The sequence below is a fragment of the Pseudomonas entomophila genome (assembly GCF_013523165.1).
GTDB classification, from domain to species: domain Bacteria; phylum Pseudomonadota; class Gammaproteobacteria; order Pseudomonadales; family Pseudomonadaceae; genus Aquipseudomonas; species Aquipseudomonas entomophila_A.
The window spans coordinates 57,672-115,342 of record NZ_JAAMQI010000014.1; the positions used below are offsets into that span (position 1 = coordinate 57,672).

Consider the following 57,671-nt stretch of genomic DNA (forward strand, 5'->3'; position numbering starts at 1 on the left):
CTTGAACGCTTCAGTAAAGTCTCTAGTTCTTGAACCTTGCAATTGGATCTCTACTATATTTTTTTGATTGCCTGATACAGGAAATAGCGCTGGAGAGCCTTCAAAATTTACACTTTTGTATGCTAAACCTAAAGGGTCCACCCACGTTATACCATTAGGAGCATATCTGTAGAGATTGATACCCCCACTTAGCCCTATCGGATCTTGCGTGATAAACCTACCTACACCTGCGTCGTAATACCTAAAAGCACTATAGCAGAGCTTTGTCTCACAGTCGTAATACTGCCCCTGAAATCTAATGTTTTGTTCGACATGCTCAAATACCAGTTTCTCCACCTCACCCCAACCTCTATATATCGCCTGCCAAACAATCTCGCCACTCGCATTTGTTAATTCAAATGGCAATCCTGCCTGATCAGTATGAAAGTAGTAAGCCTTTTGCTCGCCCCCCTCTTGTTGGTCAACTCTTGCCAATGGTGTATGACTTCTCGACTCATACAAATACAATCGTTTGACTTCAGGCGTGTACTCACACAGCATCCTCAAGTCTTGCCAGAGAAAACGTTTCAGCTCGACCAGGCCATCAATTTCGGTCCGTTTGGCCACCCGCCGTCCAAGACTGTCATACGAATAGTGCCCAGCCGCCGTGAGCTTACCCGCCACAAACGTCTCAGCCTTGACCAATCGATTCTCGCAGTCGTACTCAAATCGCTGCTCCGTAGCAGGGCCTGAGAACTTCTCGATCAGGTTGCCCCACGCATCGTACCTGTACTCACAGTTGCGCCACTTGGCGATCCGGTTGTCCTTGACCTTGGCGAACCGACGCGCATTGAAATCCAGCCGGTTGCCTGCCGCGTCGTAGCGGAACTCTTCGCTGCTGAGAATCGAACCTGTCTCACGACTGTGCAACTGCCCGTTGGCCTGATAGCTGTACCGCGTCTCACCGCGCAGCTTATCCAGCGTACGCACCAACTCCCCCGCCGGATCGTACTCGTACCGGCGATGAATCGGGTTGTAGCGGTGCTCCACATACAGCTCCGTATGGATCCCCGGGTTGTGCACCTGCGACAGCTTGTCGGCGGGCAGCGTCGAGGCATACTGCCAGGCCTTGCGCCCCATGGCGTCATAGCCGAAGCAACTGGTGAGCTTGCCCTGGGTGCGATACACCTCGCGGTGCAGGTCATCGCGCTCGATGTCGCTGATAACCTGCCCATCCAGGTTGATCTGGTGCAGGTGTCCACTGCCGTAGTACAGGTGATTGACCTTGCGTCCATCGGGCAAGGTCAGTGTGGTCAGGTTGCTCAGCGGGTCGTATTCATAGCCCAGGGTGCCATCAGCCGTGATCTCCTGGGTCAGTCGCCCCAGGCTGTCATACACGTACTCAAGCTTCTCCGGCAGGATGCCCATCGTGCGCTTGGCACGACCTGTGGGCTGGCGTTCGATGCTCAGCAAGCGGTCGCTGTCATCTTAGGTGTAGAAGTGCTGGCCGTCCGTATTGGTCCTGCTGACTAGCCGGCCAATCGTGTCACGCTCGAATTCGGTGTGTCGTTCGAGGCGCTCGCCATTCTCGCCATAGCCGATCTCATCAAGCCGAACCAGGTGGCCGCTGACGTTGTAGGCAAAGCGCCTCGTCAGGTTATCCACCCGCACCTCTTCGCTCAAACGATCCGAAGCGTCGTAGGCGAAGCGGTAGCTGGCGTTGTTTTCGTTGACCAAGGCCGTCAGGCGGATGGCCTTATCGTACTCATAGCACACCCATTCGCCATTGGCGTCCTGGCGTGCACTCGGCAGGCCCCGGACGGTGCGCTGAAGGCAGGTGGTCTGGCCCTTGCCATCGGTATGGCTGAGCACCTGGGCGTGAACGTTGTAGGTGAAGCGTTCTGAAGTACCAGCAGGGTGAATGATCCGAGTTACTTCGCCATCGGGCTTGCGCTCCAACGTCGTGGTCTGGTTCAGCGCATCGGTCACTGCTACCAGATGCTGCCGTTCGTGATAGCGATACAAGGTGCTCTTACCCGAACATTCCTGGAAGCGCTCCACCTAGGGGCGGGTGCTCCACCAAAGGTACTTGGACTTGTATATCGCATCGATATGGTGTGCGGCAGGCCGTCTTCTCCATTGAGGTACTCGGTCATCTGCCCCAGCGTGTCGAACTCGGCGAGCAGGTTGCCCTTGTCATCGTAGCGTGTCATCAGACATACGGGTGAAGTGTAGGAAGTGGCTCAGCGCATTTTTGATACGCTCGAAAGGGACGTTGGGAAAGTCAAAAATATACTTTGGATGCAATTCAAAAACCACAGAATAGAAGAAGCACACATGTAAAATACCTGTTTAAATATAGGTCTTATGCCACTTACTCCCGTCATATAGCTCACGCCCAGAAAGCATAAACCTTCCATCCTTTTTCAGAAAAGTTAGTCTAAACTCAGACTCTAGACCTTTAAGTTTCTGAATCTTAACTAAAACCTTATTAGGACTTACATGATTCACCTCTATTTTATCGGAACTCCGATTGTAATCCGGAGGATTGCGGCAGACTAAATTTTCTACTCTATCGTAATTTCTACCAACTTTCAAAACATACTTACTGAACAATTCTAAAATCTCAGCCTCCATTATATCTTCAAGCCCTGGCTCCGAGTCATTATGAAAATTATCGATTTTCCTATCAAAAAATTTTGATTCCCACTCAAACATTCCGTCCATAAAGCCGTTAAACACAGTCTCAAAATCACTAGATTCAGTTTCTGAATTCTGCCACATCTATAAGCTCTCCTTTTCTATATACGTTGTACATTATATTTGTCGGCCTAGTCTTGCTTGCACCATATTTGAAAATCACCTCAACGTCAACAGCACCTCCTGTCCGAACTTTACGTGCGACTTCTCTCTCAAAGTCTCTGAATGCCCCACGGTTGATCTTGGATAGCTGTGGGAATACCCAATTTTTACCGCCAGATCCTCCGAGAAGCTTACCGATTATATGACCAGCGTCATCATTGGGCCTTCCCATCATACGCGCCCATGCCCGTGAGCTAGCGTTTGTCGAAGTGCCACCTTTTTTTATGCTTTCCTCAGTTATCGTAGCGGTAGCTCTAAGAGGCTGTCCTTGCGGCCCACGTATCACAGTCGTCTCTACACACCAACCTAATGGATCGAGCCATCCTGTAGAGTTGGGTGCGTAGCCATACAAATTAGTCCCGCCCAGTAGCCCTATAGGATCCTGTGTGGTGAATCGTGCTACTTCGGGGTCATAGTACCGGAACGTATTGTAGTGCAGCCCTGTTTCATCGTCAAAATACTGACCAGGAAACCTGAGGGGCTGATCAATTTCGTTCACTGCGGTGCTTTCAACAGCCCCCCATGAACGATACGTCACTTGCCAAACAATTTCACCTTCACTGTCCGTCAACTCTAGCGGAGTGCCAATCTGATCATTGTGAAAGTAATAAACTTTCTGCCCAGCACCTTCCACTTGATCGACGCGCGCCAAAGGCGAGTAGCTATACGATTCATAAAAATATAGCGTCTCACGCTCAGGCGAGTGCTCACTCAATAAACGTAAACCCTGCCACATGAATCGTTTCTGTTCTTGCGTTTCTTGCGCACCAGCTGTTTTCGCTATCCGGCGACCCAGGCTGTCATATCGATACTCAGCAACACACTCAAGCTTCCCGCTAACCCACCTTTCCACCCTGACTAGCCGATTTTCACAGTCGTACTCAAACCGCTGCTCCGTGGCCGGCCCCGAGAACTTCTCGATCAGGTTGCCCCACGCATCGTATCGATACTCGCAGTTGCGCCACTTGGCGATCCGGTTGTCCGTAACCCTGGCAAACTGCCGCGCATTGAAATCCAGCCGGTTGCCTGCCGCGTCGTAGCGGAACTCTTCACTGCTGAGGATTGAACCTGTCTCGCGATTGTGCAGCTGCCCGTTGGCCTGATAGGTGTATCGCGTCTCACCGCGCAGCTTGTCCAGCGTACGCACCAACTCCCCCGCCGGATCGTACTCGTAACGGCGATGGATAGGATTGTAGCGGTGCTCCACATACAGCTCCGTATGGATCCCCGGGTTGTGCACCTGCGACAGCTTGTCGGCGGGCAGCGTCGAGGCATACTGCCAGGCCTTGCGGCCCATGGCGTCATAGCCAAAGCAGCTGGTGAGCTTACCTTGGGTGCGATACACCTCGCGGTGCAGGTCGTCACGTTCGATGTCGCTGATGACCTGCCCATCCAGGTTGATCTGGTGCAGGTGTCCACTGCCGTAGTACAGGTGATTGATCTTGCGCCCATCCGGCAAGGTCAGCGTGGTCAGGTTGTCCAGCGGATCGTATTCATAGCTCAGAGTGCCGTCGGATGTGATTTCCTGGGTCAGCCGCCCGAGGATGTCGTACGCGTACTCGAGCTTCTCCAGCAAGATGCCCATCGTGCGCTTGGCACGGCCTGTAGGCTGGCGTTCGATGCTCAGCAAGCGGTCGCTGTCATCGTAGGTGTAGAGGTGCTGTCCGTCCGTATTGGTTTTGCTGATCAGTCGACCAATCGTGTCGCGCTCGAATTCGGTGTGTCGCTCCGGGCGCTCGCCATTTTCGCCATAACCGATCTCATCCAACCGGATGAGGTGACCGGCGATGTCATAACTGAAGCGACGGGTCAGGTTGTCTACGCGCACCTCTTCGCTTAAACGATCCGAAGCGTCGTAGGCGAAGCGGTAGCTGGCGTTGTTTTCGTTGACCAGCGCCGTCAGGCGGATGGCCTTGTCGTACTCGTAGCGTACCCATTCGCCATTGGCATCCTGGCGTGCACTCGGCAGACCGCGGGCAGCGCGCTGAAGGCAGGTGGTCTGGATCTTGTCGTTGGTCTGGGTGAGTTATTACTCAAATTGTCTAGCATTAAATATATCATGCAGATCCATTTCATTATTAATCTGTGTGCTTGTGCCAGCCTTATATGTAAGAACCAACTCTCCCTTGTCAGGCCCATCCTCGATGGCCCTTACGCCATCTAACACACAGAGAAACCCAAACACCGACTCTTCCACCGATAGGCTTATAATATTTTCCACCAGCAGTTTTTCTTCTGGATTTAGTGCTTTGTAAAAATCGGACATTTTCACCAAATCTTCTTCTGGCTTCCTTCCGGGAGGAGATTCTAATATTGAAGTCACATCTTCTTTTGCGGCTTTGGAAACTACGAGATCAATTGCACTTACAAATTTTTTTGAATCCATTATATTTTCTCTATTTCAAAAATGCTTCAGGAAACATATTTTTGTTCAACTCAATCAACCTAAGCATAGCACTTGCCGGAGTATTTGTGTAATTTCTCAGATCCCTAATATCCTTCGCCAAAAGATCTCGCGCATTTCCAGTAAAGCTACCTTTTAACGTGGGAATTCGTTTATGCTCTGCTCTAGGCAAAGCTATGGAAGGAGCTTTTTTAGGGTCATAATTTCCTATAACCTGTGCCGCAGGATGTTTTTGGGCTACGTGGTGCATGTCAAGTTTATCGCCTATTTTGGAATTTCTCTGAAGCACATCGAACCGACCTACTTCATACCTCTGCGTATTCTCACAGGCCCATCCTAAAGGATCAATCCAAGATGCGGGGCTTGGCGCATATTGATAAGTGTTGCTTCCGCCCAAAACCCCTATGGGATCTTGAGTTATAAATCTTCCTATCTGAGGGTCATAATACCGAAAAGTATTATAGTGCAGGCCAGTTTCTTGATCGAAGTATTGGCCTTCAAAACGAATATTCTGCTTTACCTCCTCAGCTAGAAGCTTCTCCGTTTCACCCCATGCTCGATATGTTGCATGCCAAACAGTCACACCTCCATTATCAGTGAGCTCTAAGGGCGTTCCAATCTGGTCATTATGGAAATAGTAAAGCTTCTGCTCTTCTCCTTCAGTCTGATCGATCCGGGCCAACGGCACGTAGCTATCCGGTTCGTAGAGATACAAAATATTTTGCCCAGGCGTTTCCTCTCGCAGCATCCTCAAGCCCTGCCAGAGAAAACGCTTCAGCTCCACCCGCCCATCGATTTCGACCCGTTTTGCCACCCGTCGCCCAAGACTGTCATACGAATAGTGCCCAGTCGCCGTCAGCTTGCCCGCTACAAACGTCTCGGCCTTGACCAACCGATTCTCACAGTCGTACTCAAACCGCTGCTCCGTGGCAGGCCCCGAGAACTTCTCGATCAGGTTGCCCCACGCATCGTATCGATACTCGCAGTTGCGCCACTTGGCGATCCGGTTGTCCGCCACCCTGGCAAACTGCCGTGCATTGAAATCTAGTCGGTTGCCTGCCGCATCGTAGCGAAACTCTTCACTGCTGAGGATCGAACCTGTATCACGACTGTGCAACTGCCCATTGGCTTGATAGGTATACCGCGTCTCACCGCGCAGCTTGTCCAGCGTACGCACCAACTCCCCCGCCGGATCGTACTCGTACCGGCGATGAATCGGGTTGTAGCGGTGCTCCACATACAGCTCCGTATGGATCCCCGGGTTGTGCACCTGCGACAGCTTGTCGGCGGGCAGCGTCGAGGCATACTGCCAGGCCTTGCGCCCCATGGCGTCGTAGCCAAAACAACTGGTGAGCTTGCCTTGGGTGCGATACACCTCGCGGTGCAGGTCATCGCGCTCAATGTCGCTGATGACCTGCCCATCCAGGTTGATCTGGTGCAGATGACCACTGCCGTAGTACAGATGATTGACTTTGCGTCCATCGGGCAGGGTCAGCGTGGTCAGGTTGTCCAGCGGATCGTATTCATAGCCCAGAATGCCGCCGGGTGTGATCTCTTGCGTTAACCGACCCAGGATGTCATACGCGTACTCGAGCTTCTCGGGCAGGATGCCCATCGTGCGCTTGGCGCGGCCTGTGGGCTGGCGTTCGATACTCAGCAAGCGGTCGCTGTCATCGTAGGTGTAGAGGTGCTGTCCGTCCGTATTGGTCCTGCTGACTAGCCGGCCAATCGTGTCACGCTCGAATTCGGTGTGTCGTTCGGGGCGCTCGCCATTCTCGCCATAGCCGATCTCATCAAGCCGAACCAGGTGGCCGCTGACGTTGTAGGCAAAGCGCCTCGTCAGGTTATCCACCCGCACCTCTTCGCTCAAACGATCCGAAGCGTCGTAGGCGAAGCGGTAGCTGGCGTTGTTTTCATTGACCAGCGCCGTCAGGCGGATGGCCTTACCGTACTCATAGCGCACCCATTCGCCATTGGCATCCTGGCGCGCGCTGGGCAGACCGCGGGCGGTGCGCTGAAGGCAGGTGGTCTGGCCCTTGCCGTCGGTGTGGGTGAGTACCTGGCTCAATGCGTTATAGGTGAAGGTTTCCTTGCTGCCATCAGGATGCGCGATCCGCAGCACCTCACCATCGGGCTTGCGCTCCAGGCGGGTAACGTTCTGCAAGGCATCGATGACTTCGACCAGATGCTGGCGCTCGTCATAGCGATACCAGGTGCTCTTGCCCGAGCAGTCCTGAAAGCGCTCGACCTGGGCGTAGCTGTTCCACCACAGGTATTTGGACTTGTGGGTGGGGTCGATGATGGTATGCGGCAAACCATCCGGGCTGTTCAGGTATTCGGTGACCTGCCCGAGCGGATCGGTCTCGGACAGCAACGTGCCTTCGTCGTCGTACTGCGCTTTCCACACGCTGCCGTCAGGGAAGCGGGTTTCGGTAACCAACGGCGTGCCTAAGTGGTGCTTGTAGCGAATGCTGCGCCCCAGCGGGTCGGTTTCTTCGACCAGGCGAGAGTACTCGTCGTACTTGAAGGCCAATCGATTGTCGTCAGGCAGAGTAATACCGATCAAGTTGCCAAACTCATCCATGTCCATGGCATACCGTTCGCCGCCAAAGTCACGGCTGGCGATGACCCGCTTGTCCTTGTTGTACTGCACCTCCAGCTCACGCCCCAGTACGTCGGTCGTCCAGCGTGTACGCGTGGTGAAGTCATAGCGGAAGTGGTAGTGCTCGCCGTCTCCAGTCCAGTGCTCGACGACACGCGGTTTGCCGTCCAGCACCTCCCAGCGGTAGTCGCAGGTCAGGTCCAGTGCGTTGGTGTGCTGGGTCATGAGCCCATCGGTGTAGCTGAAGCGCCGTACCGTATCGCCATTGCGGTTGATCACCGCGTTTAGTTGGCCGTGATCGTCGTAGCGATAACGCACTAAGGTCTCGACAGCCACGTTGTCGACCACACGCTTCACATCGGTCAGGCGGCCCAAGGGATGATCGTAGTGCAGGTGCACACGGTGCGGTCCGGGTGCGACGATGTCAGTCAGGCGACCATCGGGTTCGCGGACGAAGTGCAGGTAGTGCCCGAGTGCATTTTCGATCCGCTGCAGTGGCACAGGCGTGTCGTCATTAGGCACTTCGCCGAAATAGAAAAACACGTTATCCAGTGTCTGCACCAGATAATGCCCACCTTGAGTCCGCACCAGGTGAATGTTTTCGTGAGGGTGGTAGATGCTCTGCCCAGGCTCCAGGTCGATGAACGGGACCAGCCGACCCTGGTTGTCGGTGAGGTAGACGAACCCGCCGCAGCGGCTCAGGTGTTGCTCCCACGGCAGCATCCAGCCCTGGCCCAGCACGCTGTCGACGCTCAGGTCGCTAGCATAGAAACGGGTCCACGCCAGAGGCATCAGCCCTGGCAGCACGAAGTCGGTCTCGTCGACCAGCACTTTGCGGCCAGTGGACAGATCCACGGGGTTGCCAAGGAAACCGCCCACCACGCGCTCGATGGCCGGGCCGATGAGGTAGACGGTGGCCAGGTAGCTGGCGGCAATCGTCGCGCCGGTGCGCAGCGCGCAGGGCATGGCGGCCTTGAGGCCAGCCTGGATGCCCAAGCGGTAGACGGCGAACACCGAGCGCCCCATGCTGGCCATGACCATGAGGATGTCGACGCCCACACGCAGCGCGTTCGAGACCTCCTCCTCGACCGGCAGGTAGCGGTAGGTACCGCCGCCGATGAACACGTTGTTGGAGCCGCTGGCGATCCGTGAGCCGCAGGTGAGCTTGTCGCCCCTGCGCGCGGCGGGCTTTCCATTGATGAAGACGTTGGTAGAACCTTCGGCCACCCGCACGGTAGGCGGATGCTTCTCGCACTTGGTCGTGCTGGCCGTGGCGAGCGCGGCATTGCGCCCGTTGATGAACACGTCCGGTGAACAGCCAGGCCGCTCGATCTGTCCGCTGGGTGAACTGGATAACGAGCCGAGGAATTCACCGGCCTGGGGCAACAGCCCGGCGACGATGCCGACCAGCAACAGCCCACCGAAACCCAGCGTGCAGACACTGAAGGCAGCATAGCTGGCCAAGGCCAGGCCGATGACGGCACCGGTGAGAAACCCACCCAGCGCGCTAGTGTGTTCGATCTCGTCGTACAGGCGTGCCGCTTCGAACATGGGCCTAGCCTCGCGCGCAGTGGAAACGGGGCGAGAGGCAGCGTGCGGGTGTGTCGGGGAGTCGATCCATGGGTGAGGCCATCCTGTGGTCTGTCGCGTCGAGCGTCCTTGCGCGGCGGGTGCAGCTTGAACGTCGCCCTGGTCAGGCCTTGCGAACGGCGCTGACGGCAACGGTCGACTGCTGAAGAGGAAGCAGCGCAGTGGACGATGGAGTGTGACAACGAGACGAGCGCGATGTTGCACCCAGCCGTTGTCGCTAAATCCACATACTGGCTGACGCAAAAACAAAGACCAGTCGTCCCGTTCCCAAGCAAGAGAAGGAAATTTCCTATGGACGAGACTGACCGGTGAAGCACGCTCCCGACAGGCCTATCAAAGAACGCAGAGCCATTTACATACAGGACTCATAAGCCATCAGCTGATCGCGCCCGTCTGTTTCCTACGGATTCCTACGGACAAGAAAAAACCGGCCAAAGCCGGTTTTCTCTACGCTACAGAATCACTCCCACTCGATCGTCGCCGGCGGCTTGCTCGACACGTCGTAGGTCACCCGCGAGATCCCTTCGATCTCGTTGATGATGCGCCCGCTGACCGTCTCCAGCAGCTCGTACGGCAGGTGCGCCCAGCGAGCGGTCATGAAGTCCACGGTCTCGACCGCGCGCAGGGCCACGACCCAGGCGTAGCGACGGCCGTCGCCGACGACGCCGACCGAACGCACCGGCTGGAACACCACGAACGCCTGGCTGGTCTTGTGGTACCAGTCGGCCTTGCGCAGCTCTTCGATGAAGATGTGGTCGGCGCGACGCAGGATGTCGGCGTATTCCTTCTTCACTTCACCCAGGATGCGCACGCCCAGGCCCGGGCCTGGGAAGGGGTGGCGGTAGACCATGTCGTACGGCAGGCCCAGTTCCAGGCCGATCTTGCGCACTTCGTCCTTGAACAGTTCACGCAGGGGCTCGACCAGCTTGAGGTTCATTTCCTCGGGCAGGCCGCCGACGTTGTGGTGGGACTTGATCACGTGGGCCTTGCCGCTCTTGGCGCCGGCCGACTCGATCACGTCGGGGTAGATGGTGCCCTGGGCCAGGAACTGGATGTTCTCGAGCTTGCTGGCTTCGGCATCGAAGATGTCGATGAAGGTACGACCGATGATCTTGCGCTTCTTTTCCGGGTCGGCTTCGCCGGCCAGGTTGTCGAGGAACTGGGCCTCGGCATCGGCGCGGATCACCTTGACGCCCATGTTCTCCTTGAACATGGCCATGACCTGGTCGCCTTCGTGCAGGCGCAGCAGGCCGTTGTCGACGAACACGCAGGTCAGCTGGTCGCCGATGGCGCGGTGCAGCAGTGCGGCGACTACGGAGGAGTCGACACCGCCGGACAGGCCGAGCAGGACGTTGGCCGAACCGACCTGTTCACGCACCTGGGCGATGGCGTCTTCGACGATGTTGGACGGGGTCCACAGGGCTTCGCAGCCGCAGATGTCCTGGATGAAGCGGGACAGGATGCGACCGCCCTGCTTGGTGTGGGTCACTTCCGGGTGGAATTGCACACCGTAGTAGCCACGGGCATCGTCGAACATGCCGGCGATCGGGCAGCTCGGGGTGCTGGCCAAGACGTGGAAGTCGGCCGGCAGTTGGGTGACCTTGTCGCCGTGGCTCATCCAGACGTCGAGCCCCAGCACGCCGTCGGCGTCGATGTGGTCTTCGATGCCGTCGAGCAGGCGGCTCTTGCCGACCACGTCGACACGGGCGTAGCCGAACTCACGCAGCTCGGAGCCTTCGACCTTGCCGCCCAGCTGTTCGGACATGGTCTGCATGCCGTAGCAGATGCCCAGCAGCGGCACGTTGAGGTCGAAGACGGCCTGCGGCGCGCGCGGGCTGTTGGCTTCGTGGACCGATTCGGGACCGCCCGCGAGGATGATGCCGCGCGGGTTGAACTCGCGAATCGCCTCGTCGGACATGTCGAACGGGTGCAGTTCGCAGTAAACGCCGATTTCGCGCACGCGGCGGGCGATCAGCTGGGTGTACTGGGAACCGAAATCCAGGATCAGGATGCGGTGGGCGTGGATGTCGAGGGCCATGGGGAACTCTCTGGTGCAGCCGGGGCATCGAGGCACGGGCCGCAAGTTGATCGGGGAAACGGGAAAAGCAGCTGCAAGCGATGAGCGGCAAACTGCAACTGCTGTGTGGATGCGGTAACTGCGCATGGCGCACCTACCGCCGTACCTTCTTGTGGCTTACCGCCTACAGCGTGCCGCTCGATGTGGGCCTTCAGCCCACGCGGTAGTTCGGCGCTTCCTTGGTGATCTGCACGTCATGCACGTGGGATTCGGCCATGCCGGCACCGGTGATGCGCACGAACTCCGGACGGGTACGCATCTCGTCGATGTTCGCGCTGCCGGTGTAGCCCATGGACGAGCGCAGACCGCCCATCAGCTGGTGGATGATCGCCGCCAGTGCACCTTTGTAGGCGACACGGCCTTCGATGCCTTCGGGGACCAGCTTCTCGGCACCGGCCGAGGAGTCCTGGAAGTAACGGTCCGAGGAGCCTTGCGACTGGGCCATCGCGCCGAGCGAGCCCATGCCGCGGTAGGCCTTGTAGGAACGGCCCTGGAACAGTTCGATCTCGCCTGGCGACTCTTCGGTACCGGCGAACATCGAACCCATCATCACGCACGAGGCACCGGCCACGATGGCCTTGGACAGGTCGCCGGAGAAGCGGATACCACCGTCGGCGATCAGAGGGACGCCCGTGCCTTCCAGCGCTTCGGCCACGTTGGCGATGGCGCTGATCTGCGGCACGCCGACACCGGCGACGATGCGGGTGGTGCAGATCGAGCCAGGGCCGATGCCGACCTTGACGGCGTCGGCGCCTGCTTCGACCAGGGCCTTGGCCGCGGCACCGGTGGCGATGTTGCCGCCGATCACCTGCACCTGGGGGTAGGTTTCCTTGACCCAGCGCACGCGGTCGATCACGCCTTTGGAGTGACCATGGGCGGTGTCCACCACCACCACGTCGACGCCGGCAGCGACCAGGGCAGCGACGCGCTCACCGGTGTCCTTGCCAGTGCCGACCGCGGCGCCGACGCGCAGACGACCCTGGTCGTCCTTGCTGGCCAGCGGGTAGGCCTTGGCCTTCTCGATGTCGGTGACGGTCATCATGCCCTTGAGGTTGAAGGCGGCATCGACGATCAGGACCTTCTCCAGACGGTGCTTGTGCAGCAGCTCGCGGACTTCTTCCTTGTTGGCGCCCTCACGCACGGTGACCAGGCGATCCTTGGGCGTCATCACTTCGCGCACGGTGACGTCCAGGCGGCTTTCGAAGCGCACGTCACGGGAGGTGACGATGCCGACCAGGTCGCCGTTCTCCAGCACCGGTACGCCGGAGATGTTGTTCAGGCGGGTCAGCTCGAAGAGGTCGCGCACGGTGGCGTCGGCGTCGATGGTGATCGGGTCGGTGACCACGCCAGCCTCGAACTTCTTGACCTTGCGCACTTCGCTGGCCTGCTGTTCGATGGTCATGTTCTTGTGGATGATGCCGATGCCACCTTCCTGGGCCATGGCGATGGCCAGGCGGGCTTCGGTCACGGTATCCATGGCGGCGGAGACCAGGGGGATGTTCAGCTCGATACCGCGGGTCAGGCGGGTCTTGAGACTGACCTCGTTGGGCAGTACCTCGGAGTAACCAGGTACGAGGAGAATGTCGTCGAAGGTCAGTGCTTCTTGGCTGATACGCAGCATCGCGGATGCTCCCGGGCGGGAAAAATGGAAGCGCGCCATTATACTCATGCCGAGGCCGTTGCTCAACGCGAAATGCCGAGTGGTGGGGGGAGGCACTGATTTTCTCTGTCAATCCCTGCGCCAAGGTATCAACGGGGTCATGGGCCCGCAGCGTCCACAAATCCGTCACTGCGCAGGCGCATGGATCGACACTAGGCTTCAGGCGTCGAGCTTTGGACGTGTAGCCTGCGCTTCCCTCCCCTTACCGCGCCACGCTCACCACCGCCACCGGCTGGTCGAGCCAGTCGGCGAACTGCTCGAGAAACGCAGGCGTGAAGCCCGCGTCGCCCCAGTTGTTGAAGATGAAGCCCAGGTTGGAGAACGCGCATGGCTGCAGGAACAGGAAGCCATTGATGTCGTCTTCGAATCCGCACAGGGGGCAGGTGAAGTTGTCGGTGAGGCCCGGCATCCACTCCTCCAGGCTGTCGAACAGCGGCTCGCCTACCTCGCGCCGGCACTGCGGGCAACCGGCCTCTTCGAGAAACCCGTCGGTCGGCGTATAGATGCAGCGCTTGAGGACCACCTCCACGCCGTTGACCGGTTGCCCCAACGGCAGCCTCTGCGGGTGCAGGGCGATCGCGCGCGCCCCTTCGGCCAAGGCGTGCCCCATGTGGAGGCCGGTACTGCCACAGGTGCTGAGGGCTTCTTCGACGATGTTCTCGCGCACCAGCCAGCGCAGGATCGCCCGTGCACGGGCTTCATGGGCGACGAGGGTCGACTGCCGGGGGACAAGGATGCGTTGCGAGTTCATGGGCGATGAGCAGCCTGGCGTACGGGAAAGGGCCATGGATTCTACCGCGAGCGTCTGTGTCGAGGTAGCGACCGTTCGGCACGGGGCCGCTGGCCACCTGCCCGGCCCTGCGGCCGCCACGATCACGTGCTGTTGCAGCGCCTCGCCGGGACGTTATGATGCCCGGCATGATCAAAGACCCTTTCGAACGACTCGGCCTGGACCGTGAGGTCCTCACCGTCAGCCAGCTCAACGGCCGCGCACGCGTGCTGCTCGAGGACGTGTTCCGCTCCATCTGGGTGGAGGGCGAGATTTCCAACCTCGCCCGGCCGGCGTCCGGGCACCTCTATTTCACCTTGAAGGACAGCGGCGCCCAGGTGCGCTGCGCGCTGTTCCGGCAGAACGCCGCCCGAGTGCGTCAGGCGCTGCGTGACGGCCTGGCGGTGCGGGTGCGGGGCAAAGTCTCGCTGTTCGAAGGGCGCGGCGACTACCAACTGATCCTCGACACGCTCGAGCCGGCCGGCGACGGTGCCCTGCGCCTGGCGTTCGACGCCCTGAAGGAAAAACTCGGCGCCGAAGGGCTGTTCAGCGCAGAACGCAAGCGCGCCCTGCCGGCCCACCCGCGGCGCATCGGCATCGTCACCTCGCCCACCGGCGCGGTGATTCGCGACATCATCAGCGTGTTCGGCCGCCGTGCGCCGCAGGTGGAGCTGAACCTGATCCCCACCGCCGTGCAGGGCCGCGACGCCATCGGGCAGATCGTCAAGGCGCTGCAGCGGGCCGATGCACAGGGCTTCGACGCACTGATCCTGGCCCGTGGCGGCGGCTCGCTGGAAGACCTCTGGTGCTTCAACGAAGAAGCCGTCGCCCGCGCCATCGCCGCCTGCGTCACGCCCATCGTCAGCGCCGTGGGCCATGAGACGGATGTCTCGATCAGTGACTTCGTGGCCGACGTGCGTGCGCCGACGCCGTCGGCGGCGGCCGAACTGCTCGCGCCCGACAGCAGCGGGCTGCGCCAGACCCTCGAGAGCCTGGAGCGGCGCCTGCTGCTGCGCATGCGCAACCGCCTGGCCCACGACCACCTGCGCCTGGACGGCCTGACCCGGCGCCTGCGTCACCCGGGCGAGCGTCTGCGGCAGCAGGCCCAGCGCCTGGACGACCTGGACATGCGCCTGCGCCGGGCCTTCACGCTGCACCTGCGTCATCAACACCAGCACCTGGAGCGCTTGCAAGCTCGACTGGGCGCGCAACACCCCGGCCGCACCTTGACGTTACTCGGCCATCGCCTGGACGCACTGGCCGAGCGCCTGCCGCGGGCCATGCGCGACGTGCTCAAGGACCGTCGCCAACGGCTCCAGTCGCAGGTGCAGACGCTGCAAGTGGTCAGCCCGCTGGCGACCCTGGCGCGGGGCTACAGCATCCTGCTCGACGAGAAAGGCCACGCCATCCGCAGCGCGGCCGACACCCACACCGGCCAGCGCCTGACCGCTCGCCTGAACGATGGCGAATTGAAGGTGCGCGTCGAAGACAACCACCAGACGCCCGTCACCCTCTCCCTTCTGGACTGACCCATGCCCCGGCTTATCGCTCCCCTGCTCGCCCTCGCCCTGTTGCTGGTCGGTCCTTGCGCCCAGGCCAGCTACATCGCCCGCCAACTGAACAAGCCGGTGCCCGGTGGCGTCGCCGTGGTCGACCTCGGCCCTTCGGCACAGGCTCCCAGCGCGCGCTTCGAGGGCAAACCGGTGCTGGTGGTCAAGGAGCAGGACACCTGGCTGGCGATCGTCGGTATCCCCCTGACCCGCAAGCCCGGTCAGGCGGTGGTGACGCAAGGGTCGCGCAGCCTGCCGTTCGTGGTGGGCAGCAAGCAGTACCCTGAGCAGCACATCACCTTGAAGAACAAGCGCCAGGTCAATCCAGCGCCTGACGACTTGAAGCGGATCGAGCGCGAACTGGCCGAGCAGATCACCGCCTACCGCAGCTTCAGCCCGGTGCTGCCCAGCAACCTGCTGCTGGACAAGCCGGTCAACGGCCCCCTCTCGAGCAAGTTCGGCGTGCGGCGCTTCTTCAATGGCGAAGAACGCAACCCCCATGCCGGTCTGGACTTCGCGGTGCCTGCGGGCACGCCGATCAAGACGCCGGCCAATGGCAAGGTGATTCTCATCGGTGATTACTTCTTCAACGGCAAGACGGTCTTCGTCGATCACGGCCAAGGGTTCATCAGCATGTTCTGTCACCTGTCGCGCATCGACGTGAAGAACGGCCAAGCCCTGCGACGCGGCGAAGTGGTCGGTCGGGTAGGCTCGACCGGACGGGCCACCGGGCCGCACATGCACTGGAACGTGAGCCTGAACGATGCACGGGTGGACCCGGCGATCTTCATCGGGGCGTTCCAGCCCTGAGGCCTCGAATGTTGCGAAAAGGACCGGCGGTGGTGTGAAAGCGTTCGATGGTCTGCCGAAGGGAAGCCGCTGACTTCACAGGTTCTAGAGACCCGATGCCGGTCAAGCGGTCCTTGCAGGAAACTGTGGCGAAGCGACTGACGCCATCGCGGGCAAGCCCGCTCCCACAGGTCGCCTGCTGCCAGGTGGAGTGCAGCGCTGATTCGTCAGACTACCGCGGGCGTGTGTGGGAGCGGGCTTGCCCGCGATAGGGCCCATGCGCCCCCGTCTTTCTCATCGATACCTTCAAGAAAGAGACCCACCGCCTTGCCGCCGACACATGAACCAGCACGCCGCGAGCGTTCCGGCAGAGGTTGCCAAATCAGCGAATCCTGGGCCGCCAGCCAGCATGTCTTCGAGCACGGCAAGTCTTGCGCAATAAAAATTACAATTTTTTGTCAAACAAGCCTGGCAACTTGGCCTCATGCAGGCTTTCAGGCCATTCCTATCAATTTTTTCACGATGCTTGCCATTCTCTGCGGCTGTGGTTAGGGTTGAGCTCATGAACAGTCCACTCACCCTCATCCTGCTCCGCCAGCATCGCAGCCTTTCCCTGGTCAGCGCACGACTACCGGGTTGAGCCGCGTTACCCCGCTTTCGACCGGTTATCGTCTGGCAGGCCCGATCACGGCCGCTCATTAAAGGATTGCACCCATGTCCATGCTCAAAGACCCTTCTCGCAAGTACCACGCGTTCCCGACCATCGACCTGCCCGACCGCACCTGGCCGTCGAAGGCCATCACCCAGGCGCCGATCTGGTGCAGCTCCGACCTGCGTGATGGCAACCAGTCGTTGATCGAACCGATGGACTCGGCGAAGAAGCTGCGTTTCTGGCAGACCCTGGTGCAAGTGGGCGTGAAGGAAATCGAAGCCTCCTTCCCCTCCGCCTCGCAGACCGATTTCGACTTCGTGCGCACGCTGATCGAAGACGGACACATCCCGGACGACACCACCATCCAGGTGCTCACCCAGGCCCGTGAAGACCTGATCGCGCGCACCTTCGAGTCGCTGCGTGGCGCCAAGCAGGCCATCGTCCACCTGTACAACGCCACCTGCCCGTCGTTCCGCCGCATCGTCTTCAACCAGGACAAGCAAGGCGTCAAGGACATCGCGGTCAATGCCGCCAAGCTGTTCGTCAAGTACGCCGCGCAACAGCCCGAGACGCGCTGGACGTTCCAGTACTCGCCGGAAACCTTCAGCGCCACCGAGCTGGAATTCGCCAAGGAAGTCTGCGATGCGGTGATCGAGGTGTGGAACCCGACGCCCGAGCACAAGATCATCCTCAACCTGCCGGCGACCGTCGAAGTGGCCACGCCCAATGTCTACGCCGACCAGATCGAGTGGTTCTGCCGCAACGTCAACCGCCGCGACAGCGTGATCATCAGCCTGCACACCCACAACGACCGCGGCACCGGCATTGCGGCCACCGAGCTGGGCCTGATGGCGGGGGCCGACCGCGCCGAAGGCTGCCTGTTCGGCAATGGCGAGCGCACCGGCAACGTCGATCTGGTGACCCTGGCCCTGAACCTCTACACCCAGGGCATCGACCCGCAGCTGGACTTCTCGGACATCGATGGCGTACGCAAGGTCGTCGAGGAGTGCAACCAGCTCCCCGTCCACCCCCGTCACCCGTACGTGGGCGACCTGGTCCACACCGCGTTCTCCGGCTCGCACCAGGACGCCATCCGCAAAGGCATGAGCAAACAGCAGGACGGCGAATGGTGGGAAGTGCCCTACCTGCCGATCGACCCAGCCGACATCGGCCGCAGCTACGAGGCCGTGATCCGCGTCAACAGCCAGTCGGGCAAAGGCGGCATCACCTACCTGCTCGAGCAGGAATACGGCATCAGCCTGCCGCGTCGCATGCAGATCGAATTCAGTCAGGTGGTCCAGGGTGAAACCGACCGCCTGGGTCTGGAAATGACAGCCCAGCAGATCTACAGCCTGCTGCAAAAGGAATACCTGCAAGCCAATACCCCCTATGCGCTGGTCAGCCACCGCCTGCGGGAAGAAAACGGCCACAGCGCCGTGGAAGTAGACGTCGCCGGGGAAGGCGAAACCACCCTGAAATGGTCCGGCAAGGGCAATGGCGCCCTGGAGGCCCTGGTTGCCGGCCTGCCGGTGGCGGTCGAGATCATGGACTACAACGAGCACGCCATCGGCGCGGGCACTCACGCCAAGGCCGCCGCCTACATCGAGCTGCGCGTGGCAGGTGGACGTCCGGTGCACGGGGTGGGCATCGATGAAAACATCACCACGGCCAGCTTCAAGGCGCTGTTCAGCGCGTTGAACCGCTCGCTGAGCCAGCAGCAGGCCAAGGCGGCCTGAGCCACCAAGGCATGAAAAAGCCCGCATCCTGGATGCGGGCTTTTTCGTTTCTGGCCACTTGCAAAGAGCGCCCCTGAAGGCGCCCTCGCAGTGGGTGCGTGCCCTTCAGCCGAACAACGCCATCGCCTCGGCGCTGCACTCGGTGATACGGCCCCAGTCACCGTTCTTGATCCAGCTGCTGTCGAGCATCCAGGTGCCGCCTACACACATGACGTTCGGCAAGGCCATGTAGTGAGGTGCGTTGCTCGCATTCACACCACCCGTCGGGCAGAAGCGAATGTCGCCAAAGGGGCCGGCGAAGGCCTTGATGGCCGCAACGCCGCCGGCGATCTCGGCAGGGAACAACTTGAAGCGGCGGTAGCCCAGCGCGTACCCGATCATGATCTCCGACGCCGTGCTGATGCCCGGCAGCAGCGGGATGTCGCTGTCGACGCCGGCCTGGAGCAGCTCGGAGGTGATCCCCGGGGTCACCACGAACTGCGCGCCGGCAGCCTGCACGGCGGCGAACATCGCACCATCGAGCACGGTGCCGGCGCCTACGCACAGCTCGGGCCGCTGCTCGCGCAGCACCTCGATGGCCTTGAGGCCATGCTGGGAGCGCAAGGTCACTTCGAGCGTGCGAATGCCCCCTGCGGCCAGGGCGTCGGCCAGCGGCAGGATGTCCTGCTCACGGGCGATGGTGATGACCGGAAGGATGCGGGCGCGCTCGCACAGCGCGTCGATGCGCGCCACCTTTTCGGGCATGGTCAGCAGAGGCTGGGGACGTTCAAGCGTGGGCATGGCTGGGAATCCTTGGCTCATGGGCACCAGTACAGATGCAACGGGTCCTGAAGAAAAGCGCGGATCGGCATCGACGCGGCATCATCGCCGGCCAGTGCCTCGCGCAGGGTCGCAAGCTTGCCCTGTCCCTGCACGGACAAGGCCGTGAAGGCGGCCGTGGCCAGCAGGGCGCGGGTCATGCTCAAGCGTTGATGGGGCACACTGGGTGCGAGCATCGGCAAGCAGCGATGCTCGCCGGTGCGCTGCAGCCCGACTCGCAGGTTCGGACTGGCCGGGAACAGCGACGCGGTGTGGCCGTCATCGCCCATGCCGAGCACCAGCACGTCGATCGGCGGCAGATCCACCAGGGCACGGTCGGCCGCTTCGGCCGCCGCCTCCAAGGTGTCGGCCGGCCGGTACAAACCGATGAAGCGTGCCTGGGCCGCCTCACCCTTGAGCAAATGCTGGCGCAACAGGCCGGCGTTGCTGTCGGCATGTTCCACTGGCACCCAGCGCTCGTCGGCCAGGCTCACCACCACCTTGGACCAGTCCAGCGCCAGGCCGGACAGGGCCTCGAGAAACGGCACCGGGCTGCGACCACCGGACAGCACCACGGTCGCCTGCCCCTTGGTGTCGATGGCCTGGCGCAGCCGCTCGGCGACGTCCTGGGCCAGGCCGGTGGCCAGCGCGCTGGCCTCGGCGAACGTATGTGCCTGCACGTTGGCCGGCAGTTGCAGTTCAGATATCGCCATACCATGACCTCCCATCACGTGTAATCAGGGCGACCGCGCTCATCGGCCCCCAGGAACCGGCCGCATAGGGCCGGGGCATGTCGCCCGCCTGCTTCCAGCCGGCGATCAGTTGGTCGCACCACGTCCAGGCGTGCTCGATCTCGTCCTTGCGCACGAACAGGTTCTGGTTGCCGCGCATCACTTCCAGCAGCAGCCGCTCGTAGGCGTCGGGAATGCGGGCGCTGCGGCGCCAGGTGTCGGAGAAATGCAGCTGCAGCAGGTCGCTGCGCAGGTGCATGCCTTTGTCCAGCCCCTGCTCCTTGGTCATTACCCGCAAGGAAATCCCTTCGTCCGGTTGCAGGCGAATGACCAGCTTGTTGCCGATCTGTAGACGCTGCTCCGGGGCGAAGATGTAGTGCGTCGGTTCCTTGAAGTGGATGACGATCTGCGACAGCTTCTGCGGCATGCGCTTGCCGGTGCGCAGGTAGAACGGCACGCCCGACCACCGCCAGTTGCGGATGTCGGCACGCAGCGCGACGAAGGTTTCGGTATCGCTCTGGCTGTTGGCGTTGTCTTCGTCCAGGTACCCCGGCACCGGTTGCCCATCGCTGTGGCCGGCGATGTACTGGCCCCGCACCACGCGGCTGCCCAGCCCTTCGCCGGTGATCGGCGCCAGGGCCTTGAGCACCTTGACCTTCTCGTCACGGATGCTGTCGGCCGACAGGTCGCCCGGTGGGTCCATGGCGATCAGGCACAACAGCTGCAACAGGTGATTCTGGATCATGTCGCGCAACTGCCCGGCCTTGTCGAAGTAACCCCAGCGGCCTTCGATGCCGACCTTCTCGGCCACGGTGATTTCCACGTGGGAGATGGAATTCTGGTTCCACTGGGTCTCGAACAGGCTGTTGGCGAAGCGCAGGGCGATGAGGTTCTGCACGGTCTCCTTGCCCAGGTAGTGGTCGATGCGGTAGACGCGGCTCTCCGGGAAGTACTGGGCCACGGCATCGTTCACCCGGCGCGACGACTCCAGGTCGTGACCGATGGGCTTTTCCAGCACCACACGGGTGCGTTCGGCCAGGCCGACGCCGTCGAGGTGCTCGCAGATGGCCCCATACACGGCAGCGGCCGTGGCGAAATAGGCAATCAGGGGCTGATCGGGCGTGACCGTCTCGGCCAGGCGCCGATAGCCTTCACGCTCGAGGAAATCCAGGTGCAGGTAGGTGATGCGGGCCATGAAGCCCTGCACGGCCGCCTCGTCCACGTCGCTAGCCGGCAGGTAGCGGCGCAGGTGGCTTTCGATCGACGCCAGGTGCGCGTCTTCGCTGCCTGCCTCGCGCGCCAGTGCCAGCAGCCGGGTGTCCGGGTGCAGCAGGCCTGCCCGATCGAGCTGGTACAACGCCGGGAACAGCTTGCGCAGCGCCAGATCGCCAAGGGCGCCGAACAGGCCGAAGGTACAAGGTTCTACGCTGATCGCAGGCATGATGTTGGGTTCTTTCATAAATTGACCCTAGGAATACCGGTTCATTGGCTTTTTTTCAAGGGAATATGTAGTAATAAACACAACATTTTCGAGCGACGTGCGCGTACAGGTGGTGCGCGCATGATGGCTGCAAGTACGATAGACCTCACAAACGGCCTGCTGCTTCGCCAGCCGGTCGCCTCTCGACTCAAGGACACCCCATGGACCGTGTGCGAAATCTCCTGGAGCAGATCCAGGGACGCCTCGATGAATTGAACAAGGCCGAGCGCAAGGTGGCCGAAGTCATCCTGCTCAACCCCCAGCAAGCCACACGCTTCAGCATCGCGGCGCTGGCCCAGGCGGCTAAGGTCAGCGAGCCGACCGTCAACCGTTTCTGCCGCTCCTTCGGCGTCAGCGGTTACCCTGAACTCAAGCTGCAACTGGCGCAGAGCCTGGCCAGCGGTGCGGCCTACGTGAGCCGTGCGGTCGCCGAGGACGACGATCCGGCAGCGTACACCCAGAAGATCTTCGGCAGCGCCATCGCGTCGCTGGACAGTGCCTGCCAGCAACTCGACCCGCAGCAGGTCAGCCGTGCGGTGGACATGATGATCCAGGCACGCCAGATCCACTTCTTCGGCCTCGGTGCCTCGGCGCCGGTGGCCCTGGATGCCCAGCACAAGTTCTTCCGCTTCAACCTGGCGGTGTCGGCGCATGCCGATGTGCTGATGCAGCGGATGCTGGCCTCGGTGGCACACACGGGGGATCTGTTCGTGATCATTTCCTACACCGGCCGCACGCGCGAGCTGGTGGACGTGGCACGGCTCGCCCGGGAGAACGGCGCCTCGGTGCTCGGCCTGACCGCTGCCGGTTCACCCCTGTCCCAGGCCTGCAGCCTGAGCCTGCACATCCCGCTGCCCGAGGACACCGACATCTACATGCCGATGACCTCGCGCATCATCCAGCTGACCGTGCTCGACGTGCTGGCGACCGGCATGACCTTGCGCCGCGGCGTGGACTTCCAGCCCCACCTGCGCAAGATCAAGGAAAGCCTCAACGCCAGTCGCTATCCCGTCGAGGACAGCGACCTGGGCTGAAACGTCAGGCCGACCGGCTCAGAAGGTCGACGAGACCTTCAGGCCCATGACCCAGGCGTCGTCGACCTGGCTGACGCCACCAGGGCGCTTGATGAACTGCACGTTGGGGCGCACGGTCAGCCAGTCGGTGACGTGCACGCCATAGTAGAGTTCGGCGTCGTATTCGCTGCCACGCAGCGGTACGAACCCTGGGTTGTCGTAGTCGTCGATGCCACTGAGGGTGTTGAGCAGCGTAGCGCGCTTGCGCACGTCCTCGTTGACATGGATTCGTGCCACGCCCAGGCCGATCACGTCCTTGGGACGGGCATCGAAGGCGCCGGTGTAGAGCACGCCGAGCTGCTGGTAGTTGTCGACCAGGTTGGTCGCCTTGTCGTGCACGGTGGCGTTGGCGAACACGCTCAGGCCGCGACTGGCGTCCGACGCCCGGGAGGTCAGCTGCTGCTGCGCCACCAGCCAGGCCCCATGCTTGCTGCCATGGGACTTGAAGCCCTTGCCGCTGACCGCCTGCTCCTGACCGTCGACGTCCTTGTGCAGGTCGTCGGCCGAGGCGCTGCTGCGGTAGTAACCCAGGCGGTATTCACCCGGCAACCCGCCTGGACGCGGCGACCAGATCAGCTCGACCGGCACGATCGTGCCCCGGCTGCCGCTGCCGCTCAGCTTGAAGCCGTTGCCGGTCTCGAGGTTGGACGGGTTCTGCTCGAACACGCCGATCTGCAGCGCCAGCTCGGGCGAGACGTTGTACTTCAGGCGCCCGCCCCACTGGCTCACAGGCCAGTTGTACCAGATGTCACCCACCCAGTTGCCGACCTGCGAGCCGCACAGCGCCAAGTTCTGGAACTCGCATGGGAAGCTGTTGAACTCCTCGCCCGGGCCGTAGCGGCCGACCTTGAGGTCCAGGGCGCCGTCCAGGTAGGTCTGGCGGAACCACAGCTGCGTCAGGCGCCACGTCTGGCCGCGGCCCCAGACCTCCTGCACCGAGCTCAGGTGCCCGGCCCGCGGGTCGCCGATGCGGTCGTTGGACAGGTTGCGCCCGCTGCGCTCGGTGACGGCGATCTTGAACTCGGCATTCTGCCAGCCCAGCACCTTGTCCAGGTCCGTCAGCAGGCCGAAGGCGAACTGGTCGCTGTAGCGCGCCGTGCGGTCATGGTCGTAGCCGCCATGCACGTTGGTCGCCGCCTCGCCCACGTACTGCAGGCTGAAGTTGTAGCCTTTCTCGATCAGCTCGGTGCGGGTGCCGCCCCAATCCCCGCTCATCCAGGGTGAATCCGTCGCGAACGGTTCGAATGCCTGAGCTTCGCCGCTGGCGATGATGCCCAGCAGACCCAGCGCTCCCAGCGCGCCCATGCGTTTGCACTGCTCCATGATGTGTTTCCTCTTCTTGTTATGGGTATCCCAACACGTATCAGCAGCCCTGGTGCAACGGGGCCGCGCCCTGCTCGGTCGACAGCGCCGGCGAATGGCGCAAGCGCTCGCCGGTGACGCTGTCGAACAGCAATACCTTGCTGGCGTCGAGCGCCAGGTCCACGTCATCGCCTGCCTGACAGGCCACGTCCGGCGCCAGGCGACAGCAGACTTTGGTGTCATTGAGCGTGACGAACGCCAGCAGGTCCGGACCTGTCGGCTCGGTGACCTGGACGCGCGCGCGAATGCCGGGCAGTGCAGTGCCCTGCCCCAGGCTGGTGCTGATCTGTTCTGGGCGGATACCCAAGGTGACCGTTCGTTCTCGTAGTTCGGGCGTCATGCGCCCAAGTGGTAATTCGTGCAGCCCCTGGCCACTGTCCAACCGTGCCAACGCCAAACCGTCGCGCTCGATCACGGTCGCAGGGATGAAGTTCATCGGCGGCGAGCCGATGAAGCTGGCCACGAACAGGTTCGCAGGGTTGGTATAAATGTCGCGGGGCGTGCCGAACTGCTGGATGATACCATCCTTCATCACCGCCACCTTGTCGCCCAGTGTCATCGCCTCGATCTGGTCGTGGGTCACGTAGACGGTGGTGGTCCGCAGGCGCTGGTGCATCAGCTTGATCTCGGTGCGCATCTCCACGCGCAGCTTGGCGTCCAGGTTCGACAGCGGTTCGTCGAACAGGTAGATCTTCGGTCGGCGGGCCAAGGCCCGGCCCATGGCCACGCGCTGCTGCTGGCCGCCGGACAGCTGGCCGGGCTTGCGCGTCAGCAAGTGTTCGATCTGCAGCAGCCGCGCGACCCGGTCCACCTCGGCGTCGATCTCGGCCTTGGGCATCTTGCGGATCTTCAGGCCGAAGGCGATGTTGTCGCGCACGCTCATGGTCGGGTACAGCGCGTAGGACTGAAAGACCATCGCGATGTCGCGGTCCTTGGGGCTCATGCCGCTGATGTCGGCGCCGTCGACCAGGATGGCGCCGCCGCTGATGTCCTCGAGCCCGGCGATGCAGTTCATGAGGGTCGACTTGCCACAGCCGGACGGGCCGACCAGGATCAGGAACTCCCCGGAGTCGATCGCCAGGTCGATCGCCTTGAGCGTGTCCGGCAGGCCACTGCCGTAGTGTTTGTTGACGTTGCGTAATTCGAGCCGTGCCATGTCTCACCCCTTGACCGCGCCGGCAGTGAGGCCGCGCAGGAAATATTTGCCAGCCACGATGTAGACCAGCAGGGTCGGTAACCCGGCGATCAGTGCCGCGGCCATGTCGACGTTGTATTCCTTGACCCCGGTGCTGGTGTTGACCAGGTTGTTCAGGGCCACGGTGATCGGTTGCGCATCGCCGCTGGCGAACACCACGCCGAACAGGAAGTCGTTCCAGATCTGGGTGAACTGCCAGATCAGGCACACCATGATGATCGGCAGCGACATCGGCATCAGGATGCGCGTGAAGATGGTGAAGAACCCCGCGCCATCCAGCCGCGCCGCCTGCACCAGGGCCAGCGGCACGCTGCAGTAGTAGTTGCGGAAGAACAGGGTGGTGAAGGCCAGCCCGTAGACCACGTGCACCAGCACCAGCCCGAGCGTGCTGCTGGCCAGGCCCAGCTTGCCCAGGGTGAAGGACGCCGGCAGCAGGACGGTCTGGAACGGCAGGAAGCAGCCGAACAGCAGCAGCCCGAAGAACACCTGCGAGCCACGAAAGCGCCACATCGACAGCACGTAGCCGTTCAGGGCACCGAGCAGGGTGGAGATCAGCACGGCAGGCACGGTGATCTTCACCGAGTTCCAGAAATGCCCACCCACCGCGTCCCAGGCCTTGAGCCAGCCGATGCCGGTGATCACGTCAGGCCAGCTCAGCAGGTTGCCGGTGCGGATGTCCTCGGGCGACTTGACGCTGGTCAGCAGCATCACGATCAGCGGGATGAGGTACAGGGCGCAGGCCGCCAGCAAGGTGGCATGGATGGCCAGGCGGCTGGGCGCATACCAGCGAAGACTAGTCATGGCGCTTGTTCCTGAGTTCGGAGTACAGATACGGCACGAGGATGGCGAGGATCGCGGCGAGCATCAGGATCGCGCTGGCCGAGCCCATGCCCATCTGCCCACGGCTGAAGGTGAACGAGTACATGAACATCGCCGGCAGGTCCGAGGCGTAGCCCGGCCCGCCTGCGGTCATCGCCGCGACCAGGTCGAAGCTCTTGATGGCGATGTGCGCCAGGATCATCACCGCGCTGAAGAACACCGGGCGCAGGCTGGGCAGGACGATGCGCAGGTAGATGCGCGGCAGGCTGGCGCCGTCGACCTGCGCCGCGCGCACGATCGACGGATCGACGCCGCGCAGACCGGCCAGGAACAGCGCCATGACGAAGCCCGAGGCCTGCCAGACCGCCGCGATCACCAGGCAGTAGATGACCCGCTCCGGGTCGACCAGCCAGTCGAAGCGAAAGCCCTCCCAGACCCAGTCGCGCAGCAGCTTGTCCAGGCCCAGGCCTGGGTTGAGCAGCCACTGCCAGGCCGTCCCGGTCACGATCATCGACAGCGCCATCGGGTAGAGGTACACCGTGCGGATGAACCCCTCGCGGCGGATGCGCTGGTCCAGCAGCACGGCCAGGACCACGCCGATCACCAGGCTGATCCCGATGAACAGGCTGCCGAACACCATCAGGTTCTTGCTGGCGACCCACCAGCGGTCGTTGTTGAGCAGCTTGATGTACTGCTCGAACCCGGCCCAGCGGTAGTTGGGCATGAAGGTCGAGCGGGTGAAGGACAACACCAGTGTCCAGAGGATGTAACCATAAAAGCCCACCAGGACGATCAGCATGCTCGGCGCCAGCACCAGTTTCGGTAGCCAGCGCTGCAACGCGTCCAGGGGTGCGGCCCGCGACGGGGCGGCGACTGTGGTCATGCTCGGGTCTCCAGAAGCGAGAGGCAGGGGTGCGCGGCGTCAGACCGCAGCGCACCCGTCACGCGAAGGCGTCAGCGGGCGGCCTTGATCGCCGCGTTCAGCTGCTGAGCGGCCTTGGCCGGATCGGCCTTGGGATCGTTCATGAAGTTGCTGACCACGTCGAAGATCGCGCCCTGCACAGCCAGCGAGGAGGCCATGTTGTGCGCCATGCTCGGTTGCAGGCCATCGCCCTGCTCGGCTTGCTTGAAGTCCTTGGACGACTGCTGGGTGCAGGCGTCGAAGGCGTCCATGGGCATGTCCTGGCGCACCGGCAGCGAGCCCTTGGCCTGGTTGAAGGCGGTCTGGAAGGCCGGCTCCAGGGCGACCTTGGCCAGGTCGCTCTGCGCGGCGATGTCCTTCTCGTTGGTGAGCTTGAACATGGCCAGCGAGTCGATGTTGTAGGTGAAGCTGCCCTGGGTGCCCGGGAACGGTACGCACTGGTAGTCCTTGCCCGCCACCTTGCCGGCGGCGGTCCATTCGCTCTTGGCCCAGTCGCCCATGATCTGCATGCCGGCCTTGCCGTTGATGACCTCGGCGGCGGCGATGTTCCAGTCACGCCCGGCGCGGTTCGGGTCCATGTAGCTGCCGAGTCGCTGCAGCACGCTGAAGGCCTTGACCATGTCCGGGCCGGTCAGGGTCTCCGGGTCGAGGTCGACGAACGCGCGGTGGTAACCGACGGGGCCGAGCACGCTCAGCACCACGTCCTCGAACACGGTGCTGTCCTGCCAGGGCTGACCGCCATGGGCCAGGGGCTGGAAACCTGCAGCCTTGAGCTTGTCGGCGGCGGCGAACAGTTCGTCGAGGGTGGTCGGTACGCTGGCCCCGGTCTTTTCGAAGACGGCCGGATTGATCCACAGCCAGTTGGCGCGGTGGATGTTCACCGGCACGGCCACGTAGTGACCGTCGTACTTCATGATCTCGGCGACCTTGGCCGGCAGCAGCGCGTCCCACTGGTTGGCGGTGGCGACGTCGTCCAGTTCGGTGAGCAGGCCGAGGGCGCCCCATTCCTGGATGTCCGGCCCCTTGATCTGGGCGGCAGCAGGCGGGTTGCCGGCGACCGCGCGGGTCTTGAGCACGGTCATGGCCGCCGCACCGCCGCCACCGGCGACGGCATTGTCCTTCCAGACGTAACCGTCCTGGCCGATCTGATCCTTGAGCGTCTTGACGGCGGCGGCTTCACCACCGGAGGTCCACCAGTGCAGCACCTCGACGGTGCCCTTGTCATCGGCGAAGGCCGCCAGGGGCATCAGCGAAGCGAGGGAAATGGCAGCAGCGATACGAGTGAACGTGGTCATGGGCAATACCTTGTTGTTGTTATGCGAAGTCGTTTCGAGCGAACGATTCCTGGCCATGACGGCATGGCCGGTATTGGGCAAGGAGTCTAACCAGACCGACTGGCCTGGCAGGTCACGAAAGGTTGGAGAAATGTCACAGGATGGTGACATTGCATGGCCAATGGCCGGCGGCTTACCGAGGCAGACTCAAGGTCACACGCAGGCCCCCCTGGCGCAGGTTGAGCAGGCTCACTTCGCCGCCATGGCTGTGGGCGATGTTGCGCGCGATCCCCAGACCCAGGCCGTAGCCTTGCTGCTGCTGGCCCAGGCGCACGTGGGGTTCGAAGACCTGTTCCAGCTGCTGGGCCGGCACGCCCGGCCCCTGGTCGTCGACCTGCAGGACGAAACCGCTGTCGCTGTCGAGCACCCGCAGGTGGGCACGCTCGCCGTACTTGATGGCGTTGTCGATCAGGTTGCCGATGCAGCGGCGCAGGGCCAGGGGCTTGCCGGGATACGGCGCCAGGCTGCGCCCTTCCACCGTGAGGCGCCCGTCTTCCAGGTAGGGTTCGGCCAGCAGGTGCAGCACATGGTCGAGGTCCACCGGCTCGACGTTCTCGTGGATGTCGGTGTCCTTCACGCATTGCAGCGCGCCCTTGACCAGCAGCTCCAGTTCGTCGAGGTCACGGGTGAAGCGCGCCTGCACCTGCTCGTCCTCGAGCAGCTCGACACGCAGCCGCAGGCGGGTGATCGGCGTGCGCAGGTCGTGGGAGATCGCGCTGAACAACTGGCCGCGTTCGGTCAGGTAGCGCGTGATGCGCTCGCTCATGCTGTTGAAGGCGCGCGCCACGTCCGCCACCTCGCTGCCCCCGCCCACTGGCACCGGCGCCACCTCGCCGCTGAGCGACATGTCTCGCGCGGCGCGGGCCAGACGCTTGAGCGGGCGGCTCTGCCAATGCACCAGCAGGCCGATGAACAGCAGCAGCAAGACGCTGGTGATGAGCATGAACAGCAATTGCTGACGTGGCAGCTCCGGCGGCTCGGGCTCGGTGTAGGGCGCTGGCAGCAAGGAGGCGATGTACAGCCACTCGCTCTCGGCCAGGCGGATCTGGGTGACCAGCACGGGCGGGTCGAGTGGCTCGAGGGTCAGGGAATAGTGCGCCCAGGAGCGCGGCAGCTCGTCCAGGCGCAGGCCGCTGTTGAAGATGCGCAGCTCGCCGGGGCTGACGAAGTTCACCTCGAACTGCACGCCCTCGCCCAGGCGCTGGCCCAGGACCTGGCGAAACACGTCGATCACGGCCTGCTTGCGCGGCGTCGCCGGCAGCGTGCGCATCTGCAGCGCGTGCTGGTTGAGCGAGACGAAAAAGCGCGTGCCGCCCATGTGCCGCAATTGATCCAGCACCATCGGCCGATAGGCCACCGGCAGCGAACGCAGGTAGCTGGCGCTGGCGCCCATGGAATGCGCCAGGCTGCCAGCGCTGGCCTGCAGGCCCTGCACCTGGCTGGCGCGCCATTGCGACACCCAGACCAGGCTCGAGAGTCCCTGGGCGAGCGCCACCACCAGCAGCGTCAGCAGCAGCATGCGGCCCAGCAGCGAACGCGGCAACAGGCGCCAGCGACGTTCAGCGACCGGTGCTGACATGCGCGGCCAGCAGATAGCCACTCCCCCGCACGGTCCGGATCAGCCGCGCGGGCCGGTCCACGTCGCGCAGCCGCTGACGCAGGCGGCGCACCGCCATGTCGACCACCCGGTCCAGGGGCATCGGCTCGCGGCCGCGGGTCACGTTGCCGATGGTGTCACGGTCGAGGATCTGCTGCGGGCGCTCGAGGAACAGCTTGAGCAAGGCGAAGTCCGCCCCGGACAGCAGCACCTCCTCGCCGTCACGGTGGAACAGCCGGTGGCTGACCGTGTCCAGGCGCCAGTCGTCGAAGGTCAGCACCGCCGAGCCGGTGTCGCGCGCGAACGCCGAACGGCGCAGCAGGGCCTTGATGCGAGCCTGCAGCTCCCGGGGGCTGAACGGCTTGCCCAGGTAGTCGTCGGCGCCCAGCTCCAGGCCGATGACCCGGTCGGCCTCGTCGGAGCTGGCGGTCAGCATGATGATTGGCACCTGGTCGCGCCGAGGGTGCTGGCGTGTCCAACGGCACAGGCTGAAGCCGTCTTCGTCGGGCAGCATCACGTCCAGGATCACCAGGTCGCAGTGGCCCGTGTCCAGCGCCTGGCGAAAGGCCTGGCCGTCGGCGACGGCGTGCACCTCGAAGCCGGCGCGGCTGAGGTAGGTGTGCAGCAGTTCGCGAATCTCCTGATCGTCGTCGACCAGCAGAATCGAATGTCCGGCAGTGCTCAACGGTAACTCCCTCTGACAAGCCCGCGGGTCTACGCCCGCTGTGATCCGTGTTCGAGCGATTGTTGCAAGGCCACACCGGCCCCCAGCAGCCCCGAGAACGGCGCCGTCACCAACCAGATCGGGATGCCGTCGAAATACTCGCGCATCACCCCCTTGTCGCACAGGCTGTCGGCAAAGCCGCTCTGCCGGAACAGGTCGACGAAGCGCGGAATGACGCCACCGACGATGTACACCCCGCCGCGTGCGCCCAGGGTCAGCACATGGTTGCCGACCACCCGGCCGAAGAAGCGGCAGAATTGCTCGACCACCGCCAGTGCCCGAGGCTCGCCACCCAGCGCGGCATCGGTGATCTGGGCGGGCGTCTCGTGCCGTGGCAGGTCGCCGTCCAGGGCGCACATCGCCTCGTACAGCCGCACCAGGCCACCGCCGCTGAGCACGTGCTCGGCGCTGACGTGGCCCAGGCTGGCGTGCAGCTGCTGATGGATCGCGGCTTCGCGGACGTTGCTCACCGGCAGGTCGACGTGCCCCCCCTCGCCCGGCAGCGCCAGCCAGCGGCGCCCGTCGAGGTGCAGCAGGCCGGCCACCCCCAGGCCGGTTCCCGGGCCGATCACCAGCGCCGGGCGGGTGAGGTCGGCCTGGCCGTCACGGATCGACTGGTACTCGTCCGGCTCGAGGCAGGTCATGCCCAGGGCCATGGCGGAGAAATCATTGATCAGCAGCAGGCGCTCGACGGCCAGGCGCGTGCAGAAGGCATCACGCTGGATGCGCCAGGGGTTGTTGGTGAAGTGGAACTCGTCGCCTTCGACAGGCCCGGCCACGGCCAGGCACACGGCGGCCAGGCCACCGCGGGCGATGCCTTGCTGCTCGAGGTACAGCTCGATGGCGTCCTCGACGCTGTCATGTTCGACGGTGGGGAATACCTGCACCGCGTGCAGTCGATGGTCTTGCCAGAGTGCGAAGCGTGCGTTGGTCCCTCCGATGTCGCCTACCAGCAGGGCTTTCATTCCAGATTCTCCAGGGCCGAAGTAAAGGCGCTGGCGCCCTGCTCCGCCGAGCTGAAGGCCACGCGCATGAAGCCGAAGAGTTCGCGCCCGCAGCCCAGGTCGTTCCCGGTGGGTGTGGGTGGCATGTCGCGTGCGGCCAGTTCCTCGGCCGACACCATGACCTGCAGCGTGCCTTCGGCACCGTCTACGCGCACCCTATCACCATCGCGGACTTTTGCCAGCAGGCCACCGTCATGCGCCTCCGGGCAGACGTGGATCGCCGCCGGGATCTTGCCGGAGGCGCCGGACATGCGCCCGTCGGTCACCAGCGCGACCTTGAAGCCGCGGTCCTGCAGTACCCCGAGGTACGGTGTGAGCTTGTGCAGCTCCGGCATGCCGTTGCTGCGTGGCCCCTGGAAACGCACCACGGCGACAAAGTCGCATTCCAGCTCGCCGGCCTTGAAGGCGTCGGCCAGCGACTGCTGGTCCTGGAAGACCCGCGCAGGCGCCTCGACGACGCGGTGCTCGGGCGCCACGGCCGACACTTTCATCACGCCGCGGCCCAGGTTGCCCTGCATCACCCGCAGCCCGCCTTCGGCGGAGAACGGCCGCGCCACCGGGCGCAGGATGCTCTCGTCGAGGCTGTCACGCGGTCCATCGCGCCAGACCAGGCGCCCATCGTCGAGGAACGGTTCCTGGGTGTAGCGGCGCAGGCCTGGGCCGACCACGGTCTGCACGTCTTCGTGCAACAGGCCGGCATCGAGCAGTTGGCTGATCAGGAACGCCATGCCTCCGGCGGCCTGGAAGTGGTTGATGTCGGCTTTGCCATTGGGGTAGACGTGGGCCAGGGTCGGCACCACCTCGGACAGGTCGGCCATGTCCTGCCAGGTGAGTTGCAGGCCGGCGGCCTGGGCCATGGCCGGCAGGTGCAGGGTATGGTTGGTCGAGCCGCCGGTGGCGTGCAGCGCGACGATGGCGTTGACCATCGACTTCTCGTCGACGATCCGCCCCAGGGGCGTGAACGCGCCCCCGGCTTTGGTCAGGCGCGTGACCTGCCGTGCGGCCTCGGCGGTGAGCGCATCGCGCAACGGCGTGTAGGGGTTGACGAAGGAAGCGCCGGGCAGGTGCAGGCCCATCACTTCCATCAGCAGCTGGTTGGTGTTGGCCGTGCCGTAGAAGGTGCAGGTGCCGGGGCTGTGGTAGGACTGCATCTCCGCTTCGAGCAGCTCCTCGCGGCTGGCCTTGCCCTCGGCATAGCGCTGGCGCACGTCGGCCTTTTCCTTGTTGGACAGCCCCGAGGGCATCGGACCGCCTGGAACGAAGACCGTCGGCAGGTGCCCAAAGCGCAAGGCCCCCATCATCAGGCCTGGAACGATCTTGTCGCAGATGCCCAGCAGCAACGTGGCATCGAACAGGTTGTGCGACAGCGCGATGGCAGTGGACATGGCGATGACTTCGCGACTCGCGATCGCCAGCTCCATCCCCGGCTCGCCCTGGGTCACACCGTCGCACATGGCCGGCACGCCGCCAGCGAACTGGCCCACCGAGCCGATCTCGCGCAGCGCCTGTTTGATCTGCTCGGGGAAGTACTGGTAGGGCTGGTGAGCCGACAGCATGTCGTTGTAGGCCGAGACGATGGCGACGTTGGCGGCGTTCATCAGCCGCAGGCGCTGCTTGTCCTCGCTGCCGCAACCGGCCACGCCATGGGCGAAGTTGGCGCACTGCAGGCTGGCACGGACCGGGCCATCGCTGGCAGCGGCATCGATCAGCGACAGGTAACGCTCACGCGTACGACGACTGCGAGCGATCAATCGCTCGGTAACCTCAAGGATGCGCGGGTGCATGGTGGACTCGACTCCAGGCTGACGTTCGGGGCGGTCTTGAGCGGCTGGCTCGCACATCGTCAGGGCAAGCAAGCACATGCCCGGACCATCGGTAAGCCTGAAATGCTCGACTGCTCGTTGTAGGTTTGATAAAAATTCTGCCACCACTGGGGCTTGTTTTCTATCATTGAACGAATAATCTTGTAATTCCAACAACAAAATCGTTTCAGTGACACGACATTCTTGTCACAGCTCTCTTCCGTTCGCCAGAGGTATCGCCCATGACACTTCGCATCGCCATCAATGGATTCGGCCGCATCGGACGCAACGTCCTGCGCGCACTCTACAGCCAGGGCTATCGCCAGAACCTGCAGGTGGTCGCCATCAACGACCTCGGTGATCTCGCGGTCAACGCCCACCTGCTCAAGCACGACAGCGTACACGGCCTGTTCGACGCCGAGGTGCACGCCGATCAGGACAGCCTGACGGTCAATGGTGACCGCATTGCGTTCAGCGCCATCCGCAACCCTGCCGAACTGCCGTGGCGAGACGCGCGCGTCGATGTGGTGTTCGAGTGCACCGGGCTGTTCACCGACCGGGACAAGGCCGCCGCGCACCTGACCGCCGGTGCGGCCAAGGTCATCGTCTCGGCACCGGCCAAGGGCGCCGACGCCACGATCGTCTATGGCGTCAACCATGATCAGTTGCGCGCCTCGCACCAGGTCATTTCCAACGCCTCGTGCACCACTAACTGCCTGGCCCCGGTGGCCCAGGTGCTGCACCGCGAGTTCGGCATCGAGCACGGTCTGATGACCACCATCCACGCCTTCACCAATGACCAGGTGCTGATCGACGTCAGCCACAAGGACCCGTACCGTGCCCGTGCGGCCACCCAGTCGATGATCCCGAGCAAGACCGGCGCGGCCGAAGCGGTGGGCCTGGTCCTGCCGGCGCTGGCCGGACGCCTGACCGGGATGGCCGTGCGGGTGCCGGTAATCAACGTATCCCTGGTGGACCTGACCGTGACCCTGGAGCGCGACGCGACGGTCGAGGCCGTGAACCAGGCGCTCAAGCAGGCCAGCGAGCACTCGCCCGTGCTGGGCTACAACACCTTGCCGCTGGTGTCCTGCGACTTCAACCACGACCCGCGCTCGTCGATCTTCGACGCCAATCACACCCGCATCAGCGGCAGGATGCTCAAGGTCATGGCGTGGTACGACAACGAGTGGGGGTTCTCCAACCGGATGCTGGACACCTGCCTGGCGGCATGGCGCGCGGGTGAGTAAGGTGCGTTGAAGGAGTGGCGGCGCAGGTAGCGGGCCCGATTGGCCAGCGACAGAGGCCGACCAGGCATCGCTTGCATCGCGGGCAAGCCCGCTCCCACAGGAGGGGGTGTCGCCTGTGCTTTCTGGCTGACTGTACCAGCCCTGGTGGGCTTGGCAGCGACAGGGCCCGCTCAGGCATCGCCTGCATCGCGGGCGAGTCCGCTCTCATAGAACATAAATATCTTTTTGATTTTAAAAGGAATAATTTCAGGATTTGTGGGCCCTGCGGGCCCAATCGCGGCACAGGGGCCGCTCCCACAGGTGACCGCGATAGCCTGCAACCTCGCAGTGGGGCTACGGGTGTAGGAGCGGCCCCAGCCGGGGCGCCGGACCGGCCGCGATGGGCCGCAAAGCGGCCCTAAAATCGATTAGCAATGAAGCTCCGGATCCTGCCAGCTATCGCCATGTTCTCTGCGCGACAGCGCGGCGCCAAGGCGGCGGGCGGACTCCCACAGGGCGGTATGCAGCTTCTGCTGCCTGTCAGGCTGTAGTGGCCTGAGTGGGAGCGGGCTTGCCCGCGATGGGCTGCAGGGCAGCCCGGCAGCGCCTCAGTGATCGTGGTGCAGGTATTCGGCCTGCTTGGGCAGCCGCAGGCTGAACAGGAAGGCGATCGCCATCATCGCAGTGACGTACCAGTAGAAGGTGTTTTCCATCCCCAGGGACTTGAGCCCCAGCGCCACGTACTCGGCAGACCCGCCGAACATCGCGTTGGCCACCGCGTAGGCCAGCCCCACGCCCAGCGCACGCACCTGCGGCGGGAACATCTCGGCCTTCACCAGCCCGCTGATGGAGGTGTAGAAGCTGACGATGCACAGCGCCAGGCTGACCAGCACGAAGGCCATGAACGGGCTGGTCACCGTTTTGAGCGCCATCAGCAGTGGCACGGTGAACACGGTCCCCAACGCGCCGAACAGCAGCATCGAGGTGCGCCGCCCGATGCGGTCGGAGAGCATGCCGAACAGCGGTTGCAGGCACATGAACAGGAACAGCGCGCCGGTCATGACGAAGCTGGCGTCCTTGGCGTGCATGCCGGCCGTGTTGACCAGGTACTTCTGCATGTAGGTGGTGAAGGTGTAGAAGATCAGCGAGCCACCTGCGGTGTAGCCCAGTACCGTGACGAACGCGGCGCCATGGTTGCGGAACAGGCCGGTGACACTGCCGGCTTCGGCGCTCTGGCGGGTTTTGGCGCTGCTGGTCTCCTTCAGCGAACGGCGCAGCATCAGCGAGATCAGGGCGGCGATGGCCCCGACCACGAACGGAACCCGCCAGCCCCAGGCGCGCAACTCGTCGTCGGTGAGCAGCTGCTGCAGGATCACCACCACCAGGACCGCCAGCAACTGCCCGCCAATCAAGGTGACGTACTGGAACGAGGCGAAGAACCCGCGCTGCCCGCGCAGGGCCACTTCGCTCATGTAGGTGGCCGTGGTGCCGTACTCACCGCCGACCGACAGCCCCTGGATCAACCGCGCCACCAGCAGCAGCAACGGTGCCCAGGCGCCGATGCTGGCGTAGGTCGGCAGGCAGGCGATGACCAGCGAGCCGAAGCACATCATCAACACCGAGATCATCAGCGAATGCTTGCGTCCTCGGCGATCGGCCAGACGCCCGAAGATCCACCCGCCGATCGGGCGCATCAGAAACCCGGCGGCGAACACGCCTGCCGTGTTGAGCAGTTGCACGGTCGGGTTGTCCGAGGGGAAGAACACCGGCGCGAAATAGATGGCGCAGAAGGCATAGACGTAGAAGTCGAACCACTCCACCAGGTTGCCCGACGAGGCCCCCACGATCGCGAAGATGCGCTTGCGGCGCTCGTCCTGTGAATAAGGCATTGAGGTCATGGTGGGGTGCTCCCGACTAGTTATAGTGTCAGTCTAGACATAACTAGTAACAACACCGTTCCCGACGGCCTGTTCTATACCCGCTCGATCGCCAGCGCCAACCCCTGCCCCACCCCCACGCACAGCGTCGCCAACCCCTTGCGCCCGCCCCTCTTCTCCAACTGATGCAAGGCCGTCATGACCAACCGCGCCCCACTCATGCCCAGCGGATGGCCCAGGGCGATGGCGCCGCCATTGGGGTTCACCTGGGGCGCGTCGTCCGCCAGGCCCAGCCCGCGCAGCACCGCCAGCCCCTGACTGGCGAAGGCCTCGTTGAGCTCGATGACGTCGAAGTCGCTGACCTTCAGCCTCAACCGCTCGACCAGCTTGGTCACCGCCGGTACCGGGCCGATGCCCATCACCCGAGGCGCGACGCCGGCACTGGCCATGCCCAGCACCCGTGCCCGGGGGGTCAGCCCGTGGCGTTGCACGGCCTCGGCCGACGCCAGGATCATCGCGGCGGCGCCATCGTTCACGCCCGAGGCGTTGCCGGCCGTGACGGTCTTGCCCGGCCCATTGACCGGTGTGAGCCGTGCCAGCGCTTCGGGTGTGGTGTCAGGGCGCGGGTGCTCGTCACGCTCGACCAGCGTGTCGCCCTTCTTGTGCACGACGCGCACGGGCACGATCTCCTCGGCGAAAAAGCCTGCGGCCTGGGCCGCCGCCGCGCGCTGCTGGCTACGCAGGGCGAAGGCATCCTGGTCGGCCCGCGAGATGTGATGGTCCTCGGCGACGTTGTCGGCTGTCTGCGGCATCGAGTCGACCCCATGCGCCGCGCGCATCGCAGGGTTGACGAAGCGCCAGCCGAGGGTGGTGTCCTCGAGCTGCAGCGTACGCGCGTAGCCGCTTTCGGCCTTGCCCATGACGAATGGCGCCCGTGACATGGACTCCACCCCACCGGCGATGGCCAGCTCCATCTCGCCACTGGCGATGGCGCGGAACGCCGTGCCGATGGCTTCCATGCCGGATGCGCACAGGCGATTGAGCGTCACGCCAGGGACCGACTCGGGCAGGCCCGCCAACAGCAACGCCATGCGCGCCACATTACGGTTGTCTTCACCTGCCTGGTTCGCGCAGCCAAGGAAGACTTCGTCGAGCCGCGACCAGTCCACCGACGGGTTGCGCTCGAGCAGAGCCTTGAGCGGTACGGCCGCCAGGTCGTCGGCGCGCACGCTGGCCAGGGCGCCGCCATAGCGGCCGATCGGGGTTCGTACCGCATCGCAAATGAAGACATCACGCATCGTATTTCTCCTGCCTGTGGGCGATGGCGCCCGATCAGCCAGCAGAATAGTGAGCGGGACCTGCGCGCCACAATCCGGTCACCCCGTCTGTGGGCGGTTACCGAACACATTCACGGCGCCTGGCAATGGCCGAACGGCCTGCTCAGGCAGCGCTGCGATCGACGCCCACTGCGCTCACGCAAAGAGTTGTGCGCACAGGTCACGACTGGCGGCCAGCAGAATGGGCAGGAACCGCTGTTCGAGTTCGCCCCGTGTCACCCGTCCGACGTGGGTGCTGACATTGAGCGCCGCCAGCACCTGCCCGGAGGCGTCGTACACCGGCACCGCGATCGAACGCAGCCCTTGCTCCAGCTCCTGGTCGACCACGCACCAGCCCTGCTCGCGTACCTGCCGGATGCACGCCAGCAACGCGGCAGGCTCGTGGAGGGTGCGACTGGTACGCGGCTTCATGTCGGCCCGGTCCAGGTATTCCTGCAGGCTGGCATCGTCGAGCGCCGCCAGCATGATCCGCCCCATCGACGTGCAATACGCCGGCAAACGCCCGCCCACCGACAGGTCGACCGAGATCAGCCGCTCGACGGTGGCCGAGCGCGCGATGTAGAGGATGTCGTCGCCTTCGAGCGTGGCCATGTTGGCCGCCTCGTGCAGTTGTTCACTGATGCGATCCAGATAGGGCTGTGCCGAGACCGCCAGCGGCGTCGAGGACAGGTAGGCATGCCCCAGCGTCAATACCTTGGGCAACAGGGAGTACGTGCGCCCATTGGTGGTCGCGTAGCCCAGCTTCATCAAGGTGTGCAGACAGCGCCGTACCGCAGCGCGTGGGATCTCGGTGCGGTGGCTGATCTGGGCGATGGTCAGGTGGCGCTTGCGCTCCTGAAACGCCTGGATCACCGCCAGCCCCCGCGCCAACGAGGTCATGAAATCCGGATCGCCAGTGAACGCCTGGATGCGTTTGGCAGGCGAAGCGACGATCGGTGGCGCCAGCCCTACTGCAGCAGGTGGCGCGCGATGCCTCGGTGCCTGGGGCGCTAGCGGCTCTTGTTCGTTCATGGCTCACCTCGAAGCACGTGGTTTGTGCGATTATCGGACAACCGACCGATAATCGCAATTGACCGTCGATACATTTGCTTATACCTTGATTGGGCCCATGTGGCTTCTATTGGAGAGACTGGTCAGGTACCCACCGTGGAAGTCCCTAGGCACGGCCTTGCTCCGTGGCAAGGCCGTCTTACTTTCTCTTCTGCTGTTTCAGAACTTTCCTACAAGCAATCTCTCATATGATCATGAGCGTTTGATTGATCGCAGACTTCTGGACAATCAACTTCATTGCCTGCCAGACTCGAAGGCGAGACCCTGGAGCATGCCTGCACGTCGTTGTTATAATTGCCCTGCGCCCCGTCGTGACACTTCGTACCCTGGATCCAATCCAGCGCATGTCGACTGTTCGTCCCGGGCCATTCGAGCGTGCCCTCCTGTCTCGAGTCTTGTTTCAACCGAGTTGCTACGACGCGGTATTCGCCTTGGCCACGTAGCCGCATGCCCTCTGCATGCAGTCGCCAGGCTTCATTAATGAATGATGGATATTACTGTGACGAAAGATGAACTGCGCGCCGAACTCGAGCGTCAGGCCGGCCGTTACAAGGATGTGTACGGTGGTGAAGTGACCACCTACGCCGCTCAATCGGAACCTGAGCGCAAACCCTGGCGCAAACGCTCTACCGTTCAAGACCAAGTCTTTGCCCAAGAGCTGGAGAAGATGGAGAAAGAGTTGCGTGAACACAAACTCTGAAGGCGATCCTGCCATTGGGGACCGCGCGACAGCCCCCCAAGGGGAGAACTGCGCCAGGCCAGACACGTAATTTGACAAATTTCATGTGATTTTTTCGTCTCGCCGCAGCGACCGATTTCGTTCGCGTTTGCCGCGCGTTCAGCGCTGATCAAAACGGCTCCTGGCCCGATCGACCATGGGGCAACCCTTCTACCCCAGCGGTGTCCTGCGCTTCGGTTCGTCGCCGGCTGCCCTGGGGGGGGATCGATTGCCAGGGTTTTCTGGCATAATCCGCCCCCCCTACGACCGCCAGACAAACTTCATGATCGATTTATTCAGCGGACTGGATGCCTGGGTTCTGGTGAGCCTGGTGCTCGCAGTCACCTTCGTGCTCGCCTTCGAGTTCATCAACGGCTTTCATGACACCGCCAACGCGGTAGCCACCGTCATCTACACCAAGGCCATGCCGCCACACCTGGCCGTGTTCCTGTCCGGTGTCTTCAACTTCCTCGGCGTGTTGCTGGGCGGCGTCGGCGTGGCCTACGCCATCGTCCACCTGCTGCCGGTCGAGCTGCTGATCAACGTCAACACCGGTCACGGCCTGGCCATGGTCTTCTCGCTGCTGGCTGCGGCCATCACCTGGAACCTGGGTACCTGGTACTTCGGCATTCCGTCGTCGAGTTCGCACACGCTGATCGGCTCGATCCTCGGCGTGGGCCTGGCCAATGCCCTGATCAACGGCATTCCGCTGGGCGATGGGGTCAACTGGCAGAAAGCGATCGACATCGCGCTCTCCCTGGTCGTCTCGCCCCTGGCAGGCTTCGTGGTCGCCGCCCTGGTGCTGATCGGCCTGAAGTGGTGGCGCCCGCTGTCGAAGATGCACAAGACGCCCGAGCAGCGTCGCAAGCTCGACGACAAGAAGCATCCGCCGTTCTGGAACCGCCTGGTGCTGGTCATCTCGGCCATGGGCGTGAGCTTCGTGCACGGCTCCAATGACGGCCAGAAAGGCATCGGCCTGATCATGCTGGTGCTGATCGGTATCGTACCGTCGCAGTTCGTCCTCGACCTGGGCAGCAGCACCTACCAGATCGAGCGTACCCGTGACGCCACGCTGCACCTGAGCCAGTTTTACCAGCGCAACGAAGCGACGCTTGGCGAGTTCCTGGCCCTGGGCAAGGCCAAGACGGGCGATCTGCCGGAGCAGTTCAGCTGCGACCCGCGCCAGACCGAGCCGACCATCACCGCCTTGCAGCGCACGCTCAAGGGCGTGACCGACTACCATGGGCTGCCCTCCGAGCAACGTGTCGAAGTGCGCCGCTACCTGCTGTGCCTGGACGACACCGCGAAGAAGGTCGGCAAGCTGCCTGGCCTCGACGCCCGCGAGAAGTCCGACCTCGAGAAGCTGCGCAAGGACCTGACCGCCACAACCGAATACGCCCCGTTCTGGGTGATCGTGGCCGTCGCGCTGGCCCTGGGCCTGGGCACCATGGTCGGCTGGAAGCGCGTGGTGCTGACCGTGGGCGAGAAGATCGGCAAGCAGGGCATGACCTATGCCCAGGGCATGGCCGCCCAGATCACGGCAGCCTGCGCCATCGGCATGGCCAACGTGTTCAGCCTGCCAGTCTCGACCACCCATGTCCTGTCTTCCGGCGTGGCAGGCACCATGGTGGCGAACAAGAGCGGCCTGCAAGGCGGTACGGTCAAGACCATCCTGCTGGCCTGGGTCCTGACCCTGCCGGCCTCCATGGGCCTGGCTGCCGGGCTGTTCTGGCTGGCGTCCAAGGCGCTGGCGTAAAGCGGCAGGCGGCAGGCGGCAAGCGAACGTCGCTTGCCGCTTCGGGTATAAAGCGGCGGGCGACCTCATTCGCCCACCGCACACCCACGGTGTTTCCCCGGTTTTTCTTGCGACTTGCCACTTCCAGCTCGTCCCCTCTGTTTTTCCCCTCTCCCATTCAAGATTCCCCCCTCCCCGGCCGATACCCCCTGTCGATGTCCGACGGAAGACCAGGAACGACTCCGGAACGACACGCGGGCAGCGCGCGGTGAGCGCCGATCCCCCCGCCTGAACACCCTGTTCCATCCCCTTGCGGAACCGATTACGCCATGAACAAAAGCTTGAAATTCAGCCATAAGATCCTGCTGGCGGCGTCACTGATCGTCATACTCGCCTTTACCCTGTTCACGCTGTACAACGACTATCTCCAGCGCAATGCGATTCGCGCCGACCTGGAGAGCTATCTGAACGAAATGGGCGAGTCCACGTCGACCAACATCCGCAACCTGCTCGATGGCCGCATCAGGCTGGTGGAAAACCTGGCACAGAACATTGCGCAGGCACCGGACAACGCGGAAGTCTTCATGGGCCAGAAGGCCGTCACCTCGAGCTTTCTCACGGCCTACCTGGGCCGTACCGACGGTCGTTTCAGCGTACGCCCCGATTCGCCAATGCCAGCCGGCTACGACCCGCGCACCCGCCCCTGGTACAAGGACGGCATGAACGCCAGCGGGGCGATCCTCACCGAACCCTACATCGACCTGACCACCAACAAGATGGTCATCGGCATCCTCTCCAGCGTCTCGCGTGACATAGGCGTGGTCGGTGGCGACCTGGCGCTGGACGGGCTGGTGCAGATCATCAACTCGCTGAATTTCGGCGGCATGGGCTATGCGTTCCTGGTCAACGACCAGGGCAAGATCCTGGTGCACCCGGACAAGGCGCTGGTCATGAAGTCCCTGTCAGAGGTCTTCCCGGGGCAGACGCCGCGCCTGACCCAGGACTTGAGCGAAGTCGACGTCGATGGCAACGCCCGCCTGCTGAGTTTCACCCCGGTCAAGGGCCTGCCGAACGCCAACTGGTATGTGGGCCTGTCGGTGGACAAGGCCGATGCCTACGCCATGCTCAGCACCTTCCGCACGTCGGCGGTGATCGCCACGGTGGTCGCGGTGGTCATCATCATCGCCCTGCTTGGCTTGCTGATCCGCGCACTGATGCAACCCTTGCACACCATGACCCGGGCCATGGAAGACATCGCCGAAGGTGAAGGCGACCTGACCAAACGCCTGCGCATCCATCATCAGGACGAGTTCGGCATCCTCGGCACGGCCTTCAACCGCTTCGTCGAGCGCATCCACAGCTCGATCATCGAAGTGTCGTCGGCCACCGAACACGTCAACGAAGTGGCATTGCGCGTGGTCAGCGCCTCCAACTCGTCGATGAGCAACTCGGACGAGCAGTCCAACCGCACCAACAGCGTGGCCGCGGCGATCAACGAGCTGGGCGCCGCCGCCCAGGAAATCGCCAACAACGCGGCTCAGGCCTCCCAGCACGCCAGTTCGGCGCGTCTGCTGGCCGAAGAAGGTCAACAGGTGGTGGACCGCAACATCCAGGCGATGACGCGCCTGTCTGACCTGATCGTCAGCTCCAGCGGGCACATCGAGAAGCTCAACAGCAAGACGGTGAACATCGGTCAGATTCTCGATGTGATCACCAGCATCTCGCAGCAGACCAACCTGCTCGCGCTCAACGCGGCCATCGAGGCGGCGCGTGCCGGTGAAGCCGGTCGCGGCTTCGCCGTGGTCGCCGACGAAGTGCGCAACCTGGCGCACCGCACCCAGGAGTCGGCGCAGCAGGTGCAGACGATGATCGAAGAGCTGCAGGTCGGTGCGCGCGAGTCGGTCGACACCATGGGCCAGAGCCAGCGCCACAGCCAGGACAGCGTCGAGATCGCCAACCAGGCGGGTGAGCGGCTGGGCAGCGTGACCCAGCGCATCGGCGAGATCGATGGCATGAACCAGTCGGTGGCGACCGCCACCGAAGAGCAGACCGCCGTGGTCGACTCGATCAACATGGACATCAACGAGATCAACCTGCTCAACCAGGAAGGCGTGGAGAACCTGCAGGCCACCCTGCGCGCGTGCACCGACCTGGAACAGCAGGCGGCCCGGCTCAAGCATCTGGTCGGCAGCTTCAGGATCTGAGGCAAGCACCGCGCGAGAGGGAGACATTTGCGTGGCACTGCACGTGCCTTCCGCAGGCGGCGAGTGCCTGTGTCGCCGGCGGCCGTTCGCCGCCGCCGGCGCCATGATTGGCGGCGCACAGCCGTCCTGCCGATCGAACAAACCACCCTCCGGAATGGTCAATGGGTAGGCGCGTCATCTCCGGACTGTTACTGCCGGATGACAGACCACCAAGACGATCCCGGAGGGATGCTGATCGTGCACATCGCTGACATCACCATGTTCTATGCCCCGGCCAGCGGGGGTGTACGTACTTACCTCGATGCCAAGCACCGTCGCCTCGGCCATATGCCAGGCGTGCAACACAGTCTTTTGATTCCCGGCCCCAAGCCCAGCGATGCCAATGGTATCTACAAGGTGCCGGCGCTTGCCCTGCCGTTCGGCAACGGTTACCGGTTCCCGGTCCGCCTCGCGCCCTGGTGCAAGGTCCTGGGCCGGCTGCAGCCGGACCTGATCGAAGTCGGCGACCCCTATTTCACGGCCTGGGCCGCACTGGAAGCGCGCCGCCAGCTCGATGTGCCGGTGATCGGCTTCTACCACTCCGACCTGCCCTTGCTGGTCAAGAACCGCATGGGCAGCTGGTTCACGCCCAACGTGGAAGCCTACGTCAGCAAGCTGTACGGCAACTTCGACCGGGTACTGGCCCCCAGCCAGGTGATGGCCGACAAGCTGACCCGCCTAGGCGTCAAGGACGTGCACGTGCAGCGTCTGGGCGTCGACCTGACGACCTTCAACCCTGATCAGCGCGACACACAGCTCAGGGCCCGGCTCGGTATCCCGGACACCGCGCGCCTGCTGGTCTTTGCCGGACGCGGCTCGCGGGAAAAGAACCTGCCGGTCCTGCTCGACTGCATGCGCCAGCTGGGCAAGCCCTACCACCTGTTGCTGGTCGGCTCGAACATGCCCACGGCCGTGCCCGACAACGTCACGGTCATCAATCACTTCTCCCCGGCCCAGGATGTCGCTCGCCTGATGGCCAGCGCCGACCTGCTGGTACACGCGGGCGACCAGGAAACCTTCGGCCTGGTGATTCTCGAGGCCATGGCCAGCGGTACACCGGTGGTGGCCGTGCGCGCAGGCGCCTTCAGCGAACTGGTCAACGATCAGTGTGGCCGACTCTGCCGCCCGAACGACGGGCGGGCGATGGCCGAGGCCGTGCGCGAAGCCTTCGAGGAAGGCACCCGCAAGCTCGGTGCCCAGGCGCGGCGCCATGTCGAGCAGCACTACGCCTGGGATGCGGTGGTCAACGGCCTGCTGGGGCACTACCAGGCCGTGCTGGGCCATCAGCCGGAGGTGCTGGCCCATGCATGACGCCACGCCCAAGACCCGCAGCCTCATGGTCGTGCTGCACGATGTCGCCCCGGAAACCTGGCCGGACTACCGTCCGTTCGTGGAGGCCGTGGACGCCATGGGCGACGTGCCGATGACCTGGCTGGTGGTGCCTGATTTCCATCACCGCAACGCGTTGTCGCGTTCGCCAGACTTCTGCAGCGTGCTCGAACGACGCCTGGCCAAGGGCGACGAGCTGGCATTGCACGGCTATTACCATGCCGACGATGGCCCTGCCGCCCGTTCACCGAAAGAGTTCTTCATGCGCCGGATCTACACGCACGAAGGCGAGTTCTATGGCCTGAGCCAGGCGGCCGCGCTCGACCGTCTGCAGGAAGGCATGGCGCTCTTCGAGCGTCAGGGCTGGCCACTGGCCGGGTTCGTCGCCCCGGCCTGGCTGATGAGCGAAGGCACGCGGCAGGCCCTCAAGACCCTGCCGCTGCGCTACACCAGCACGCCGCAGCACCTGTACAGCCTGCCTGACTTCACCCCGATCACCGCCCCCGGGCTGGTCTGGAGCGCGCGAAGCGCCTGGCGCCGTGGGCTCTCGCGTCTGCTGTGCGACTGGCAACGTCGACGCCTCGAGAGCGCCGACAGCCTGCGCCTGGGCCTGCACCCGGTGGACATGCGTCACGCGTCGTCGCGCGAGTATTGGCTCGAGGCCGTGCGCGAGCTGTTGGACCAAGGCCGTGTGCCCATGACCAAATCGACCTGGCTGGACCACAGGGTCGCCGCATGAGTCGTTTTGCCTGGCTGGGGGTAGCCCTGGCCGTGGCCGTGCTGGTGCCGGCCTTTCTCGGTGGCAGCGAGCTGCTACCGCGCCTGCGCACCTTCCCACCCGGGCTGATGACCGGGCTGCTGGGCATGATCGTGCTGTGCTGGATCCTCAACGCCATGCGCCTTCGCCTGCTGCTGGGCCAGCAAGGCGCCCACCTGGGCCGACTCAAGAGCGTGGGTGTGCTCATGGCCACCGAGTTTGCCATCTGCACCACGCCCGGCGGCAGCGGCGGCCCGGTGGCACTGATCACCCTGCTGAACAAGGAAGGCATCGCCCCTGCACGCAGTGGCGCCGCGTTCGCCATGGACCAGCTCAACGACCTGGCCTTCTTCATCTGTGCGCTGCTGGGGATCGCGGGTTACGCGCTGTTCCATAGCCTGGGCAGGAGCCAGGAGTCAATGCTGATCAGCAGCGCCTTGCTGCTGTGTGGCGTCCTGGCCGTGGTCATCGCCCTGCTGCGCTGGCGCCGTGCGGTGATGCGCTTCAACGGCCGTTGCCTGCGGCGTGTGGGCCTGTCGGAGGTGCGTCGCCGACGCTGGGCCCGCAAGCTGCTGCACTTTCTGGGCGCCCTGGCGGAAACCTGGCAGTTGCCCAAACGGACATTGGCCATGGTCTTCACCCTGACCTGCCTGCACTGGGGGTTGCGCTACAGCGTGCTGTACCTGGCCCTACGCGGCCTGGGTTCGGACTTGGCGTGGATCCCCAGCTTCCTGGTGCAGATGCTCGCCTTGAGCGCCGGCCAGTTCAGCCTGCTGCCCGGTGGCGCCGGCGCCGCCGAGTTGACCTCGGCGACCTTGCTGTCGCCGTTGGTGGGCAGCTCGACGGCGGCGGCGGCGATCATCATCTGGCGAATCGTCACGTACTACTTCTATCTGGCGGCAGGCGGCCCGGTGTTCCTGTGCCTGCTGGCACGTCCTCTGCTGAAGCGCTGGCGTCGGCAACCGAGCTGAGCTGGCGCCACAGCTCGGCGGCCCCTTCGAACTCGGTGCCCAGCGCCTCGCTCATGGCCTCGGGGTCATAACGCGCCAGGCACCCCTCGCCCAGTCGCGGCGGGGCACTGGCGGTCGCCTTGTCACGTGGGTCCGCCATGCCGGCCTCGATCAGTCGAAGACCACGGTCTTGTTGCCGTGGACCAGGACGCGGTCCTCGAGGTGATAGCGCAGACCACGAGCCAGCACCATCTTCTCGACGTCGCGACCGAAGCGGACCATGTCATCGATGGTGTCAGCGTGGCTGACGCGCACCACGTCCTGCTCGATGATCGGGCCGGCGTCCAGCTCTTCGGTCACGTAGTGGCACGTGGCGCCGATCAGCTTCACGCCACGCAGCGCTGCCTGGTGGTAGGGCTTGGCGCCGACGAACGAGGGCAGGAAGCTGTGATGGATGTTGATGACCTGGCCTGCGTAATCCTGACACAGCCGAGGCGGCAGGATCTGCATGTAACGCGCCAGTACGATGACCTCGGCCTGATGGGCCTCGACCAGGCGGGCGACCTCGGCGAATGCCGGCTGCTTGTCCTGCGGATCGACCGGGACATGGAAGAACGGAATGCCGTGCCACTCGACCATGCTGCGCAAATCGTCATGGTTGGAGATGACGCAGGGAATGTCGCAATCCAGCTCGCCGGTGTGCCAGCGGTGCAGCAAGTCTGCCAGGCAGTGCGACTCACGGCTGGCCATCAGCACGACGCGCTTCTTCTGAGCCGAGTCGGTGATGTGCCAGCTCATGGAGAAGGCTTCGGCGATCGGCGCGAAGGCTTCGCGGAACGCTTCGATGCCGAAGGGCAACGAGTCGGCGCGGATTTCATGGCGCATGAAGAACCAGCCGCTCTGCTCGTCGGAATGATGGCTGGCCTCATTGATCCAACCGTTATGAGAAGCCAGGAAATGGCTGACGCTGGCCACGATGCCCACGCCGTCGGGGCAGGCGATCACCAGTCGGAAGGTGCGCATGAACAAGAACTCCAGAACTTGCAAAGGGGCGTAGTCTAACGATTTGCAAGGAAACCTGCAGTAATGATTCAGTGCCCGGCGTATGGAAAAGACCCCCGGTGTGTACAATCGGCTCACACGAATGAGGTCAAGAAGGGCATGTCTCAAACACGGCGTGAATTTTTCTTAACCCAGAAAGTACATATAGCCACACTCTCGCGGCTCGACAGTGCGCACGTTAATTGTTTACTTGTCGATAAACCCTGTTTACTATCGACGCCACTGTCTCTCTGAATACGTCTCAAGGAATACCTCATGTCGTTGATCAACGAATACCGCGCCACCGAAGAAGCCATCAAAGAACTTCAGGCTCGCCTGGCCAATCTGTCGCAAGACGACAAGCTGAAGAAAGAGCTGGAATTCGAAGGTAAACTGCGCACCCTGATGGGCGAATATTCCAAGTCGCTGCGCGACGTAATTGCACTGCTCGACCCAGAGTCCAAGTTGAGCAAAGGCCCGCGTACGGCGTCCAAACCGGCCACCACCAAGCGTGCCCGCAAGGTCAAGCAATACAAAAACCCGCACAACGGCGAAATCATCGAAACCAAAGGCGGCAACCACAAGACGCTGAAAGAGTGGAAAGCCAAGTGGGGCGGTGACGAAGTTGAAAGCTGGTCCAGCCTGCTGGACTGATTGCGGATCCGGTTTTCCGGTTCATGAAAAACGCCAGCTTGCTGGCGTTTTTTCATGGCCGCCCGTTCACGGCTGCAGTCGTGCCTTCAGGCCGGCCACATGGGCTTGCCAGGCCAGCAGGACCTCGCGTTGTGGCGCGCTGGCCTCAAGCCACGCCTGCTGCCAGGCCGTTTCGAACGCGCTCAGGGTCAGCGGTGCACCCCAGGCCGGATTGTCCAGCCGCTCGTTGCAGAAGGTCATCCAGCGCTGCCGCTCCTCGGGGCTCAACGTCGCGGGGAAGTTGCGCGCTCGGTAACGGAACAGCAATTCCGGCAACCGCATGTCGTCGAACATCCAGTGCCCACGGGACAACTGCTCGGGGTCCGAAGCACGCACCTGTTCACACACGCGGCGGTCACGGTCGCCAATGAACCCTTCATATAACTGCTGCTCCGGATCGTCGGTCGGCGTGAAGTCCTCCTGTGCGAAGAGTTCATCCAGGACGGGTTGCCACCGGGCGGCCTGTTGCACCAACTGCGTGGCCTTGGCGTGATGCAGCGACAGGTCCAATCCCAACCGCTGTTGATCCGCAGGCCGTATGACCGATAACGGCGCCACGACCGGACAGCGGTTCACATGGATCAACTTCAGCGGGACGGGAAGTTGTCCGTCGAGCAGTGCATCGCGCCGAGCGTACAGTCGCTGTCGCAAGTCGGCGGCCGACTCCGTGATCAGGGGCGAGGGGTCCATGTGCAGATCGCACACGATCAGTGCGTTGCGGTTACGCGGGTGCCAGGCCAAAGGCAGTACGACACCCAGATAATGGCGCGCAGCCGAAAACCGCCCGCTGATATGCACCATCGGTTCCAGAAGCCGGATCTGCGCCATGACGGCATGCTTGCTGCGCAAGGCGAACAACCAGTCGTACAGCCTGGGCTGGCGCTCACGGAGCAACCGCGCCAGGCCGATGGTGGCGCGCACGTCGGACAACGCCTCGTGGGCATGGCCGTGGTCGATGCCATTGGCCTGGCTCAACAGCTCCAGTCGCAGGCTGGTGCGGCCCTCCTGCTGCGGCCAGACGATGCCCTCCGGACGCAGTGCATAGGCCGTGCGCACCACATCGATCAGGTCCCAACGGCTGTTGCCGCCCTGCCACTCGCGTGCATAGGGGTCGAAGAAGTTGCGGTACAGGCTGTAGCGCGTGACTTCGTCGTCGAAGCGCAGGGTGTTGTACCCGGCTGCGCACGTTTCTGGACGGGCCAGCTCGGTGTGCACCCGGGTCATGAAGTCGGCTTCGACCAGCCCGTGATCGGCCAGCTGCCGGGGTGTGATGCCCGTGACCAGGCAGGCGATCGGGTGCGGCAGGATGTCGTCGGAGGGCTGGCAATAGAGATTGACCGGCGCTTCGATTTCATTGAGGTCCAGGTCGGTGCGTATCCCTGCCAGTTGCAGGGGGCGGTCACAGCGGGGGTTGATGCCGGTGGTTTCGTAGTCGTGCCAGAAGATGCTCGCGCTCACGGGGTCGTCCTGTAACAAGATCGACCAGAGTCTAGGGCCTCGGGCGTGCGCGGGCCAGCCTCAGGCAGAGGCGTTGAGCGAGTTGAAGCTGAAATAAGCGTGCAGGGTGCGCACGAAGGCGTTGTATTCCTCAGGCGCCTGCAAGAGCATGAACCCCGAATCGTAATGACCCGGCATCTGGTCTTCCTGGCACCACAGGCAGCTGGCGGTCAGGTTGATGAACTGCCAGCCCTCCCCCGGTAACGGAATGCGCAGCTGCAGCTCGAAATCCGGACCCACCAGGATCGGCAGCTCGCTGATCACCATCAGGCCGGCTTCCGACACGTTGCCCAGGTACCCCAGCAGCTGGTCGGTGTAGCGGTTGTAGACGGTGAGGTAGAGCGGAAGCTGGTGGCGTTCTATCTGGCGCTCGATAAACATGATGGCGGTCACTGTCCTTCGCGGATGGCAATGGGCGTGGAATCGCCTCGATCGTTACATTCATTTAACAGGTTCGTCCAGACCGTTCGGCGGCCTGGTCCTGGTCTGCACCGTCATTGGCGCTTACCGCCCAGTGGGTGTCGCAAGGGGCACCGTGACCGCAGGTGTCACACCCCGGTAATGCCCGAGTTGCTCGAGCGTCTGCAGGCGGGCCTGGGCGCGGTAGGCATACTCGTTGCCAGGCCAGCGCTGCATCAGGTACTGGTAGGTCTGCGCGGCATCGACATAGAGCTTCTGACGCTCCAGGCATTGCCCGCGCAGCAGCGCGACTTCCGGGTGGATGAACGGCCGTGCGCGGCTGGTGCGGTCCACCTGGGACAATTCCAGCATCACCCGCTGGCAATCGCCCCGCTCGTAGGCGCGGTAGGCATTGTTCAAGTGATGGTCCATCGACCATCGGGTACAGCCGACGACACTGGTCGCCAGCATCAAAACGATCATGGCACGCATGGGGCGTTCTCCTCTTGCTGCACGGTGTATCGGCGGCGGCTGCTGAAACTGGAGGGTGAGGTGCAGCGGCGAGCCGAGCGCGTCGAGGGCGCGAGCGATGCCGAGCAGCAGCCCCACGCCCGCACCACGGCAACACGATCGACACTTGCGTGTCGCGTTCGGCCTGTAGCGTGGCGTGCAGCGCGCAGCTGGCGACCTGCTTCTGCCCTTCCACGGTAGTGCATCCGAACAATGACTACAGCCCGATTCAGGAGTAGCCTTTCGCTGCGCTTCACTATAGGAGTCTGTGCATGACCATCCGCCGTACCAAAATCGTCGCCACCCTGGGCCCGGCCAGCAACTCGCCGGACGTGATCGAACAGCTGATTCTGTCGGGCCTGGACGTCGCACGCCTGAACTTCTCCCATGGCACTCCGGACGAGCACAAGGCCCGTGCCCGGCTGATCCGTGACATCGCCGCCAAGCTCGGTCGTCATGTCGCGCTGCTGGGCGACTTGCAGGGTCCGAAGATCCGTATCGCCAAGTTCGCCAACAAGCGCATCGAGCTCAAGGCCGGTGACCGCTTCACGTTCTCAACGGCCCACTCGTTGACCGAAGGCACCCAGGAGGTGGTCGGGATCGACTACCCGGACCTGGTCAAGGACTGTGGCGTGGGTGACGAACTGCTGCTCGACGACGGTCGGGTGGTCATGCGCGTCGAAACCGCGACCGCCGATGCCCTGCACTGCGTGGTACTGATCGGTGGTCCGCTGTCGGACCACAAAGGCATCAACCGCCGTGGCGGCGGCCTGACCGCGCCGGCCCTGACCGAAAAGGACAAGGCCGATATCAAGCTCGCGGCGCAAATGGACCTGGACTACCTGGCCGTGTCCTTCCCACGCGACGCCAAGGACATGGAATACGCCCGTCAGCTGCGTGACGAAGCCGGTGGCAGCGCCTGGCTGGTGGCCAAGATCGAACGCGCCGAGGCCGTGGCCGACGACGAGACCCTCGATGGCCTGATCGCCGCTTCCGACGCCGTGATGGTGGCCCGTGGCGACCTGGGCGTGGAAATCGGCGATGCCGAGCTGATCGCGATCCAGAAGAAGATCATCCAGCACGCCCGCCGCAACAACAAGGCGGTGATCGTCGCGACCCAGATGATGGAGTCGATGATCCAGAACCCGATGCCGACCCGCGCCGAAGTATCCGACGTGGCCAACGCCGTGCTGGACAACACCGATGCGGTGATGCTGTCGGCCGAGAGCGCTGCGGGCGCCTACCCGATCGAAGCGGTCCAGGCCATGGCGCGCATCTGCCTGGGCGCGGAGAAGCACCCGACCAGCCAGAAGTCCAGCCATCGTCTGCACACCACGTTCGAGCGCTGCGACGAAAGCATCGCCCTGGCGGCCATCTACACGGCCAACCACTTCCCGGGCGTCAAGGCGATCATCGCGCTGACCGAAAGCGGCTATACCCCGCTGATCATGTCGCGCCTGCGCTCGCACGTACCGGTGTACGCCATGTCGCCGCACCGTGCCACGCAGGCGCGCAGCGCGATGTTCCGCAACGTCTACCCGATCGCCTTCGACCCCGCCGCCCTGGCGCCGGACAAGGTGAGCCAGGCGGCCGTGGACGAGCTGCTGCAGCGCGGCCTGGTGCAACAAGGTGACTGGGTGATCCTGACCAAGGGCGACAGCTACCACACCATCGGTGGCACCAACGGCATGAAGATCCTGCACGTGGGCGACCCGCTGATCTGAGCCTGACCGGTCCGCGGTGCCGTCCGGCCTGCGGATCCTGCTACCGGGGTGCGTCCAGCACCTCGGTCAGCACCTGCCCCTTCGGGAGCCCGGCCATGAACAGGCGCCGGCCGCACCCGTCCACATGCCTGGCATCGCCACAGATCAGAACCACCGTACGCCGGTCGAGCCCACGTGCGCCGGTCAGTCGCGCCTCCAGCCCCTCGCGGGCGAACGTTTCGACCTGCATGGATGACCAGACGTCGGCCAGGTGGCGCAGCGCGGCCTCCAGGTAGAGTGGCGCGACCGTGTCCAGCACCTGCACCAGCCAGACATCGCCTTCGTGCCCCTGTGCCCGCGCCTCATGGGCAAGGCTCAGCAACGGCACCACGCCTGCGCCTTCCCCCAGCAGCCACAACGGCTGCGTCTGCCACTGGGGGTCATAGTGCAAGGCCCGCGCACGCCGCGCGTTCAGGCGAACCTCGGTGCCAGGCGTCAACGCGTGCAGGGCGGCGAGCACCTCGCCAGCGCCCTGAGCGTCCACGTACACCTCCAGCCAGCGCGTTTCGTCCATATCGGCCAACAACGCTGGCACCGCGTGCGGCCCCACCTGCAGGTCCAGCTCCTGACCGGCCAGAAGGCGCCGCGGCCCCTGGGGCGTCAGGCGCACCCACGCGACCTCGGCCGCCGGCCACGCCACGTCGAGGACCTGGGCCGCCTGGCCGTGTGGGCCCGTGGTGTCGAGCACGACCTGCACGTCTTCCACCACCGTGCATTGGCAGGCCAGCCGCCACCCCTGGGCACGCTGCGCCGGGTCCAGCGCGTCAGGCCGTGCGTCGAACGGTTGCCCTTGCGTGCACAGGACCCGGCACGTCTGGCAGACCCCGGTCCGACAGCCATAGGGCACGGCCAGGCCGGCGCCGTTCAGGGCATCGAGCAGGTTGCTGCCGACGGGCACCTGCCAGCAGCGCTCACCGACACTCAATTGGGGCATGACACAGGTCTCATCGAGGCAAACCGCCACTCTAGGCGCTCGCACGCGCCGCGACCAGTCGCCGACGCAGAAACCGTGCACGCGGGCAATCGACCTTGGTCCAGACCACCTGCAGGTGTGCCGGCCCGGGATGCGCGCTATACTGCCGCGCCTTTTTTCGCGTCGGCCTGACCTGCCGGCGCGCCTTGCCAGGTTTTGCGTCGTGGCCCTGCGCCAACGCGAGGCCTCCACGAATGTTCCCGGATCCAGAGGAGCGCGCTGCATGACCGTGATCAAGCAAGACGACCTGATTCAGAGCGTCGCCGACGCCCTGCAATTCATCTCGTACTACCACCCCGTCGATTTCATTCAGGCGATGCACGAGGCCTACCTGCGTGAAGAGTCGCCCGCCGCGCGCGACGCCATCGCCCAGATCCTGATCAACTCGCGCATGTGCGCCACCGGCCACCGTCCGATCTGCCAGGACACCGGTATCGTCACGGTCTTCGTGCGCGTGGGCATGGACGTGCGCTGGGACGGCGCGACCATGAGCGTCGACGACATGATCAACGAAGGCGTGCGCCGCGCCTACAACCTGCCGGAAAACGTCCTGCGCGCCTCGATCCTGGCCGACCCGGCCGGTGCCCGCAGGAACACCAAGGACAACACCCCCGCGGTCATCCACTACTCGATGGTCCCGGGCGACACGCTCGAGGTGGACGTCGCGGCCAAGGGCGGTGGTTCCGAGAACAAGTCGAAGATGGCCATGCTCAACCCGTCCGACTCGATCGTCGACTGGGTCCTGAAGACCGTGCCGACCATGGGCGCTGGCTGGTGCCCGCCGGGCATGCTCGGCATCGGCATCGGCGGCACCGCCGAAAAGGCCGCGGTGATGGCCAAGGAAGTGTTGATGGAGTCCATCGACATTCATGAGCTCAAGGCCCGCGGCCCACAGAACCGCATCGAAGAGATCCGTCTGGAGCTGTTCGAGAAGGTCAACCAGCTGGGCATCGGCGCCCAGGGCCTGGGTGGCCTGACCACCGTGCTCGACGTCAAGATCATGGACTACCCGACCCATGCCGCCTCGCTGCCGGTGTGCATGATCCCCAACTGCGCCGCCACCCGCCACGCGCACTTCGTGCTCGACGGCTCCGGCCCGGCCGAACTGGAAGCGCCATCGCTCGACGCCTACCCGGAAATCGTCTGGGAGGCCGGGCCAAGCGCGCGCCGTGTCGACCTCGACACGATCACGCCGGAAGAAGTCGCCAGCTGGAAGCCGGGCGAAACCATCCTGCTCAACGGCAAGATGCTCACGGGCCGCGACGCGGCGCACAAGCGCATGGTCGAGATGCTCAACCGCGGCGAGTCGCTGCCGGTGGACCTCAAGGGCCGCTTCATCTACTACGTCGGCCCGGTCGATCCGGTCGGTGACGAAGTGGTCGGCCCGGCCGGCCCCACCACCGCCACGCGGATGGACAAGTTCACCCGCCAGATCCTCGAGCAGACCGGCTTGCTGGGCATGATCGGCAAGTCCGAGCGTGGCCCGACCGCCATCGACGCGATCAAGGACAACAAGGCCGTGTACCTGATGGCCGTCGGTGGCGCCGCCTACCTGGTGGCCCAGGCCATCCGCAAGTCCAAGGTGCTGGCCTTCGCCGAGCTGGGCATGGAGGCGATCTACGAGTTCGAGGTCAAGGACATGCCGGTGACCGTGGCCGTGGACAGCAACGGCGAGTCGGTGCACATCACAGGCCCTGCGCTGTGGCAGGGCAAGATCGCCCAGAGCCTGGCAGTCGAAGTGAAGTAAGCCGTCGCTCACGCTGCAGACGAACGCCCGGTCTCGCCGGGCGTTCGTGTTCAAGGCCACCGGGCAACGCGCGTCCTAGGCCGTCCTGACGTCCAGAAGGCCTTCGTCGAACTGGCCTGGCCAATCCTTGTACGTCCAGACCTGCCCGTGCTCACGGGTGCGGGCGACTGCATCGAGGTCCAGCGAGCAGTGCAACCAACGACTCTCGGCGGCGTTCGTCGTGTCGCTCTGGGCGATCACCCCGTCGCTCGGCAGCCCGTGGTCCGGCGGCACGAACAACCCCGCCCGCCCCACGTTCTCGTCCAACGCCGGCGACCATGGCGCCAGCCCCACGGTCGGGCTTTGCAGCACCGCAATCTGATTTTCCAGCGCACGCGCCTGTGCGCCGACACGGACCCGGTGATAGCCCGCCTCGGTGTCGGTGCAGCTGGGCGCGAGGATCAGTTCGGCCCCTGCCTCGGCCAGACGCCGGGCCAGCATGGGGAACTCGTTGTCATAGCAGATCAGGATGCCCAGCCGCCCCAGCGCGGTGTCGAACACCTGCACCCCCTGCCCTGGGCTGATGTTCCACTGGTCCTTCTCGAAGCGGGTCATCATCAGCTTGTCCTGATGACCCAGCCGCCCTTGCGGGCCGAACAGCCAGGCGCGATTGCGGTAATGGCCGTCGGGGTCGAGCACCGGCAGGCTGCCCGGTTGCAGGTAGAGGCCGTGGTGTCTGGCAATGTCCTCGCACAGCGTCATCCAGCGCGGAATCAGCGCCTGGATCCCGGCGATCGACCCATTCAGATCGCTGCGTTGCTCGACCGGTAGCTGGCCGCTGAGCACCAGGCCGGCGTATTCGGGTAACAGCAGCAGGTGTGCGCCCTCCTGCGCGGCCTCGGCGCACAGCGCTTGCAGGTGCGCCGCATAGGCGTCCCAGGTCTCGAACAGCTCGATGGCGTACTGGCAGGCCGCCAGGCGGATCATACCGGCAGCGCCTTGAGCCAGAACGACATGATCTTGTCCGACGCCTGGGTCTCGTCCAGGTCGCGCCAGGCATAGCGGGTTCGCAACGAAGGCTCGTGCAGGAAGCCGCGGTTGCGCCAGAAGCCTTGCAGTGGCTTGTAGTCGGTCGGGCGCAGCGGATGGCCCGAGGGCCGCTCGACGGCGCAGAACGCGCAATAGTCGAACGCGGCCAGCTTGTGGGCGTACGACTCGCGCTCGATGAAGAAGCGCACCCCCAGGCCCTGGTTACGGTAGGCGGGCAGCACCAGCGATTCGCCGAAGTAATACACCGCCTTGGGGTCGCGGCCTTGTTCGAGAAAGGGCTGCTGGAACTCGGCGGCCTGATCCACCAGTGGCAGGCCGGTGGAAGCCCCCACCACCTGACCCTGGTCGAGGGCCAGCACCAGCAGGCTGCGGCTCGAGCGGGCATAGCTGGCCAGGTAGTCGGCCTCGTAGTCCAGGGTGCCGTCGTAGAGGTAGGGGAACTCGCGGAACACCGTCAGGCGCAGGCGAGCGAGGTCATCGATGTAGGGCGCGATCGCAGCGCCATGCAGCAGGCGGATTTCCATGCGAGGTGGTCGTTTTCCCGATGTGGATGGCGCGCTCGGCTAAGCCGGGCCTGAGGGGAAACCCTATCATCCGCCCCTCGCCCTTTCCTTTCCCGTACACGACAGGAACATTGCCATGACCGCTACGGAACTCGTCCAGGCCTACTACGCCGCGTTCAACGCCGGTGACATGCCGGGCTTTCTCGCCCTGCTCAGCGAAGACGTCGTCCACGACATCAACCAGGGCGAGCGGCAGATGGGCAAGCAGGCCTTCGCGGCCTTCATGGACAAGATGAACCGCTGCTACCGCGAACGCCTGACCGACCTGGTGGTGATGCAGAACGCCGAGGGCGACCGTGCCGCCGCCGAATTTGTGGTCCATGGCCAATACCTGACCGACGATGAAGGCCTGCCCGCCGCCAACGGCCAGACCTACGTGCTGCCGGCCGGCGCCTTCTTCTACATCCACGTCGGCAAGATCGCCCGGGTCAGCAACTACTACAACCTCAACGACTGGCTTGAGCAGGTGGCCTGACCGCGCCTAGCTGCGGCGGTCGAACAGGTTGGCCACCAGCCGGTCGAGCCACCCCCACAACCGCTGCTTGGTCCGCCGCCACAGGGGCCTGGCGCGCCAGCTGGCCAGGTCGACCTCCTGGCTCTGGGCGAAGTCCCGCTCGAAGCTGGCCACCACCTGGTCGGTCAGCGCCGGATCCAGGCTTTCGATGTTGGCCTCGAGGTTGAAGCGCAGGTTCCAATGGTCGAAGTTGCAGGAACCGACGCTGA

46 protein-coding genes and 2 pseudogenes (2 of these 48 cut by a window edge) are annotated in these 57,671 nt (G+C 63.6%); 16 read left to right on the plus strand and 32 right to left on the minus strand.

Annotated features, from left to right (window positions below):
- From G7Z99_RS19740 to G7Z99_RS13005, 9 genes and pseudogenes are all read right to left on the minus strand, one after another.
- Nucleotides 1-141, minus strand: partial view of an HNH endonuclease gene (locus G7Z99_RS19740; RefSeq protein ID WP_308812293.1) — the beginning only. Its footprint begins 276 nt before the window's first position; 141 of the gene's 417 nt are visible here — the first part of the coding sequence; its start codon is at nt 139-141; the stop codon falls past the left edge of the window.
- A pseudogene (locus G7Z99_RS12970) lies at nt 121-2,189 on the minus strand (RHS repeat-associated core domain-containing protein); the annotation flags it as partial. The gene G7Z99_RS19740 and the pseudogene G7Z99_RS12970, both read right to left, overlap by 21 nt.
- A 142-nt stretch (nt 2,190-2,331) precedes the next feature.
- Complete coding sequence (locus G7Z99_RS12975) at nt 2,332-2,763, minus strand: NTF2 fold immunity protein (RefSeq protein ID WP_181094364.1); 432 nt, start codon at nt 2,761-2,763, stop codon at nt 2,332-2,334.
- Nucleotides 2,741-4,669 (minus strand): RHS repeat-associated core domain-containing protein, encoded by a 1,929-nt coding sequence (locus G7Z99_RS12980; RefSeq protein WP_445674977.1) that lies wholly within the window; start codon nt 4,667-4,669, stop codon nt 2,741-2,743. Before G7Z99_RS12980 ends, G7Z99_RS12975 begins: the two co-directional genes overlap by 23 nt.
- A gap of 201 nt (nt 4,670-4,870) precedes the next feature.
- The gene (locus G7Z99_RS12985) at nt 4,871-5,227 is read right to left on the minus strand and encodes a hypothetical protein (protein WP_181094366.1); all 357 of its coding nucleotides are present in this window, start codon (nt 5,225-5,227) and stop codon (nt 4,871-4,873) included.
- 10 nt (nt 5,228-5,237) lie between these two features.
- Nucleotides 5,238-9,398, minus strand: a complete 4,161-nt coding sequence (locus tag G7Z99_RS12990; protein ID WP_181094368.1) for an RHS repeat-associated core domain-containing protein — start codon at nt 9,396-9,398, stop codon at nt 5,238-5,240.
- Nucleotides 9,399-9,897: 499 nt separating this feature from the next.
- Nucleotides 9,898-11,475, minus strand: a complete 1,578-nt coding sequence (gene guaA / locus G7Z99_RS12995; RefSeq protein ID WP_060392754.1) for a glutamine-hydrolyzing GMP synthase — start codon at nt 11,473-11,475, stop codon at nt 9,898-9,900.
- A 190-nt stretch (nt 11,476-11,665) separates the two neighbouring features.
- The gene (gene guaB / locus G7Z99_RS13000; protein WP_060392753.1) at nt 11,666-13,135 is read right to left on the minus strand and encodes an IMP dehydrogenase; all 1,470 of its coding nucleotides are present in this window, start codon (nt 13,133-13,135) and stop codon (nt 11,666-11,668) included.
- A gap of 241 nt (nt 13,136-13,376) precedes the next feature.
- Complete coding sequence (locus G7Z99_RS13005) at nt 13,377-13,925, minus strand: sugar ABC transporter ATPase (RefSeq protein WP_181094370.1); 549 nt, start codon at nt 13,923-13,925, stop codon at nt 13,377-13,379.
- 167 nt (nt 13,926-14,092) lie between these two features.
- Between G7Z99_RS13005 and xseA the strand changes: the two genes are divergently transcribed.
- The 3 genes from xseA (at nt 14,093) to leuA (ending at nt 18,670) form a co-directional block, all read left to right on the plus strand.
- Entirely contained in the window at nt 14,093-15,472 is a 1,380-nt protein-coding gene (gene xseA / locus G7Z99_RS13010) for an exodeoxyribonuclease VII large subunit (protein WP_181094372.1), read from the plus strand.
- Between the two features lie 3 nt (nt 15,473-15,475).
- Nucleotides 15,476-16,303 carry a peptidoglycan DD-metalloendopeptidase family protein gene (locus G7Z99_RS13015; protein ID WP_181094374.1) on the plus strand — a complete coding sequence of 276 codons (828 nt, stop codon included), beginning with the start codon at nt 15,476-15,478 and terminating at the stop codon, nt 16,301-16,303.
- Nucleotides 16,304-16,996: 693 nt separating this feature from the next.
- On the plus strand, nt 16,997-18,670 hold the full coding sequence (gene leuA, locus G7Z99_RS13020; protein WP_181094376.1) for a 2-isopropylmalate synthase: 1,674 nt from the start codon (nt 16,997-16,999) through the stop codon (nt 18,668-18,670).
- Between the two features lie 105 nt (nt 18,671-18,775).
- Here leuA and G7Z99_RS13025 read toward each other — a convergent pair whose 3' ends face one another.
- Genes G7Z99_RS13025 through zwf form a run of 3 tightly spaced genes read right to left on the minus strand, consistent with a single transcriptional unit; the run spans nt 18,776 to nt 21,640 of the window.
- Nucleotides 18,776-19,450, minus strand: a complete 675-nt coding sequence (locus tag G7Z99_RS13025; protein WP_181094378.1) for a bifunctional 4-hydroxy-2-oxoglutarate aldolase/2-dehydro-3-deoxy-phosphogluconate aldolase — start codon at nt 19,448-19,450, stop codon at nt 18,776-18,778.
- A 17-nt stretch (nt 19,451-19,467) separates the two neighbouring features.
- Nucleotides 19,468-20,181: a 6-phosphogluconolactonase gene (gene pgl, locus G7Z99_RS13030; protein WP_181094380.1), complete on the minus strand. Its 714-nt coding sequence runs from the start codon at nt 20,179-20,181 to the stop codon at nt 19,468-19,470.
- Nucleotides 20,168-21,640: a glucose-6-phosphate dehydrogenase gene (gene zwf, locus G7Z99_RS13035; protein ID WP_181094382.1), complete on the minus strand. Its 1,473-nt coding sequence runs from the start codon at nt 21,638-21,640 to the stop codon at nt 20,168-20,170. Before zwf ends, pgl begins: the two co-directional genes overlap by 14 nt.
- Nucleotides 21,641-21,849: 209 nt before the next feature.
- On the opposite strand from zwf, the gene hexR reads away from it, so the two are divergent.
- Entirely contained in the window at nt 21,850-22,713 is an 864-nt protein-coding gene (gene hexR / locus G7Z99_RS13040) for a DNA-binding transcriptional regulator HexR (protein WP_181094487.1), read from the plus strand.
- 18 nt (nt 22,714-22,731) lie between these two features.
- Here the strand turns inward: hexR and G7Z99_RS13045 are convergent, their stop codons facing one another.
- The 9 genes from G7Z99_RS13045 to edd form a co-directional block, all read right to left on the minus strand.
- Nucleotides 22,732-24,075 (minus strand): carbohydrate porin, encoded by a 1,344-nt coding sequence (locus G7Z99_RS13045; protein WP_181094384.1) that lies wholly within the window; start codon nt 24,073-24,075, stop codon nt 22,732-22,734.
- A gap of 40 nt (nt 24,076-24,115) precedes the next feature.
- Nucleotides 24,116-25,270, minus strand: a complete 1,155-nt coding sequence (locus G7Z99_RS13050; RefSeq protein WP_181094386.1) for an ABC transporter ATP-binding protein — start codon at nt 25,268-25,270, stop codon at nt 24,116-24,118.
- Nucleotides 25,271-25,273: 3 nt separating this feature from the next.
- On the minus strand, nt 25,274-26,110 hold the full coding sequence (locus G7Z99_RS13055; RefSeq protein ID WP_181094388.1) for a carbohydrate ABC transporter permease: 837 nt from the start codon (nt 26,108-26,110) through the stop codon (nt 25,274-25,276).
- Complete coding sequence (locus tag G7Z99_RS13060; protein WP_181094390.1) at nt 26,103-27,011, minus strand: carbohydrate ABC transporter permease; 909 nt, start codon at nt 27,009-27,011, stop codon at nt 26,103-26,105. The genes G7Z99_RS13055 and G7Z99_RS13060 overlap by 8 nt, the downstream gene beginning before the upstream one ends.
- Nucleotides 27,012-27,082: 71 nt before the next feature.
- The gene (locus G7Z99_RS13065; RefSeq protein WP_181094392.1) at nt 27,083-28,345 is read right to left on the minus strand and encodes an ABC transporter substrate-binding protein; all 1,263 of its coding nucleotides are present in this window, start codon (nt 28,343-28,345) and stop codon (nt 27,083-27,085) included.
- 172 nt (nt 28,346-28,517) lie between these two features.
- Nucleotides 28,518-29,963 carry an ATP-binding protein gene (locus G7Z99_RS13070; RefSeq protein WP_181094394.1) on the minus strand — a complete coding sequence of 482 codons (1,446 nt, stop codon included), beginning with the start codon at nt 29,961-29,963 and terminating at the stop codon, nt 28,518-28,520.
- The gene (locus G7Z99_RS13075) at nt 29,944-30,666 is read right to left on the minus strand and encodes a response regulator (RefSeq protein WP_181094396.1); all 723 of its coding nucleotides are present in this window, start codon (nt 30,664-30,666) and stop codon (nt 29,944-29,946) included. Before G7Z99_RS13075 ends, G7Z99_RS13070 begins: the two co-directional genes overlap by 20 nt.
- 29 nt (nt 30,667-30,695) lie before the next feature.
- Complete coding sequence (locus G7Z99_RS13080; RefSeq protein ID WP_181094398.1) at nt 30,696-31,670, minus strand: glucokinase; 975 nt, start codon at nt 31,668-31,670, stop codon at nt 30,696-30,698.
- Entirely contained in the window at nt 31,667-33,493 is a 1,827-nt protein-coding gene (gene edd, locus G7Z99_RS13085; protein WP_181094400.1) for a phosphogluconate dehydratase, read from the minus strand. The genes G7Z99_RS13080 and edd overlap by 4 nt, the downstream gene beginning before the upstream one ends.
- Nucleotides 33,494-33,753: 260 nt before the next feature.
- Between edd and gap the strand changes: the two genes are divergently transcribed.
- Nucleotides 33,754-34,758 (plus strand): type I glyceraldehyde-3-phosphate dehydrogenase, encoded by a 1,005-nt coding sequence (gene gap / locus G7Z99_RS13090; protein ID WP_181094402.1) that lies wholly within the window; start codon nt 33,754-33,756, stop codon nt 34,756-34,758.
- A gap of 587 nt (nt 34,759-35,345) precedes the next feature.
- Here the strand turns inward: gap and G7Z99_RS13095 are convergent.
- The 3 genes from G7Z99_RS13095 to pcaR all read right to left on the minus strand — a co-directional run bounded on the left by G7Z99_RS13095 (nt 35,346) and on the right by pcaR (nt 38,962).
- Nucleotides 35,346-36,635, minus strand: a complete 1,290-nt coding sequence (locus G7Z99_RS13095) for an MFS family transporter (protein ID WP_181094404.1) — start codon at nt 36,633-36,635, stop codon at nt 35,346-35,348.
- Nucleotides 36,636-36,709: 74 nt separating this feature from the next.
- Nucleotides 36,710-37,912: a 3-oxoadipyl-CoA thiolase gene (gene pcaF, locus G7Z99_RS13100; RefSeq protein ID WP_181094406.1), complete on the minus strand. Its 1,203-nt coding sequence runs from the start codon at nt 37,910-37,912 to the stop codon at nt 36,710-36,712.
- Nucleotides 37,913-38,086: 174 nt separating this feature from the next.
- Nucleotides 38,087-38,962 (minus strand): pca regulon transcriptional regulator PcaR, encoded by an 876-nt coding sequence (pcaR, locus tag G7Z99_RS13105; protein ID WP_258197027.1) that lies wholly within the window; start codon nt 38,960-38,962, stop codon nt 38,087-38,089.
- Between the two features lie 538 nt (nt 38,963-39,500).
- On the opposite strand from pcaR, the gene G7Z99_RS13110 reads away from it, so the two are divergent.
- The 7 genes and pseudogenes from G7Z99_RS13110 to G7Z99_RS13135 all read left to right on the plus strand — a co-directional run bounded on the left by G7Z99_RS13110 (nt 39,501) and on the right by G7Z99_RS13135 (nt 46,754).
- Complete coding sequence (locus G7Z99_RS13110; RefSeq protein ID WP_181094408.1) at nt 39,501-39,701, plus strand: hypothetical protein; 201 nt, start codon at nt 39,501-39,503, stop codon at nt 39,699-39,701.
- Between the two features lie 301 nt (nt 39,702-40,002).
- Entirely contained in the window at nt 40,003-41,475 is a 1,473-nt protein-coding gene (locus tag G7Z99_RS13115; protein WP_181094410.1) for an inorganic phosphate transporter, read from the plus strand.
- A 452-nt stretch (nt 41,476-41,927) separates the two neighbouring features.
- Nucleotides 41,928-42,800 (plus strand): annotated as a pseudogene (locus G7Z99_RS20180) (HAMP domain-containing protein); the annotation flags it as partial.
- Nucleotides 42,801-42,893: 93 nt separating this feature from the next.
- Entirely contained in the window at nt 42,894-43,658 is a 765-nt protein-coding gene (locus G7Z99_RS20185) for a methyl-accepting chemotaxis protein (protein WP_375139155.1), read from the plus strand.
- A gap of 228 nt (nt 43,659-43,886) precedes the next feature.
- Nucleotides 43,887-45,008, plus strand: a complete 1,122-nt coding sequence (locus G7Z99_RS13125; RefSeq protein WP_181094491.1) for a glycosyltransferase family 4 protein — start codon at nt 43,887-43,889, stop codon at nt 45,006-45,008.
- The gene (locus G7Z99_RS13130; protein WP_181094414.1) at nt 45,001-45,765 is read left to right on the plus strand and encodes a DUF2334 domain-containing protein; all 765 of its coding nucleotides are present in this window, start codon (nt 45,001-45,003) and stop codon (nt 45,763-45,765) included. The genes G7Z99_RS13125 and G7Z99_RS13130 overlap by 8 nt, the downstream gene beginning before the upstream one ends.
- A complete protein-coding gene (locus G7Z99_RS13135; RefSeq protein ID WP_181094416.1) occupies nt 45,762-46,754 on the plus strand; it encodes a lysylphosphatidylglycerol synthase transmembrane domain-containing protein in 993 nt (330 codons plus the stop codon). Before G7Z99_RS13130 ends, G7Z99_RS13135 begins: the two co-directional genes overlap by 4 nt.
- A gap of 150 nt (nt 46,755-46,904) precedes the next feature.
- Here the strand turns inward: G7Z99_RS13135 and purU are convergent, their stop codons facing one another.
- Nucleotides 46,905-47,756, minus strand: coding sequence for a formyltetrahydrofolate deformylase (gene purU / locus G7Z99_RS13140; RefSeq protein WP_181094418.1), 852 nt, complete (start codon nt 47,754-47,756; stop codon nt 46,905-46,907).
- A 294-nt stretch (nt 47,757-48,050) separates the two neighbouring features.
- Here purU and mvaT point away from each other — a divergent pair, with 294 nt between their 5' ends.
- Complete coding sequence (gene mvaT / locus G7Z99_RS13145) at nt 48,051-48,428, plus strand: histone-like nucleoid-structuring protein MvaT (protein WP_181094420.1); 378 nt, start codon at nt 48,051-48,053, stop codon at nt 48,426-48,428.
- A gap of 66 nt (nt 48,429-48,494) precedes the next feature.
- Here mvaT and sbcB read toward each other — a convergent pair whose 3' ends face one another.
- The 3 genes from sbcB to G7Z99_RS13160 form a co-directional block, all read right to left on the minus strand.
- Entirely contained in the window at nt 48,495-49,925 is a 1,431-nt protein-coding gene (gene sbcB / locus G7Z99_RS13150; protein WP_181094423.1) for an exodeoxyribonuclease I, read from the minus strand.
- 60 nt (nt 49,926-49,985) lie between these two features.
- A complete protein-coding gene (locus G7Z99_RS13155) occupies nt 49,986-50,345 on the minus strand; it encodes a PilZ domain-containing protein (protein WP_181094425.1) in 360 nt (119 codons plus the stop codon).
- Nucleotides 50,346-50,468: 123 nt separating this feature from the next.
- Nucleotides 50,469-50,855 (minus strand): tetratricopeptide repeat protein, encoded by a 387-nt coding sequence (locus G7Z99_RS13160; protein ID WP_181094427.1) that lies wholly within the window; start codon nt 50,853-50,855, stop codon nt 50,469-50,471.
- Nucleotides 50,856-51,145: 290 nt separating this feature from the next.
- Here G7Z99_RS13160 and pyk point away from each other — a divergent pair, with 290 nt between their 5' ends.
- Nucleotides 51,146-52,597: a pyruvate kinase gene (pyk, locus tag G7Z99_RS13165; protein ID WP_181094429.1), complete on the plus strand. Its 1,452-nt coding sequence runs from the start codon at nt 51,146-51,148 to the stop codon at nt 52,595-52,597.
- A 40-nt stretch (nt 52,598-52,637) separates the two neighbouring features.
- On the opposite strand, the gene G7Z99_RS13170 is transcribed toward pyk, so the two are convergent.
- Nucleotides 52,638-53,570, minus strand: coding sequence for a 2Fe-2S iron-sulfur cluster-binding protein (locus tag G7Z99_RS13170; RefSeq protein WP_181094467.1), 933 nt, complete (start codon nt 53,568-53,570; stop codon nt 52,638-52,640).
- Between the two features lie 262 nt (nt 53,571-53,832).
- Between G7Z99_RS13170 and G7Z99_RS13175 the strand changes: the two genes are divergently transcribed.
- A complete protein-coding gene (locus tag G7Z99_RS13175; RefSeq protein WP_181094469.1) occupies nt 53,833-55,356 on the plus strand; it encodes a fumarate hydratase in 1,524 nt (507 codons plus the stop codon).
- A 75-nt stretch (nt 55,357-55,431) separates the two neighbouring features.
- Here G7Z99_RS13175 and G7Z99_RS13180 read toward each other — a convergent pair whose 3' ends face one another.
- A complete protein-coding gene (locus G7Z99_RS13180; RefSeq protein WP_181094471.1) occupies nt 55,432-56,322 on the minus strand; it encodes a carbon-nitrogen hydrolase family protein in 891 nt (296 codons plus the stop codon).
- Nucleotides 56,319-56,909, minus strand: coding sequence for a GNAT family N-acetyltransferase (locus tag G7Z99_RS13185; protein WP_181094473.1), 591 nt, complete (start codon nt 56,907-56,909; stop codon nt 56,319-56,321). Before G7Z99_RS13185 ends, G7Z99_RS13180 begins: the two co-directional genes overlap by 4 nt.
- Before the next feature lie 115 nt (nt 56,910-57,024).
- Between G7Z99_RS13185 and G7Z99_RS13190 the strand changes: the two genes are divergently transcribed.
- Complete coding sequence (locus G7Z99_RS13190) at nt 57,025-57,423, plus strand: nuclear transport factor 2 family protein (RefSeq protein ID WP_181094475.1); 399 nt, start codon at nt 57,025-57,027, stop codon at nt 57,421-57,423.
- Between the two features lie 6 nt (nt 57,424-57,429).
- Here the strand turns inward: G7Z99_RS13190 and G7Z99_RS13195 are convergent, their stop codons facing one another.
- On the minus strand, nt 57,430-57,671 hold the 3' portion of the coding sequence (locus G7Z99_RS13195; RefSeq protein WP_181094476.1) for a phospholipase D-like domain-containing protein. Its footprint extends 919 nt past the window's final position; only the last 242 of its 1,161 coding nucleotides appear in the window; the start codon falls outside the window, past its right edge; its stop codon occupies nt 57,430-57,432.

Bases quoted from the DNA above. Each gene is read 5' to 3' on its own strand.
- G7Z99_RS12975 (WP_181094364.1), bottom strand. From the start codon at position 2,763: ATGTGGCAGAATTCAGAAACTGAATCTAGTGATTTTGAGACTGTGTTT.
- G7Z99_RS12985 (WP_181094366.1), bottom strand. From the start codon at position 5,227: ATGGATTCAAAAAAATTTGTAAGTGCAATTGATCTCGTAGTTTCCAAA.
- G7Z99_RS12990 (WP_181094368.1), bottom strand. From the start codon at position 9,398: ATGTTCGAAGCGGCACGCCTGTACGACGAGATCGAACACACTAGCGCG.
- guaA (WP_060392754.1), bottom strand. From the start codon at position 11,475: ATGGCCCTCGACATCCACGCCCACCGCATCCTGATCCTGGATTTCGGT.
- guaB (WP_060392753.1), bottom strand. From the start codon at position 13,135: ATGCTGCGTATCAGCCAAGAAGCACTGACCTTCGACGACATTCTCCTC.
- G7Z99_RS13005 (WP_181094370.1), bottom strand. From the start codon at position 13,925: ATGAACTCGCAACGCATCCTTGTCCCCCGGCAGTCGACCCTCGTCGCC.
- xseA (WP_181094372.1), top strand. From the start codon at position 14,093: ATGATCAAAGACCCTTTCGAACGACTCGGCCTGGACCGTGAGGTCCTC.
- G7Z99_RS13015 (WP_181094374.1), top strand. From the start codon at position 15,476: ATGCCCCGGCTTATCGCTCCCCTGCTCGCCCTCGCCCTGTTGCTGGTC.
- leuA (WP_181094376.1), top strand. From the start codon at position 16,997: ATGTCCATGCTCAAAGACCCTTCTCGCAAGTACCACGCGTTCCCGACC.
- G7Z99_RS13025 (WP_181094378.1), bottom strand. From the start codon at position 19,450: ATGCCCACGCTTGAACGTCCCCAGCCTCTGCTGACCATGCCCGAAAAG.
- pgl (WP_181094380.1), bottom strand. From the start codon at position 20,181: ATGGCGATATCTGAACTGCAACTGCCGGCCAACGTGCAGGCACATACG.
- zwf (WP_181094382.1), bottom strand. From the start codon at position 21,640: ATGCCTGCGATCAGCGTAGAACCTTGTACCTTCGGCCTGTTCGGCGCC.
- G7Z99_RS13045 (WP_181094384.1), bottom strand. From the start codon at position 24,075: ATGGAGCAGTGCAAACGCATGGGCGCGCTGGGAGCGCTGGGTCTGCTG.
- G7Z99_RS13050 (WP_181094386.1), bottom strand. From the start codon at position 25,270: ATGGCACGGCTCGAATTACGCAACGTCAACAAACACTACGGCAGTGGC.
- G7Z99_RS13055 (WP_181094388.1), bottom strand. From the start codon at position 26,110: ATGACTAGTCTTCGCTGGTATGCGCCCAGCCGCCTGGCCATCCATGCC.
- G7Z99_RS13060 (WP_181094390.1), bottom strand. From the start codon at position 27,011: ATGACCACAGTCGCCGCCCCGTCGCGGGCCGCACCCCTGGACGCGTTG.
- G7Z99_RS13065 (WP_181094392.1), bottom strand. From the start codon at position 28,345: ATGACCACGTTCACTCGTATCGCTGCTGCCATTTCCCTCGCTTCGCTG.
- G7Z99_RS13070 (WP_181094394.1), bottom strand. From the start codon at position 29,963: ATGTCAGCACCGGTCGCTGAACGTCGCTGGCGCCTGTTGCCGCGTTCG.
- G7Z99_RS13080 (WP_181094398.1), bottom strand. From the start codon at position 31,670: ATGAAAGCCCTGCTGGTAGGCGACATCGGAGGGACCAACGCACGCTTC.
- edd (WP_181094400.1), bottom strand. From the start codon at position 33,493: ATGCACCCGCGCATCCTTGAGGTTACCGAGCGATTGATCGCTCGCAGT.
- gap (WP_181094402.1), top strand. From the start codon at position 33,754: ATGACACTTCGCATCGCCATCAATGGATTCGGCCGCATCGGACGCAAC.
- G7Z99_RS13095 (WP_181094404.1), bottom strand. From the start codon at position 36,635: ATGACCTCAATGCCTTATTCACAGGACGAGCGCCGCAAGCGCATCTTC.
- pcaF (WP_181094406.1), bottom strand. From the start codon at position 37,912: ATGCGTGATGTCTTCATTTGCGATGCGGTACGAACCCCGATCGGCCGC.
- pcaR (WP_258197027.1), bottom strand. From the start codon at position 38,962: ATGAACGAACAAGAGCCGCTAGCGCCCCAGGCACCGAGGCATCGCGCG.
- G7Z99_RS13115 (WP_181094410.1), top strand. From the start codon at position 40,003: ATGATCGATTTATTCAGCGGACTGGATGCCTGGGTTCTGGTGAGCCTG.
- G7Z99_RS20185 (WP_375139155.1), top strand. From the start codon at position 42,894: ATGAGCAACTCGGACGAGCAGTCCAACCGCACCAACAGCGTGGCCGCG.
- G7Z99_RS13125 (WP_181094491.1), top strand. From the start codon at position 43,887: ATGCTGATCGTGCACATCGCTGACATCACCATGTTCTATGCCCCGGCC.
- G7Z99_RS13130 (WP_181094414.1), top strand. From the start codon at position 45,001: ATGCATGACGCCACGCCCAAGACCCGCAGCCTCATGGTCGTGCTGCAC.
- G7Z99_RS13135 (WP_181094416.1), top strand. From the start codon at position 45,762: ATGAGTCGTTTTGCCTGGCTGGGGGTAGCCCTGGCCGTGGCCGTGCTG.
- purU (WP_181094418.1), bottom strand. From the start codon at position 47,756: ATGCGCACCTTCCGACTGGTGATCGCCTGCCCCGACGGCGTGGGCATC.
- mvaT (WP_181094420.1), top strand. From the start codon at position 48,051: ATGTCGTTGATCAACGAATACCGCGCCACCGAAGAAGCCATCAAAGAA.
- G7Z99_RS13155 (WP_181094425.1), bottom strand. From the start codon at position 50,345: ATGTTTATCGAGCGCCAGATAGAACGCCACCAGCTTCCGCTCTACCTC.
- G7Z99_RS13160 (WP_181094427.1), bottom strand. From the start codon at position 50,855: ATGCGTGCCATGATCGTTTTGATGCTGGCGACCAGTGTCGTCGGCTGT.
- pyk (WP_181094429.1), top strand. From the start codon at position 51,146: ATGACCATCCGCCGTACCAAAATCGTCGCCACCCTGGGCCCGGCCAGC.
- G7Z99_RS13170 (WP_181094467.1), bottom strand. From the start codon at position 53,570: ATGCCCCAATTGAGTGTCGGTGAGCGCTGCTGGCAGGTGCCCGTCGGC.
- G7Z99_RS13175 (WP_181094469.1), top strand. From the start codon at position 53,833: ATGACCGTGATCAAGCAAGACGACCTGATTCAGAGCGTCGCCGACGCC.
- G7Z99_RS13180 (WP_181094471.1), bottom strand. From the start codon at position 56,322: ATGATCCGCCTGGCGGCCTGCCAGTACGCCATCGAGCTGTTCGAGACC.
- G7Z99_RS13185 (WP_181094473.1), bottom strand. From the start codon at position 56,909: ATGGAAATCCGCCTGCTGCATGGCGCTGCGATCGCGCCCTACATCGAT.
- G7Z99_RS13190 (WP_181094475.1), top strand. From the start codon at position 57,025: ATGACCGCTACGGAACTCGTCCAGGCCTACTACGCCGCGTTCAACGCC.